Here is a 54,088-nt window from a genome sequence, read left to right on the forward strand (position 1 = left end):
GCGCTCCAGGAGTCCGGAGGACAGGTGCAGGGTCTCACCGTGGTCGAGCACGTGGGCGGTGTCGGGGGTGAGCCAGGGCTCGCCCGGGAGCCGGAAGCGCAGCGGCAGCCAGTTGGGCAGGTTGACCATGTCCTCGTTCTCGACGTGCCGTCCGGCGACCTCGGAGACGAGCCGGTTGTAGACGCCGGCCGCGTACGTGCCCGGGTAGTGCACCTCGTCCGCGGAGCACTCCGGCAGCGCGCCCCGGGTGGCGAAGTATCCGTTGCCCAGGGTGCACAGCGACTCCCGCAGACGCGCGTCGGCGGGGTCGTACCCCTCGTGATCCCAGGTCCAGCCCGTCACTGCGACGCTCCTCCCGCCGACGGCTGCCGCGCGGCGCCGCGCCGGCCCGTCGGTCGTCACCGACGGTGGGACCCGCACCGCTCATGGGCGGACGGCCACCACGGCCGACGACCGACCACCGGAGTACCCGCGGCGGACGCCCGGCACACCCGGACAGCCATCAGGGCCCGCCTCCCGGCCCCTGCCGGGGCCACGGCGCCCGGCACACACGTCCACCGCGCCGCTTCCCTCCCCGCCTCACGACCACCCGCACCGGCCCCGCCCAGACCGGCCGGAGGACACCGCACCCGGAACCGGCCCGGTCCGGAGGACGGACCCGAGCCGCCTACCGCTCCCCCACCGGCACGCGCCACAGCAGTGTGGTGCCCCCGTCGGCGGAGCCGGTGATGTCGAACGTGCCGCCCAGTTGTTCCGCGCGTTCGGCCATGTTGCGCAGGCCGCTGCGGCGGCCTCCGGCCGGAACGCCCACGCCGTTGTCCGCGACCGTCAGCCGTACCTCGCGGCCGTCGGTCTCCAGCACCACCTCGGCGCGGTCGGCGCGGGCGTGCCGGGCGATGTTGGTCAGTGCCTCGGAGAGCACGGCCACCAGGTGGTCGGCGGCCTCCTTGGAGACGTGGGTGTCGATCAGGCCCTCCATCCGCACGCTCGGGGGGAAGCCCAGCACGGGTACGGCCTCGCCGACCACCCGTACGGCACGGGCCCGCAGGCCGGTTCCGCCGCCGCCCGCGTCGGTGGGCGAACGCAGGCCGAAGATGGTCGACCGGATGATCTTGATGGTCTCGTCCAGGTCGTCCACGGCCCGCAGCACCCGTTCCGAGGCCTCCTTGTGCTCGATGAACCGGCCGGCGCTCTGCAGCGTCATACCGGTGGCGAACAGCCGCTGGATCGCCAGGTCGTGCAGGTCGCGGGCGATCCGGTCGCGGTCCTCGAGCACGGCGATCTGCTCGGCGTCCGCGCGGCGTTCCGCCAGCTCCATCGCCACGGCCGCCTGGGCGGCGAACCCCTGGAGCGGTTCGATCTCCTTGTCCGTGAACGCGTTGCGGTCCGCGGCCCGCACCAGCAGGACGATGCCCCGCACCCCCTCTCCCGACCCGATGGGCACGGCGACCGCCGGACCGAGGTCCGTGTACCGCTGAGGGCCCGGGAAGGCCCGGTCGTCGTGCGCGATGTCCGCGCTGATGACGGGAGCGGCACTGGTGAAGGCGCGGCCGAGCAGGCTGTCGTCGACGGGCAGGACGAGCCCGCGGTGGGTGTCCGCGCCCTGCCCGATGGCCAGTTCCACGGTCAGTGAGTCGGTGTCGGCCATGGGCACCGCGACCACGGCGAGGGCGGCCCCGGTGATCTCCCGGGCGCGTTCCGCGATGAGCGCGAGCGCCGAGCCGCGCTCGCTGCCGGACATCAGTCCGTGGGTGATCTCGGCGTTGGCCCGCAGCCAGCGTTCGCGCAGCCGGGACTCCTCGTACAGGCGGGCGTTGTCGATGGCGACGCCGGCGGCGACCGCGAGGGTGGACAGGACCGACTCGTCCTCCTCGTCGAAGTGCGCCCCGCCCCGTTTCTCGGTCAGGTACAGGTTGCCGAAGACCTGGTCACGGACCCGGATGGGGACCCCGAGGAAGGTGTCCATCGGCGGGTGGTGGGCCGGGAATCCGTACGAGGCGGGGTGGTCGGAGAGTTTCGCCACCCGCAGCGGCTCCGGACGGCGGATCAGCTCGCCGAGGATGCCGTGGCCCTCGGGATAGTGGCCGATGCGGGCGATCTCCTCCTCGCTGACCCCGACGGTGTGGAAGGCGGACAGCCGCTTGCCGTCCGGGCCGATCACGCCCAGCGCGGCGTACTGCGCGTCCACCAGCGCCGCCGCGGCCTCCACGATGCTGTGCAGCACCTGCTCCAGGTCGAGTTCCCGGCCGACCGAGAGGACGGCCTCCAGCAGGCTGTGCACCCGGTCGCGGGTGCCGCGGGCCGCGTCGATCCGCGCCTGGAGCTCCTCCAGCAGCTCGTCCAGCCTCAGCTGCGGTAGCCGTACGCGGGCGTCCTCGTCCCGCTCGGAGCCTGCCACCCGTGTGCCTCCCGTCCCTTCGACCGACGCCGGCGCCCGGCGGCCACCCGGCCGGCGCCCCGGTAACGGTCCAGTAAAGATGACGGTACGGCATGGGCCGGACGGCCGGACCGGCGGGGACCGCGGGCGGGCGGCCCGCCGCGCCGGACGGGCCGGTCGGCCCTGTCCCTCGGCCGGCCCCGGGGCCGGAGGTCCCCTTCGGGTGGGACGACGGTCCCGCGTTGCCCCCAGCGGCCCCGTTACCCCCGGAAACAGGCATGCCGGGTTGCTATACAGGTGCTGCCGCCGGGTCCGGATCCGCGGTCCAACCCGCTTTCCCCGTCCCGCCTTTGGGAGACTTCATGCTGTCCGAAGAGTCCGCCGCAGTACTGCGGGCCACCCTGCCCGCCGTGGCCGGGGCCCTCGACGAGATCACCACGCGTTTCTACGGCTCGATGTTCCGTGACCGGCCCGAGCTGCTGGACGGCCTGTTCAACCGGGGCAACCAGGCCAGTGGCGCCCAGCGCCGGGCGCTCGCCGGGTCCATAGCCGGTTTCGCCCAGGCGCTGCTCGCCGACCCGGACACCCGCCCGGACGCCCTGCTGTCCCGGATCGCCCACAAGCACGTGGCGGTCGGGATCACCGACGACCAGTACACGATCGTGCACAAGTACCTGTTCGGCGCGATCGCCGAGGTGCTGGGCGACGCGGTGACGCCCGAGGTCGCCGCCGCCTGGGACGAGGTGTACTGGCTGATGGCCGGCGCCCTCATCGCGCAGGAGGCGCGCCTGTACCACGAGGCCGGTGTCGAGGCGGGCGGCATCTGGCGCCCGTGGACGGTGGTGGAGCGCCACGAGGAGACGGACGACGTGGTGTCGTTCCTGCTGCGCCCCGCCGACGGCGAGCCCGCCCCGCCGGCCCGGGCGGGCCAGTACGTCAGCGTGAAGCTGCTCATGCCCGACGGGGTGCACCAGCTCCGCCAGTACAGCCTGTCCTCGGACCCCGGGGACGATCTGCGCCGTATCACCGTCAAGCGGGTCGCCGGAGCGGACGGCGCACCGGACGGTGAGGTGTCCGGCCTGCTGCACGAGCGGACCGGCACCGGGGACGAGCTCATGCTGTCCGTGCCCGCCGGCGACGTGGCTCTCGACGAGGCCGACACCCCGCTGGTCCTGGTCTCGGCCGGCATCGGCTGCACCCCGATGCTGGGCATGCTCGCCCGGCTGGCCGCCACCGGCTCCACCCGGCGGGTGCTCGTCCTGCACGCCGACGGCTCGCCCGCCGAGCACGCGCTGCGCGCCGAGACCCGCGAGATCGTGAACGCGCTGCTCGACGCGGAGGCGGTCTTCTGGTACGAGCGTCCCGGCCCGGAGGAGCTCGACGCCCGCGACGGCCTGATGGACCTCGCGGGGATCGACGTTCCGGCGGACGCGACGGTGTACCTGTGCGGCCCGCTGCCGTTCATGCGTACCGTGCGCGGCGGGCTGCTCGACGCCGGGGTGCCCGCCCGCTCCATCCACTACGAGGTCTTCGGCCCCGACCTGTGGCTGCCTGAGGCGGCCTGACCTGCTCGGGCCCTTCGTGCCGTCGGCGGCGCGAAGGGCCCCGGTGCCGGGTCAGACCTCGAGCTCGGCCTCGATCCGGCGCAACTGGTGCCGCGCCATGGCCAGGTTGGCCCGGCTGCCGTCGAGCACCAGGTACAGGAAGAGGCCGTTCCCGCCGCGTCCCTTGAGCAGTCGGATGAGGTGGTACTGGCTGTTCAGGGTGATCAGGATGTCCTCGATCTCCTCGTTCAGCCCCAGGTGTTCCATGGTGCGCAGCTTGGACCGTACGACGTCGGTGTTGCCGGCGGCGGCGACCTCCAGGTTGAAGTCCTTGCTGCCGCCCAGCGTGCCGAGGGCCATGCCGCTGGTGTAGTCGACGAGGGCGGCGGCCGTCGCGCCGTCGATGGAGCTGAGGCATTCCTTGAGCGAGGTCTCGGTGTTGGCCATGGGATGTGTCCTTTCGGTCGTGACGGGTGGTTCGGGCCGGCCGCCGGGTCGTACGGAGGCGTCCGGCCGGGGAGGAAAGCCCGGGGGAAAGCCGGGAGGTCAGCCGCCGGGCTGGGACCGGGGCCGGTGTGCGGGCCGCTGCGGGGTCCGCACCGGGAGGGTGCCGATGGGCCGGGCCGGGCCCTGGGCCGGCTCGGGGGTGTCCCGGATGGTGAGCCGGTCGGCGTGCCGCCCTCCGCCCGGGCTGATGTGGGTGTCCACCAGCTCCGCGATCCGGGCTCCGCTGCGCCGCCCCTCCAGGTGCAGCCGGCCCACGTTGACCCGGTCGTCGGCGAGGAGGGTGAGGACGGCGGTGGTGCCGGCCGCGTAGGTGGCGATGTAGCCCTGGCTGCCGCGCACCAGGAGCTCGCGGAACTCGCCGCGGGCGGCGGCGTCCGCCATCCGGTGGGCGACGCCGAGCGCGGCGGCGGTGAGCGCGGCCAGCCCCTCCGGTTCGGTGTCGGGGACGTCGTGGGCGAGGACGAGTCCGTCGACGGTGGCCGCGAGGGAGCCCGCCAGCTTGGGTATACGGGTGCGGAGCCGACGCAGTTCGTCCAGCACGTCGGTCTCGACGGCCATGAGCAGTCTCCTTTCGGCACGCTGTCGGCGCGCGCGGATCACAGTGCCTCCAAGGCGTCCAGGAGCCGTCTCAGCAGCGCTGTGTCGGGCTCGTCCCACGCCGCGCCGCCCGCGTCGGGGACGGCGTGGACGGGCGTGGCGGGCGGGGGTGGCGCGGGGGTGACCAGTCCGCCGGCGGCCAGGCGGCGCAGTTCGACGAGGGTGTGGAAGGTGCGGTGGGCGAGGGCCGCGGCGATCTGTGCGGCGGTGCGGGCGCCGTCGACCTGGGCGAGGGTGCGGGCGCGGCGGGGCGGCAGTTCGGCGGGGCCGGTGCCGGGCACGCGGATGAGCGGGGCGGTGTCGACGGCCGGGTCGGGCCAGATGCGGTGCAGCAGGTCGCGGCGGCGCCGTGACTCGCCGAGCACGGTCGCCACGGGTACGGGGCGGACCGCGCCGAGCCAGTGCGCGACTCCGGGGCGGAAGCGGAACGTGGCGCCGTCGTGGGCGAGCGCGAAGTACGCCGCGTCGAACAGGGCGCCCAGATGGCACAGTTCCAGCGCGCCGGTGGTGAGGCGCCCGCTGTCGACCAGTTGGCGGCCGACGCGGTGCCGGGCCCCGGCCCGTTCGACGGCGTCCCACCAGCCGGCCGGGGCGACGGCGCCGCTGCGGGTGAGCAGGTCGCCGAGGTCGGGGCTGTACGCGGACTCGACGTGGACGACGTGTCCGGCCGCGAGGTAGAAGATGCCGGACTCCGTGGAGAGCGCCCCGGTGGCGTGGTCGGCCGCGAGGGTGCCGAGCAGTTCCGGCGCGGTTTCGCCGGTGCACGCCGCGGTCATCCGAGCACCAGCCGGTCCGCCATATCGGCCAGCCGGATCCGGGCCAGGGCGAGGTTGCCCTCGGCGCGGTCGAGCCAGAGGTACAGGAACACCGTGCTGTCGAAGGTCGTGACGACGAAGCGCAGCAGGTGGTATGCGTCGGCGGTGGTGAGGATCAGGTCGTCGACGGGGGGTTCCTTGCCCGTCTTGGCCCCGCCGCCGTCGGCGGGCGCGAGGGTGCCGCTCTCCACGGCCAGGCGGGCGAGTTCGGCGGTCTCCGCGGCCGTGGCCTCCGCGTCCTCGCCGGGTGCCTCGCCCACCGCCCCCAGGGCGAGCCCGCTGATCCAGTCGACCACCAGGGCACCGCGCGCCCCCGGCAGTCGCATGGCTTCCAGCAGGCTCTCGTCGATTCCGGGCACGCCGGATCCCCCTCCTCGCACGGCTGTACCGCGAACGTGACGTCGACGCTACGGTGTGTGCTCGACCGAGGTGAGGGCTTTGGCGTTTTCCGGGGGAATATGCGACAGGGAGGGTGCGCCGCTGGTAGGGTCCGGGCTTTTGCCGTCGAACCACCGCCGGGACAGGGTACGGGCGGGGCCGGCCCCGGTGCGGATGGTGGGCCGGTCCCGCCCGCGGCACCCATTGTGGTGACGGCCCGCCGCCGGGACCACGGGTGAACCGCTGTCACCACGTGTGCGCCGCGCACACCCCGCGCGCGACACGCCGACCGGCGGAACCCCGGCTCACCCCTCCGGCCGGCCACGGCGATACTGGCAGGAGCACGTGCCCCCGCTCACAACTGGACCCATGCCGACCTCCTCCTCAGCCCGCCCCGCCGCCCCTCCCACAGTCTGGCTGGCCCGCGGCCGCCACGCCGGTGCCGCACCCGATACGGCGATCCGGCACACCCTGCGCTGGCTCAAGGCCGGCCGGGACATCGACGACTTCCTGGAACTCCCCGCGCCGGACACCGCCCCCGACCTGGTGTTCGAAGCCCGGACGCGAGTCGCGGGCGAGGTCACCGTGCGCGCCCGGCTGCGCCTCGCGCCCGGCACGGACGCGGGCCGGGACTGGATCCTGGTCGCCGAGGCCGAGCAGCCCTGGGACCCCTCCTGGCCGTCCCCGGCCGCCATGTTCTGGCCGTCGGAGCCGGACGCCGGGTGGAACGCCGACCCGGTGACGGGAGTGCGGCCGGGTGTGATCAATCCGCTGCCCGAGGACGACAAGGACGTACGACGGCTGCTGCGCGCCTGTGTGCGCGACCCGTGGCACGTCCATGTCGTCGTCCATGAGGCGATGACCCCGGACGAGCGCGGCCGGGTGCCGCTCGCGCGCTGGCTGCCGCCGGGGCTGCGGGACCGGGTGGTGGAGCACCGGGCCATGCCCAAGCAGTCGCGGGTGGCGAACTGGGCGCTGCGGGAGTTCGGTGTGGAGGTTCCGCGCGGGGGCGCGGTGGTGCTGCCCGACAGCCCGGCGCCCGAGGGGTACGACGCCGACGCCTTCGCCGTACGCGCGGTGTTCCTGGACGGCACGGAACCGGTCGACCTCGTGGCGGCGGTGGCCCGGTACGACGCGTTGCCGCGCGCGCTGCCGGAGGGGGCGGAGGACGCGCTGACGGCGCTGCGGGAGGAGTGGCGCCTGCTGACGACGGAGGAGGAACTCGTCCGGGAGCGGGCGCTGGTGGCGATGTACGCCGAGGCGCTGGAGGCGATGACGAAGTCCCGGGATCTGTACCGGGAGGCGGCGGAGCGTGCGCATGAGGCGTTGGCCGTGTACCGGGAATCCGCCGGGGTCCTGGGTACGGCGGAGGCTCCCGCGCCTCGGGGGGCGTCTCCTCTGACTCGTACTCTGGAGCGGTTCAAGGCCGGCGGCAAGGCGCGGCGGCCGGACCCCGCCTCCGGGGAGCCCGCGTCGGACAACTAGGCACTTTCGGTACGGCGTTTGCGGGGGGGTGCCCGGCGTTGTGGCTGGGCGGGGGTGGTCGCGCTGCCCGGCGCTGACGGGGTGCCTCCCCCACTCTCGGCTTCTCCCCCACTCTCGGCTTCGCTCGAGCGGGAGGGACCCCCATCGCCCTGGGGGCACCTCCCAGGCCCTTGAGGCACTGGGGGAGGCACGACTCCCGCGGATCGCGCGGGGGGCGTTACTCGGTTGTGCTGCGGGGCTTCAGCGGGCGGCGGGTGGTGGGGAGGAAGAACCTCATGTGTACGGCCAGGGACGCCAGGGCCAGTAGGGCGGCTGCGGTGGCGGTCGGGGTGGCCAGCCATGGGGGTGCGAGGGCCAGGTCCACGGATCGGGGCAGGACGGCGGACGGGAGGGAATCGCCGTAGGCGTGGGCCGTGGCCAGGAGCGCCGGGACCACGACCGCTCCCGCCAGGGCCGTCGCACCGGGGCGTACCACCAGGATCAGCGCCAGCGCCGTGCAGAACACCGACAGGCCGACGGCGAAGGCGTGCAGGGACAGGGGGACACCGTCGTGCCGCAGCGGGAAGTGGGCCACCGCGCAGACGGCGAGGGCCACGGCGGCGAGCCGGGTCGACCGGATCACCGACCTGCCGGCCGGCTCGGACGCGTGGTGTCCGGTCTCGTCCCCGAGGCGGGGCTCGAGCGTCACCGGCCGCTGGGCGGCCAGGCGGTCGATCAGCTCGACCAGTTCGTCGACGGAGCGGCCGGTCGCCGCCGCTCGCAGCGCCTCCTCCCGGCAGTGGGGCGCCAGCGGCTCGCTGTGCAGCAGCGCGACGAGGAGGGTGACGTCCTCGACGGAGCGGTGGGCCGCCGCCGCGCGGATCGTCTCGTCCGCGCTGCCCGCGTCACGCGGCGGCCGGGTCAGCAGGGCCACGAGACGGGTGACGTCCTCCACCGACCGGTCGACCCCGGCGGCGCGCAGCGCCTCGACCACGGCCCGCGTGTGTTGGGGCGAGCGCTCCAGCGCGGTGACGAGGGCGGCGACATCCTCCAGTGACCGGTCCGACACGGCGGTGCGCACCAGGTCGCCGACCGGATCGCCGTACGGCTTCCCGGGCATGGAACACCCCGGTTCCGGTGCCACCACGACAGTGCGGGCGGGTGCCCGGTCCGGCCGGTGGGTGCCGGCCGTCGTGGTGGAGGGCGGGGCCGTGGCCGCCTCGGCGGGTATGACCGGTTCGTTCGAGGGAGGTGACGAGGAGAATGTGGTCATGATCGTCTCCAGGGGAAGGCTGATGACCATTTCTAGGCGCCCCCACCCCTCACTGCCACTTGGTTGAGCCACCGGGATGACCTGCGGCGATCCGGCGTTTCACGCGGATTTCGCGGGGCATCGGACGCGTGCGCGCATGGCCGGTCCCGGCCGCCATGCCGGCGTCGCGGGCGGGAATCCGCTCAGTGCGGGCCGTGTCGCGGCGAGAGCGCGGCACGCGTCACGGGTCACAGGAGGAGGGCGGTCCGTTGGAGAAGACCACCGTGGTGCTCGTCGTCGCCGCGGTCCTCGCGGCCGTGGTGCTGGCCGGGGCCGTCGCCGTCCTGGTCCGACTGGTGCGCACGCGGCGTGAGTTGCGTCACGCGGGTCTGCCCACGGGGCCCCGCTGGGTGTTCTGGGGCGCGGTCCTCTACCTGGTGCTGCCGGCCGATCCGCTGCCCGATCCGGTCTACCTGGACGACATGGGCGTTCTCCTGCTGGCCCTGCGCACCCTGCGGGGTTCCTCCGGCACCCGGGCTCACGGAGCGTCCCTCCGGCGGGGCCGCGGGCGACCCGCCGATGATTACGTTCCGTGAGGAAACCAACCACCCGTTCGATTCGTATAAGTCTCTGGAAGCCAAAAGAAGTCGGCGGACCAAGCGACGGCGCACAGTGGGCCGTTGCCTGCTCGGCGCAGCACCGACGAGGGAGAGACGATGCAACCGTTCGCGCTCAACTACGCACGTCCGGCAGTGGAGTTGGCTGTTGCCACTCCGTACGCGTATGACTCCGGACTGCAGTTGAACGTACTCGGCGACGGGCGGATCGCGGCCTGCGATCACGCGCTGTTGCGCGAGGTGGGGACGACGACGTCCACCGCGGGCTCCAAGACCCACTTCGACGACTGAACGCGGACCGTAAACCATGACCGTGCTGATCCTCACCTGTGAGGAGGATGTGACCGCCGACATGGTGGTCGTCCATCTGAACGGCTCCGGCGTGCCGGTGGTGCGCCTCGATCCCGCCGATCTGACGGGCGGCGTCTCGCTGTCCGGCGAGTACGTCCACGGCCGTTTCCGCGGCCATCTGTCCGCCGGCGGGAGGCTGGTGAGCATCGGCGGGCTGCGGTCCGTGTGGGTGCGCCGGCCCGGCACGCCGGCCGGGCGTGCGCCGCAGCCGTCCGCGTGGCTGACCGAGGAGGCCTCGCAGGCGCTCTACGGCATGCTGCGCGGCTGTGACGCGCGCTGGATGAACCATCCGGACGCGGCCCGGCGGGCCCGCCACAAGCCGTGGCAGCTGCGGCTGGCCCAGCGCTGCGGCCTGCCCGTGCCGGCCACGGTGATCACCACGTTCCCGCGCGCGGCGCGGGAGTTCGCGGAGCGCTTCCCGGACCTGGTGGTCAAGCCGGTGTCGGGGGCGCATCCGCAGGACCCGCCGCGGGCGGTGCCGACCAGCAGGGTGGCGCCGGACACGGACTTCTCCGCGGTCGCGTTCGGGCCGACGCTGCTGCAGCGGCGGATCGCCAAGCGGGCCGACATCCGGCTCACCGCGGTGGGTGAGCGGCTGCTGGCGGCCCGCAAGGTGACGCGGCCGGACGCGGATCCGGAGGAGGTGGACGTGCGTTTCGCCGTCCCCGGGTCGCCCTGGGAGCCGGCCGAGGTCCCGGCGCGCACCGCCGACGCCGTACGCGCGTATCTGCGCCGGTCCGAACTGGCTTACGGCGCTTTCGACTTCGCCGAGGACGCCGACGGGACCTGGTGGTTCCTGGAGTGCAACCAGTCGGGGCAGTTCGGGTTCGTGGAGGTGGAGACGGGGCAGCCGATCGCCCGGACCATCGCCGAGTGGCTGTCCCGTCCCATTCCCGACGAACCCGTCGAGCTCGACGAGGCGGGCAGCACGGTGCGGTGAGGGGCCCGTCACCGCGCGGGGCTCAGTGCGACCGCGGCCCCGGCAGCAGGGCGGTGCGCTGCCAGCCGTTGCCCGGGGACTGCGGCCGGTCGAGGCCGGGGGCGTAACCGGGGGACTGCAGGGGCCGCATGACCAGCTCCAGCTCCCTGCTCACGCGTTCGGCCTCACGGCGTACCTGTGCGGGCACGTCGCCGCACTCCGCGATGAGTCGGTCGTAGATGGGGGAATCCTGGAACACCCGTCAACGTGCCTTTCTGCTCGTCGGCCCCGATGCGGGACGCGACTGCAGAGTCTAGGCGGCCGACCATCCCGAAGGGGGAATTCCCCGGTACGACGGACCACGGAACGGATATTTCGGAAATCCGTCATGGTTCAGGCATTCCGGGCGGTCAGGCGCCCGTCGTGGAGCCGGGGCGGACGATCATCAGGACGGTGACGGTCGCCCACAGCAGGTTGAACACCCCGGTGAACATGGCGAGTCGCACCGTGTCCCGCCGGTCGACGGGCCGGCCCTCGCCCAGCCGTTCGACGACTTCGTCCTGCCGGGGCAGCACGAAGGCGAGCAGGATTCCGGCGGCGGCCGCGGTGAGGCCGATCGAGGTGACGAGCCAGCCGTCGTCCAGGACGCCCATCGCCAGGGCGGTGGCGAGACCGAGGACGGGCACCGCGATCCCCACGCGGGCGTAGACCCCGCAGATGCGATGGAGCAGTGTGACGGTGGTCACGTCCGCCGCGACGGGTCCGTCGGCCTCCGCCGGGGCGGCGCGTCGCGCGGCCGGCGGGAACATGCTGGCCGCGACGGTGACGGGGCCGACGGCGATGACGGCGGCCAGGACGTGGAGGGACAGCAGGAGCTTGGTCACCGGGACTCTTTCCATGGTGTGAACGGCGGTGCCGGGCTCACGTTAGGAGTCCGTCGGGTGATCACCCAGAGGCTGAAACGACAGGTTCCGACGGGTTCCCGCCAACACCGCCCACCTGGGCCCGCGCCCCGCCACCTCCCCGCCGCCCCGGCTCCGGCGGGTGGCGGGAATCCGCCTATCGTGGCGGTCATGCACTCCGTGGCGATTCTGGTTCTCGATGGGGTGGTGCCGTTCGACATGGCGGCGCCCATGCAGGTCTTCGACTGGACGCGGCTGCCCGACGGCCGGTGTCCCTACCGGGTCCGGCTGTGCGCCGAGCGGCCGGAGGTGCTCGCGGACGGCGGTTTCGGCCTGCGCGTCGACCGTGGGCTCCAGGCGCTGGCGGACGCCGACACGATCATCGTCCCGGGCCGTGCCGAGGGCGCGCCCCCGCTCTCCCCCGCCGTGCTCGCGGCGCTGCGCGAGGCGGCCGGGACGGGCACCCGGATCGCCTCGGTGTGCGTGGGCGCGTTCGTACTGGCGGAGGCCGGGCTGCTGGACGGGCTGCGCGCCACCACGCACTGGGTGGCCGCCGGACGGCTGGCGCGCGCCTTCCCGGACGTCGACGTGCAGCCGGACGTGCTCTACGTCGACAACGGGCAGATCCTCACCTCGGCCGGCGCCGCCGCCGCGCTGGACATGTGCCTGCACATGATCCGCCGGGACCTGGGCTCGGCCGTGGCCGCGGACGCCGCCCGGATGTCGGTGATGCCGCTGGAGCGGGAGGGCGGGCAGGCCCAGTTCATCGTGCACGAGCACCCGCCCGTGCCCCGCGGGTCGGATCTGGAGCCGCTGCTGGACTGGGTCGAGGACAACCTGGCGCACGAGGTCACCCTCGGGGCGATGGCGGCGCGCGCCGGGATGAGCGAGCGGACCTTCAGCCGCCGGTTCCGTGAGCAGACGGGCACCACGCCGTTGCAGTGGCTGCTGCGGGCGCGGGTGCGGCGCGCCCAGTATCTGCTGGAGAACAGCGACCACACGGTCGAGCGGATCGCCCAGCAGGCCGGGTTCGGTTCGCCCACGGCGTTCCGCGAGCGGTTCCGCAAGGTCGTGGGCACGACGCCGTACGCGTATCGCTCGACGTTCAACGGGCGGCGCGCCGCCACCGCGGGCGGCGGGTGAACGGGCGAGCGGCCCGGTGGCTCAGACGGCCAGGGACAGACCGCTCTCCCCGTCCTCCTCCGGGGTCCGGCCGGCCGCGGACCGTGCCCGGTCGAGGAGGTCGTCCGCCAGGGCGATGGCGTCGTGGACGCCGGACGTCCCCATCGTCGCGCAGAGTGTGTGACTGACGTCCTCCAGTTCGCGCGCCGCCGCCGGCGAATACCGTTCCGCCTGGGCTATCCGCAGCGTCGCGTACCGCGTCAGCAGCCGTCTGACGACCTTCGGGTCCGGTACGAGCACGAGGCGCCCCTCTCTGGTTTTCGCTGCGTATGCCCGAACCAGGCGGAAGCACTCATCCCATGTGTCCATGTGGCCACAATTGACCGAAACCACTCGCATCTTGACCTCGACGGCACGAAGCCGAGAACGTTCCGCTCCCGGGGCTACGCCCCGCCCCCCTTCCGTCCCTGGACGGGCCTCGTCCCCCTTTCAGCCCCGGCCGGATCCTCCCCTCACCCCCGGACGGGCCTGGACACGACGGAATACCTGCCCCCAAGGGCTGCGCCCCGGACCTCCTTCCGACCCTGGACGGTCCTCGCCCCCCCTCGGCCGGACAGCCCGGTCGCGGCGGAACGTCCGTCCCCGGGCTGCGCCACGGTCCCCCTTTCGACTCCGGCCGGATCTCCCCCTCACCGCCGGACGGGCCTGGGCACGGCGGAACGCCTGCCCCCGAGGGCTGCGCCCCGGACCTCCTTCCGGCCCTGGACGGTCCTCGCCCCCGTCGGCCGGACGGGCTCGGCCGCGGCGAAGCCCGTTGGCCGTCGGTGGGTTCGGGGTGGTCAGGCCGCCTGGCCGCTGTGCAGTGCCGTGTACGCCCCTCCCCGGCGCAGCAGGTCCTCGTGGGTGCCGATCTCCTGGATGCGGCCGTCCGCCATCACCACGATCCGGTCGGCGCCGCGCACGGTGGAGAGGCGGTGTGCCACGACGAACGTGGTGCGTCCGTGCAGCAGCCGGGCGAGGGCCTCCTGCACCAGTGCCTCCGAGCGGGTGTCGAGCGCCGAGGTCGCCTCGTCCAGGACCAGTACCTTCGGGTCCCGGATCAGCGCGCGGGCGATGGCGAGCCGCTGGCGCTGCCCGCCGGACAGCCGGGCGCCGCGCTCCCCGACGAGGGTGTCGAGGCCCTGGGGCAGCCGGTCGACGAACTCCAGCGCGTTGGCGTCGCGCAGCGCGGCCCGTACCGTCTCCTCGTCGGCGTCGTCCATGCCGTAGGCGACGTTCTCCCGGACGGTGCCGTCGAACAGGATCGACTCCTGGGGCACCACGGACAGGAAGCGCCGGTAGGTGCGCAGGTCGAGGCCGTTCATGTCGGTGCCGTCGAGCAGCAGCCGGCCGGAGGTCGGGCGGATGAAGCCGATGACCAGGTTGAGCACGGTGGACTTGCCCGCCCCGGAGGCACCGACGAGCGCGATGGTCTCGCCCGGGGCGACGTCGAGGGTGAAGTCGCGCACGGCGGGGCGCCCGTCGGTCTCGTACGCGTGGCCGACGCCCTCGAAGGTGATCGCGCCGCGCACTCCGCCGACCTCCGTCTTGCCCTCGTTGTCCTCCAGTTCGGGGGCCTGGAGGACCTCGCCGACCGAACGGACGGACTCCAGCCCCTTGGTGATGACCGGGGCCAGTCCCGCGAGCGTGGTGGTGGAGTTGGTGAGCGTGGTCAGGAAGGCGCTGAGCATCACCACGTCGCCGGCGGTGACGTTCCAGACGTCGTAGTACGAGATGAGCGCCGCGCCGGCCAGCACGCTCACGCCGATGACGTTGAGGACGACCCAGGCCAGTGAGCCGAACCGGCCGTTGACCAGGTCCAGGCGCATCCCGGAGGTGAGCAGCCGGTTCAGGGTGCCGTCCATCCGGCGCAGCGCCTTGCCCTCCAGGCCGTGGGCGCGGGTGACGGGGATGAGCCGGGTCATCTCCGTGACCCGGGAGGACAGCGTCTCCACCTCGTGGCGGAAGTGCTCGTTGTGCGTCCGCAGCCGGGCCCGCAGCTTGGCGACGAGCAGGGCGGCGGCGGGCACGACGATCAGGAAGACGGGGAGGAACTCGGGGGTGCGGATCGCGATGATGACGAGCCCGCCGGTGAGGACGGTGAGCGCGCCGAGCCCGTTCTCCGCGGTCTGCTGCACCATCTGCTCGACGGTCTCCACGTCCCGGACGACCTTGGCCTGGAGCACGCCGGCGCTGACGCGGGAGTGGTAGCCGATGGAGAGCTGCTGCATGCGGGTGCACAGCGCGGAGCGCAGGGCGGTGCCCATGCGGCGGACGCTGCCGTACAGCAGCCGGACGTACAGCACGTGCAGCGGGTAGTTGACCAGCAGGATGAACATGATGACGCCGGTGCTGGTCCACAGCCGGGATATCGGCTGGTGCTGCACGACGGTGTCGATGATGGACGCGGTGATCAGCGGCAGCAGCCAGATCGGGCTGTGCTTGACCGTGAAGACGCCGACGGCGGCGGCGAGCCGGCCGCGGTCGGCGCGGAACAGATAGGCGAGGGTGCGGATCGGGTGCTCGCCGCGGTAGCGGTGGTCGAGCGGTCTTTCCAGCGACGCCATGGGTGGGGGTCCTCCACTGTGAGCCTTGTTCAGCAAGCGCTTTCTCCACTTGTGTGCCAGGAGTACACCAGGCACATGAGGTGCCCGCCCCCGGCGTCCAGCGCCTGAGACGGGCGGGGTGCGCTCAGCCCGCGTCCAGCTCCGCGAGGTCCTCGGCCGTCAGGACGAGGCCGGCGGCGCCCGCCGAGTCACGGACCGACTCCGGCCGGCTCGCGCCCGGAATGGGCACGACGACCGGCGACCTGGCGAGCATCCACGCCAGGCACACCTGGTACGCGCTCACCCCGTGCGCCCGGGCGATCCGCGCGAACGGGGCGTGGGCCGAGGCGAGTTCACCGGCCCGGGCGATGCCGCCGAAGGGACTGTAGGGCAGGAACGCGATGCCGAGCTCGTCGCACAGGCGCAGCTCCGGCTCACTGGAGCGGAAGGCCGGGGAGAACTTGTTCTGTACGGAGACCAGCCGGCCGCCGAGGATCCCGGCGGCCTGCCGGATCTGTTCCGGGTCGGCGTTGGAGACACCGGCCATGCGGATCTTCCCCTCGTCCAGCAGCTCGCGCAGCGCGCCGACGGACTCGGCGTACGGGACACGGGGATCGGGCCGGTGGAACTGGTAGAGCCCGATGGCCTCCACGCCGAGCCGGCGCAGGGACGCCTCGCACGCCCGCTTCAGGTGCCCGGGGCTGCCGTCCTGGGTCCAGCTGCCGTCGCCGGGGCGCAGATGACCGCCCTTGGTGGCGACCAGGACGTCGCCGCCCCGGTCGTGGGAGGCGAGGGCCTTGGCGATCAGGGTCTCGTTGTGGCCGACCTCGCCGGCGTGCAGGTGGTAGGAGTCCGCGGTGTCGATCAGGGTGACACCGGCGTCCAGCGCGGCGTGCAGGGTGGCCAGGGAGCGGGTCTCGTCCGGGCGCCCCTCGATCGACATGGGCATGGCGCCCAGTCCGACGGCGCCGACCTCGACATCACCGATACGGCGGGTGTGCATGTGCGCGTGACCTCTTCCGGCTGTCGTCTCACGGTCTCGGAAAGCGCGTACCAGCCTGGTCCCCGCGCGGCCCGAAATCCAATAGAGGAAAGCGAACGCATTCAGCAGACGGGGCGCTGAATCGGGACCCCGCCCGCGACACCGCCGCCGCGCGGGCGCCGGTGCCCGGAGTTACGCTGCGCGCAGCCGGTCCTTCGCCGACATTCCGGGAGGTAATCATGGCCTCGCTCCTCAATCCGTATCTCAGCTTCGACGGGAACGCACGGCAGGCCCTGGAGTTCTACAAGGAGGTCTTCGGCGGCCGGCTGCGGCTCAACACGTACGGCGACTTCGGCCGGCCCGGAACCGACAACGCCGACAAGATCATGCACGGCATGCTGGCGAGCGCGGCCGGCTTCACCCTCATGGGCGCCGACATGCCGCCGGGCATGACGTACGCCCCGGGGAACAACTTCGCCGTGAGCGTCAGCGGCGAGGACGAGCCCGAACTGCGCGGTTACTGGGAGAAGTTGTCCGGTGGCGGCTCGGTTGCCGTACCGCTGGAGAAGCAGATGTGGGGGGACGTGTTCGGGATGTGCACGGACCGCTTCGGCATCCCCTGGATGATCAACGTCAACCAGCCCGCGGGCTGAGCCCCGCGCCTCCCGGCGAGCGGCCGTTGACACGACGTTCCGGCAGGGATCACCGTACTGACCGGAGCGCGTCGGCGGAGCGCGCCAGGACACCGGTCCGGCGGCGGTCGCCGCACCGGGAGAGGCGGCGGCATGCGGATCGGACTGCTCGGCACCGGACCCTGGGCGCGGGCGGCCCACGCCCCCGCGCTGAGCGGGCACCCGGACCTCGACCTCGCCGGCGTGTGGGGCCGCCGGCCCGACGCCGCCGAGGAGCTGGCCGGTCTGCACGGCACCCGGGCGTACGACGACGTCGACGCGCTCTTCGCCGACGTGGACGCCGTCGCCGTCGCGCTGCCGCCCGCGGTGCAGGCGGAGCTGGCGGTGCGCGCGGCGCGGGCCGGGTGCCATCTGCTGCTCGACAAGCCGCTCGCGCCGACCGTCGCGCAGGGCCGCGCGGTGGTCGGGGCGGCCGAGGAGGCGGGGGTCGCGTCCGTGGTCTTCTTCACCACCCGCTTCCAGCCGGGGCCGGAGGCGTGGATCACCGAACAGGCACGCGTGGGCGGCTGGTTCACCGGGCGCGCACAGTGGCTCGGGGCGGTGTTCACCTCCGACGGCAACCCCTTCGCCGCCTCTCCCTGGCGGCGGGAGAAGGGCGCCCTGTGGGACGTCGGCCCGCACGCCCTGTCCGTCCTGCTTCCGGTGCTCGGCGAACCGCGGCGGGTGACGGCGGCGGCGTACGGCCCCGGCGACACCGTCCATCTCGTCCTCGACCACGCGGGCGGCGCGTCGAGCAGCCTCACCCTGAGCCTGACCGCTCCCCCGGCGGCGGCCGGCGCCGTGGTGGAGCTCCGCGGCACGGCGGGCGTCACCTCCCTCCCGGAGGCCTCCGAGGGCGCCGTCCCGGCGCTCACCCGCGCCGCGGACGCCCTCCTCGCCGCGGCCGGTACCGGCACCCCCCACCCCTGCGACGCGGCGTTCGCGCTCCGGGTGACGGAGATCCTGGCCGCGGCGGAGGCGCGGCTGAACGGCGGAACGCGCTGACGGCCTCACCGGGCGACTGCGGAACGGAGCGCTCCCGAAGCGCTCCGTGGCCATCGGGCCCGACCGGCTTAAGCGGCCCTTAAAGCCCGGTTAAGCGATCACCGGATCTTCGCCGTTTTTTCAAACAATCGCAGGTCAGCGCGGTGTTGCGGACAAGTCGGACCGTTGGCGGGGGCCGCGGCCGTACCTAGCATCGATGTCGCGCGCCGGTCCCGACGCACCGCTGTGAGAGCGCTCTCCGCCGCTCTCCTCCCCCTGTCGGCCGGCGCGGTCAGGAATCCGCACGAGTACTCCTGGAGATCCCCCACATGACTCCCCGTCATCAGCGCAACCTCGGCCGCCGCAAGGTCCTCTTCGCCCTCGGCGGAGCCGCCGTGGCCATCCCCGCGGCGGCGGTGATCGCCCCGCACGCCCTCGCGGACCAGTCCGGCGGGCAGAAGGCCGGCACGGCGGCGGGGGCCCTGCCGCTGACGATCGTCAACAACAGCGGTTCCTTCGGCAACGCGAACGTGCACCTCTACATCGTGGGCAACGTGGACGGCCGTCAGGTCCGGGTCACCCCGGAGGGCACCGTCGCCCCGGTCGCCGCCTCCGACAACGGCCCCGACGGCTTCACCGACTACGCGATCGGCCTGGCCGGCAGCGGCGAGACCAGGCTGTCCCTGCCGTACATGTCCGGCCGGATCTACGTGTCCCTCGGCGCGAAGCTCAAGTTCAAGGTCGTCACGGACGGCAACGGCAACGCGGCGCTGCAGTACCCGGCCGGCTGGGTCACCTCCGACCCCAACTACGGCGTGCTGCACGACTGCGCCGAGTTCACGTACAACTCCTCGGGCATGTTCTGCAACACGACCATGGTCGACATGTTCAGCGTGCCGATGGGCATCCGGCTCACCGGCGCCAAGGACCAGACGACGGGCACCGTGCGCGAGGGCGGGCGCGCGGCGGCGTTCGCCGCCGTCAAGCGGGTGGAGGCGTTCTCCCGGCTCGTCGTGGACGACACCCGGATCATCGCCCCCGGCCACGGTCTGGACGCCGGGCTGTTCGCCGAGGACTACTTCGCCCCGTACATCGACGAGGTGTGGAGCACCTACACCGGACGGGACCTCGCGGTCACCACCAACGCCGGCACCTTCACCGGCCGGGTGCGCGGCGAGCGGTTCACCTTCGACGGGCCCGCCCAGGTCTCCTTCGGCAAGCCCTCCACGCGGGACGTCCTCTTCTGCGACGGCGCCCTCGCCGCCCCCAACGACGGCACGACCGGCCCGGTCGCCGCCGTGCTGGGCGCCGGCTTCAACCGTTCGACGCTGCTCAGCCACCCGGACCAGCCGACGGCCGACGCCTCGGTCTTCTACCGGACCGAGCTCACCAACCACTACTCCAAGGCGGTCCACACGGCCACCGAGGACGGCAGGGCGTACGGCTTCGCCTTCGACGACGTGGCCGACTTCGCCTCGTACATCCAGGACACGGCACCCACGGGCCTGCGGCTGACGCTCTCGCCCTTCTGAGCGGCTCGCGGAGCAGGTTTCCCGCGGGGCGGGGAAGGTACCCCGGCAGCCAGGAGGAGCGGCCCCTCACCGCGGTGCCGCGGGCGTTCCGGATGCACGGCGGGCTCCCGCGTTGAATGGTGGGGCATAGGACCCGATGACAGCACCGGGGCCGCTCCAGCGATCCGGACCCGAGGAGCCAGAAGATGTCGACGTCCCAGCCCGACGCGTCCCAGCCCGAAGCGTCCCGGCGGTCCGCGGACCGCGCCACCCCGGACAGCCTGCTCCACGCCCGCACCGGCACCGATGTGTCGCCGGAGGACATCGTCCTTGCCTCGGGCAAGGACCTCACCCCGCACAACCTCGAGTGGGCCAGGCGGAAACTGGACGAGGAGGGGCCCGCCGCCCTGGACAAGATGCTGCCCTGAGCCCGCGGACACCCGTTCGCGGACGGCACGGCGCCGCCGGCCCGGTGCGATCGCGCACCGGGCCGGCGGCGCCGTTCCGGGGTCAGGTTCCGTCCCGGTCCTCCGGGAGCGCCGTCCCGTCCTCCACGACGTGCATCGCGGCCTCCTCCGCGCCGGCCGCCCCCGCGTCGATGCCGACGTCCTCGGCGACGGACTCCTTGGTGGTGTCCGTGTGGGCGCCCTCGTCCGGGGCGACCAGGCGTCCGGCGCGGCCGGTGCCCGCCTCCGGGTCGACCGGCTCGCCCTCGCCGCCGGGGAGGTCGCCCACCGCGTCACCGGCGGGCGCGGACGCGTCCGGCACCTCCTGGGCCAGCCGCTGGTCGAGGCTCTCCCCCTCGTGCTGCTCCGCGGCCGTGGTGCCGTACTTGGTCACGCCGAGCGGTTTCTCCGGCGGGGAGTAGCCCTCGTCGAGGGTGTCGTCGTAGGTCCGTTCGTCGAGGGCGTCCTGCATGTCGAGCGGCGCGGCGTCCTCCTGCTCCTCGTTGCTCCCGGTGGGCTGGTAGGCGTCGTCCCCCATCGGCTCGGTGCCCATGGCTTCCTCCCTGTCACGCTGCGTCGGCTCGTTCGCCTCGGGTGTCAGATCCGCGTTTCCCGTGACGCGGTCCCTAACCCCGGTGCGTGTGATGACGGGGAGGGGCGCGTTCGGGCCGTCCGGGCGGGAGTGACGCGGGCCGGCCACGTCGAGGCCCAGCCGTCGGATCTCGGTCTCGCCGAGCCGTTCGCAGCCGTCCTCGGTGATGACCGGCACGACCGGGAAGATGCGGCGGGAGAGATCGGGGCCGCCGGTCGCCGAGTCGTCCTCGGCGGCGTCGTAGAGGGCGGCCGGGGCGGCCTCGTCGCGGGACATGCCGGCCGGTGGAGCTCCTTGAGGGCGCCCCTGGCGTACGGGGATCCGGAGCCCTCCGTGTGGAAGCCGTGTTTCTCGTAGCGGCCGCCGGCGGCGTCGTAGGAGAAGATCCGGCCCCGTCCTCCCCCGGACGCGGTGGTGTCGTAGCCGGCGAGCAGCGGGACGACGGCGAGGCCCCGCACGGCCTGGGCGAGGTTCTGGCGGATCATGGTGGCGAGCCGGGCCGCCTTGGCGCCGAGGGGCATCGGGATGCCCTCGATCCTCTCGAGGTGGGCGAGTTCGACCTGGTGGAGCCGCACCATGTCGAGGGCGATCCCCACGGAGCCGACGATCGCGACGGCGGTGTGGTCGTCGGCGGGCAGCACCTTCTCCAGATCGCGCTGGGCGATCAGGTTGCCCATGGTGGCCCTGCGGTCACCGGCGATCAGGACGCCGTCGCCGTAGGTGAGGGCGAGGATCGTGGTGCCGTGCGGGACCTCCGAGGCACGGACGCCCTCGGGGAGGGTGCGCGTGCCCGGCAGTCCGGGGCGGTGGGCCGCCGGGAACTCGGTGAAGGACGAGCTTCCCGGAGTGAGGAACTCCTCCCCCGGCCGCCCCTCGTGGTCGCTCCCCGCCGTACCGCTTCCCCTCGTCGCTCCTTCGCGCCCCGACGACCGACTCCTGCCTGGACCGGGTGCGCGGGAAACCCGTCAGCCGGAGCCGGGCGCCGGGGCGATACGGGCTTCGAGGTCGCCGATCCGGTGGACGGGCCAGGAGCGGGCGTACCCGGGCGGCGTGCCGCCGGGCCCGGTGAGGGCGGCGACCGGGACGCGGTCCGCGGTGCGCAGGATCTCGGCGGCCGTGGTGTTCTCGTTGTTCCCGGCGGTCGCTCCGGAGGAGCAGCCGGTGTAGTAGCCGATGGGGATCGCCTCGTGGCCGGTGATCAGACAGGGCGGGCGGACACCGAGCCGGTGCAGGTCGTCGGCGGTGCGGGCCCAGTCCCGGCGGCTGTCGACGTTGCGGTCCACGGTGTGCACGAGGACGGTCAGCTGCACCGTGAGATGACCGGCCAGGCCGAGTGCGACCAGGGTTCCGGCCGCGGGCCGCCACTTTCCGCGCGGTGCCGTGACCAGGTACCACAGCGCGTCGGCGACCGGGATCGCGAGCAGGGCGTAGGCGGGCTGGAGGAAGCGGGGCGCCGCGTACTCGATCATGAACAGGTAGGGCAGGGCGACGGTCGTGGCGCAGGCCAGCGGCACCACGGTGCGCGGGGTGCGGCGGGCCCGCACGGCGACGATCAGTCCGAGGACGGCGAGCACCGGCAGGACGAACCACCACAGGGTGATCACCGGGTGGGGCATCGGGCCCGTGCACGGACGGCACAGGGCGCGCCCGCCCAGGCTGCGCAGCTGGTCGTCGACGGCGATGTCCAGGCCGAGCCCGCCCTGGACGCGGGAGGCCTCGGCGAGCCGCTCCCGCAGACCGCCGAACGCGGTGTACGCCTCGACCACCCAGGGGACCGCTCCCGCCAGCAGACCACCGGCGAGGGCGAGCAGGGACCGCCCGTGCCGGCCGGCCAGGGCGAGGACGAGGAGCGGGACCGTCGCCCAGACGGCGTCGGTGGGCCGCATCCAGGCCATGAGCGCGGTCCCCGCCGCCACCCCCCACAGGGGGCCGCCGGACGAGGGGTCCGCGCGGTGGCGCAGGAAGCAGCCGACGGCGGTCAGCGCGCCGACGGCGACCCAGTAGTTGGGCATGGCCTGGGGACCGTAGAAGAGCGTGATCCACAGGGAGGCGAAGAAGGCACCCGCGATGACCAGGACCCGGGTGGGGAACAGACCGCGCCAGGCGTGCAGGGCCAGGAAGAGGGCGAGGCCGGAGAGCAGGGCGAGGTAGACGCGCAGCAGGGCGGTGGACCCGGACCAGGACGCGACGGGCGCCACCAGCAGGGACACCCCGCGGGAGCGGGGGGCGCTGAAGAAGGCGGCCGGGTGGTGGGAGGTGACCTGGCTGGTGTAGACGATCTCGTCCCAGCCGAGGCCCAGCACGGGGCGGACCAGGGCGAGTTGGGCGAGGACGAAGACAGCGGCGAGCACCGCGAGCGGGCGGGCGCCGCCGCGCGGTGACGGGCCCGGTCCGGCACGCTGCCCGCGCTTCCGCAGGCCGGTGAGAAGGGCACCGGTGCCGTCGGTCATCGTCCGTCCCTCATTCCCGCGCGTCATCGGGTCCCGGGTTCCACGGGCCCTGCGCTCTGAAGGACGGGTACCAGGAGACCGGCGTTCCGGAGATCACCGACAAACTAACCCGCGTGCGACGGACCCGCAGGACGGGATACGGCCGTCCGCCCCGGGGCCCGCCGCCGGTCAGCGCGGGTGCGGACCCCGGTGCGGGGGCTGCTCGGGCGCCGGGCGGGGCCCGGGCAGTGGGACGGGACGCTCGGCGGGGGCGCCCTCGCGCACGGTCAGCTCGGTGCCGTGGTGTCGGATGGTCAGCGGCGCTCCGGAGCGGAGCGTGTACGTCGCCCGGTCCCCGGTGACCTCCACGCGCAGGCACCGGCCGAGGAACCGCAGGGTGAAGGCCAGGCGGCGCAGCCTCGACGGCAGCCGGGGGGTGAACCGGAGGCTGCCGTCGTCCCAGCGCATGCCGCCGAACCCGGCGACCAGGGCCGTCCAGGTACCGGCCAGGGAGGCGATGTGCAGTCCGTCGCGGGTGTTGTGCTCCAGGTCCGCGAGGTCCATGAGGGCGGCCTCGGCGGTGTAGGCGTGGGCCAGGTCCAGGTGGCCGGTGCGGGCGGCGAGGACGGCCTGGACGCAGGCCGACAGCGAGGAGTCCCGTACGGTCAGCGGCTCGTAGTAGGCGAAGTTGCGGGCGATCTGCTCCTCGCCGAAGACCTCCTCGAAGTAGCCGGCGCAGGTGTGCATCGCCAGCACCAGGTCCGCCTGCTTGATCACCTGTTTGCGGTAGAGGTCGAAGTAGGGGAAGTGCAGCATCAGCGGGTACTGGTCGGCGCGGGTGCCGGCGAAGTCCCAGCGCTGGTAGCGGGTGAAGCCCGCGTGCTGTTCGTGCACGCCGAGTTCGTCGTTGTAGGGGAGGTTCACGGCTTCGGCGGCGTCCCGCCAGCCGGCGCTCTCCTCCTCGTCGACGCCGAGGTCCGCCGCCCGGTCCGGGTGCCGTTTGCAGGCGTCGGCGGCGGCCAGCAGGTTCGCCCGGGCCATGAGGTTGGTGTACGTGTTGTCGTCGGCGACGGCACTGTACTCGTCCGGCCCGGTGACGCCGTCGATGTGGAAGACGCCCCGGTCGTCGTGGTGGCCGAGGGAGCGCCAGAGGCGGGCGGTCTCCACCAGCAGCTCCACGCCGGTGTCACGTTCGAAGCGCTCGTCGCCGGTGGCCTGGACGTAACGCACCACGGCGTCGGCGATGTCGGCGTTGACGTGGAAGGCGGCGGTACCGGCCGGCCAGTACGCGGAGCCCTCCGAGCCCTCGATGGTGCGCCAGGGGAACGCGGCCCCGCGCAAACCGAGTTGGGTGGCGCGCTCGCGGGCGACGGGCAAGGTGGTCTGCCGCCAGCGCAGCGCCTCGGCGGCGGCCTCCGGAACGGTGCAGATCAGCAGGGGCAGCACGAACACCTCGGTGTCCCAGAAGGCGTGACCGTCGTAGCCGGAGCCGGTCAGCCCCTTGGCGGGTATCGCGCGCCGCTCGGCGCGGGCCCCGGCCTGCAGGACGTGGAAGAGGGCGAAGCGCACGGCCTGCTGGATCTCCTCGTCGCCGTCGACCTCGACGTCGGCGCGGGCCCAGAAGTCGTCGAGGTAGGCCCGCTGTTCGTCGAGGAGTCCCTGCCAGCCGCTGTGCGCGGCGGCGGCCAGCGCCGCCTCCACCTGGTCGCTCATCGCGGGCCGGGAGCGGGCGCCGGACCAGCCGTGGGCGACGAGTTTCTCCACCCGCAGCCGCTGTCCCGGCTCCAGGACGGAGGTGACGGTCAGCCGGGCCACGTCCACGTTGCTCTCGCAGCCGGTGGTGGTGCGCGCGGGGCCGTCGACGATGTGGTCGGCGGCCACGGCGACCCTCAGGCCGCTGCGCCGGGTGCGGTGCACCAGGCGCAGCCGGTGGTCCTCGGCGAAGTCCTCCTCGGGCTCCAGCGGGGACTTCAGGGCGCGGGCGGCACGCGGGTCGCCGTCGGGTCCGGGCAGGCTCTCGTTGGCGACCAGTTCGGACTGCACCACCACGCGGGTGCGGCTGTCGACGGGCTCGACCTCGTAGGCGACGGCGGCGACGGCCCGTTGGGTGAGGGAGACCAGCCGGGTGGAGCGCACCCGGACCGTGGACCCGGCCGGAGAAGTCCATTCGCAGACCCGTTCGAGGACGCCCCGGCGCAGGTCCAGGGTCCGCTCGTGGCTGACGAGGCGCCCGTAGCGCAGGTCGAACGGCTCGTCGTCGACCAGCAGCCGGATCACCTTGCCGTTGGTGACGTCGATGACCGTCTGGCCCGACTCCGGGTAGCCGTAGCCGGCTTCGGCGTAGGGCAGGGGGTGCAGTTCGTGGACGCCGTTGAGGTAGGAGCCGGGCAGGCCGTGCGGTTCGCCCTCGTCGAGGTTGCCGCGCCAGCCGACGTGGCCGTTGGACAGGGCGAACACCGACTCGCTCTGCGCCAGGACGCCGAGGTCCAGACTGTGTTCGCGCACGGTCCACGGGTCGACGGCGTACGCCCGCTGTGTGATCACTCGTCACCTCCGAGTTCGGCCAGGTCCGTCACGACCCGGTCGGCTCCGTGCGCGTACAGCGCGTCGGTCTGGCCCACCCGGTCAACGCCGACGACGTACCCGAAGTGCCCGGCGCGGCCCGCGTCCATGCCGGCCAGCGCGTCCTCGAACACGGCGGCCCGGGACGGCTCGACACCGAGGTCCCGGGCGGCGGCGAGGAAGGTGTCGGGCTCCGGTTTCCCCGGCAGGCCGCGCTCGGCGGCGACCACACCGTCGATCCTTACGTCGAAGAGGTCCTCGGCACCGATCGACCGCAGTACGTCACGGCAGTTGGCGCTGGAGGAGACGATCGCGGTGCGCAGTCCGCGGGCGCGGACCGCGGCGAGGTAGCGCAGGGTGCCGTCGTAGGCCTCCACGCCGTCGGTGCGGATCCTCTCCAGCAGCCGTTCGTTCTTGCGGTTGCCGAGGCCGTGCACGGTGCGGGCGTCGGGCGGGTCGTCGCGTTCGCCCTCGGGCAGTTCGATGTCGCGGGAGGCGAGGAAGGTGCGGACGCCGTCGGCGCGCGGGCGGCCGTCGACGTACTCGTCGTAGTCGGCGTCGGTGAAGGGCCGGAAGGCGTCGCCGTCCCGCTCGCGGAGGAAGGCGTCGAACATCTCCTTCCAGGCGGCCGCGTGGACGACGGCCGTCTTCGTGACGACGCCGTCGAGGTCGAAGAGGCAGGCGAGGATGTCATCGGGCAGACCTGGATCCGTCATACGGGACACCGTTCCCCGATACGGTGCCGGACAGTGGGTGGCGCGGGCCACATGGCGGCGGACCGCCCGCTTCCCGGGTGGCACACTCTCCCGTGTGGCGCTGACCTTCGACGACCTCCTCCGCCGTGCCCGTGCCCTTCCGCAGGGCGGCCGGCGCGCGATCCTCGGCATCACCGGCAGTCCGGGCGCGGGCAAGTCCACGCTCGCGGAGCGGCTGGTGCGGGAGCTGAACGGCACCGGGGAGCCGTGGGTCGCGCAGGTGCCGATGGACGGCTTCCATCTCGCCGACGCCGAACTCGACCGCCTCGGCCGCCGTGACCGCAAGGGCGCCCCGGACACCTTCGACGCGGCCGGATACGCGGCACTGCTGCGGCGGCTGCGCGAGGAGACGTACGACGACGTCGTGTACGCCCCCGGCTTCGAGCGGACGCTGGAGCAGCCGCTCGCGGGCGCGCTGCCGGTACCGCCGACGGCCCGGCTGGTGGTGACGGAGGGCAACTACCTGCTGCTGGACACCGGCGCCTGGGCGCGGGTCCGGCCGCTCCTCGACGAGGTGTGGTTCTGCGTCCTGGACGAGGAGGAGCGGCTGCGGCGGCTGATCGCCCGGCACGAGGAGTTCGGCAAGAGCCACGAGGAGGCGGTGGCGTGGGTCGGGCGCAGTGACCGGCGCAACGCCGAGCTGGTCGCGTCGACGCGGGACAGGGCCGACCTGGTGGTCCGGCCACCGGAACCGGCTGGACGGGGTGCGGCCCGGTGACGCAGGCTCTCGTCCCGTGATCAGAGAAGCCACCGTGCACGACGTCCCCGAGATCCGCGCGATGATCCGCGAGCTCGCCGCCTACGAGAAGGCCGCCGAGCAGGCCCGCGCCACCGACGAGCAGCTCCGCGCGGCCCTGTTCGGCGAGCACCCCGCCGCGTCCGTCCTGATCGCCGAGGACGACGACACCGGCGGCATCGCGGGGTTCGCGCTGTGGTTCCCGCGCTTCTCGACCTGGACCGGTACGCGCGGGATGCACCTGGAGGACCTCTACGTCCGCCCGGACACCCGCGGTGCCGGACACGGCAAGGCGTTGCTGGCCGCCCTCGCGGCGATCTGCCGGGACAACGGTTTCGAACGCTTCGAGTGGGTGGTGCTCGACTGGAACGAACCGGCGATCGCCTTCTACGAGTCGCTCGGCGCGGAGCTGCTGGAGGAGTGGACGGTGTGCCGGCTGACCGGTGCCCCGCTGGAGGAACTCGCCGCGCGGGCGGTTCCCCCCGTGGGCGGAGGGCCGGTGCGGCAGTAGGGGCCCTTGAGGGGTCCTGCGGCGGCGGACGTACGCGATCCGGTCACCGGTGGCGACGACGGCACCGTGTCGCGGCGCGCGGGCCGGCGGTGGCCGTGGCCGTGGTGCTGCTGCTCGGACGGACGGCCGTGGCGGTACCTGCCTTACTCCGACGAGGCGTTCGGCGGCCCGTCGAAGACCCGGTTCCGGCTGCACGACTCGCACGTCGACCGGGGCCAGGACCTCGGCCGGCTCGCCGACCGGCTGCGCGAGCGGTACCGCGGGGAGCGGATCCGGCTGGTCCACAAGGGCGGTGGGGTGCCCTCGTACCACGGCATCCGTGCCGCCGATCCGCTCCGGGTGCCGCCCGCCGAGGCGCACGGGGTGCTGGTGGTGCCGGACTCCGCGGCGGTCGAGGCGACCGGCCGGCCGGCCGACGACGTCGGCCACTCCCTCACGGTCTAGCGGCGCCGACCCGCACCGTCAGCCGGGCGTCGCCTGCCCCGCGCGCAGGAAGGCGTCGGCGCTCACGTGCGGCATCACGCTGCTCGCCACCCGGAAGCGGCCGTTGGGGACCTCGGCGGACCGGCGGACGTGCACGGCGAGCGGGCCCGCCCATTCGTAGCCGTGGCGCGCGGCGTGCCGGGCCAGCCGGTCGGTGAGCGCCTGTCCCACGCGGCTGCCGCGGCGGGTCAGTTCCTCGTGCACGGGTTCGGCCAGTTCCACGTCGTAGGCGTTGGGGACCATCACCCGGCCCGCCCGGCACACCACGGCGTGGCTGTCGCACTCGCGCCGCAGGGCGTCGACGAGTTCGACCGGCTCCCGGCCGAACAGCCGCGCCCACAGCGCTTCCCATCGGTTCTCCAGGGCGTCTTCCAGCGCGCTCAGGGCGCTCATGCTTTCACCTGCTCGGGATGTAGTCGGGGCGGGGAACGGCGGGCGCGGTCTAGCGTTCCCGGAAGTCGTCGGGCTTGATCTCGGCCTCTTCCAACGCCTCGCGCATCGTGCGGCCGGTACCGCCCCGGGCGCGCGCCTCGTCGTCGTCCTGCTGCTCGACGATGTCGTCGGTGTCCCGGGTCTTCGGCCGGTTCTCCTCGGGGACGGTCATGTCCGGTGGCTCCTGGTGTGTCACGGGGTTTCTGCTTCGCTGTGCCGTCGGGTTCCCCCGGGAGGCGCGGATATCCCCGGTGGAGCGGTCCGGTGTGCTCCGGTGAGCGGCCTGGCCACCACGGCGGGTGGGCTATGTTGAACCCTCGTGGGAGACGAAGGAGGCGCACCGGTGCGATCGCCGCAGCAGGCACGCGCACAGGCGTCCGCGATCACCTCGGGGAAGGCGGGCCAGGACCCGGAGGTGTCCCCGACGGCCCAGCTCCGCACGCTGTTCGACCGGCCCCGGCTCTCCCCCGGCCAGCGGCGCATCGCCCAGTACCTGATCGAGCACCTCGCCGAGGCGGCGTTCCTGTCGATCACGGATCTCGCGGACCGGGCCGGGGTGAGCCAGCCCTCGGTGACCCGGTTCGCCTCGGCGGTCGGCTTCAGCGGTTACCCCGCGCTGCGGGAGAGGCTCCAGTCGATCACGCTCGGCACCCGCTCCGGCGGTCCCGCCGAGGAGGTCCGGGGCAACGAGCTGCAGGCGGCGGTGGACGCCGAGATCGAGAACCTGGAGAACCTGCGGCGGGACTTCGCCGACGCCGACCGGTTCATCGAGGTCGGCCGCCGGCTGTCCGCGTCCACTCCGCTCACCGTGCTCGGGCTGCGCATCTCCGTCTCCCTGGCCGAGTACTTCGCCTACGCCGCCCGCCGTGTCCACCCGGACGTCCGGCTCGTGACGCTGGGCGGCAGCGTCGCCTACGACGCGCTGCTGCAGTCGCGGGAAGCGGGCGGCAGCTGGGTGCTGGCGTTCTCCATGCCGCGGCACGCCCAGGAGACCCTGACCGCGGTGCGGGTCGCCCGCAGCGCCGGGCTGAAGGTCGCGCTGATCACCGATCTGGCGCTGGGCCCGATCGTGGACGAGGCCGACGTCACCTTCGCCACCGGCACCGGGTCCCGGCTGGTGTTCGACTCCTACGCCGCTCCGGTCGTAATGTGCGCGGCGCTGCTGCAGGCCATGACGGACGCGGATCCGGAGCGGACGCAGGCCCGGCTCGACGAGTACGAGCACGTCGCCGACGAGCACCAGTTCTTCCTCAGGGACTGACCCCGCCGGAGGTCACCTCATGGGAAACGCCCACATCAAAGCGCGCATGAATGTTTTCATACGTCTTGCAAACCAGATGGCATATATAAATACTGCTCACGGATCACGGCCCGGCCGCTCAGTACCGGGCGCCTGCACGGATACCCGGAGCCGCCGGCACCTACCCGCTCCGGCGGCCGGGGTGTCGGCCGGGCATCCCCTGCCCGGCCACTCGCGGCGGCCCCGGTCATCCCCTAGGCCGGGGCCGCCCCACTCCGTCGTCCATCCACGCGACGCCGTACACCCGGAAGCGATGACCATGTCCTTGACGACCACGCGACTCGGTCCCGACTGGCCCTGCCAGGTCAAGACCCCAGGCAGCTACGACTGGGAACGCTCGGCGGCCAAGTGGCTGCGTGAGCTGGTGCCCGCGCGCTACGCGAGCTACCCGGCGTTCGTCCGGCACCCCGTCCTGCTGGCCCGGCACGCCCAGATCCAGGTCGAGCACGAGATCCGGGTGGCCCGCACCGCCCTGCAGACCGCCCGGTCCGACCTGCCCCGGGCCGGACTGCGCGAAGGGGTCATCGAGCACACGATCAAGCTCTACGCGGCCGAGGTCACGCAGCTCCAGCACATCGCCCGCAGCGTGCGGGCGGTCACCCAGGCCCTGGCCGAGTCCGGCCGCTGACCGCGGTCCCCACCCGGTGCGCACGTCACGGCCCCCAGGTCAGGACCGTCCGTGGATTCCGGGCGAACAAGCCGGTCAACGAACCGGGAGACGTGTGCGATGCTCATCGCGTGATGAGGGAGCCCATTGTCCCGGCGGGGCCCGGAGCCACGCCGGACCTGGTGGAACTGGCCAAGGTCGTCGCCCGGCAGCGTGCCGAGATGGACCGGCTGCGCGAGCAGGCCGCGACATCGGCCGTCGTGGAACGGGCCAAGGGGGTCGTGATGGCGCTGAGCGGATGCTCCGCCGACGCCGCCGGAGAGACCCTGCTCCAGCGGGCCAAGGCGGCCCGTCGCACCCTGCTGGAGGAGTGCTGGATCACCCTGGGGGAACTGGCACCCGCCCGGTCCGGTGAGCCGTCCGCACGGCCGGCCGGGGAGACCGGGGACGCCACGGCCGGCCTCCCCGAGTGCGCCCCTCCGGGAACACCCTCGGCCCCCGACGACGTCGCCGCCGCCCTGAGCCGCCTCGCCCGGGTCCTCGTGCGCACCGGCACCCCTCAGGAGCTGGCCCGGTGCCTGCTGGAACACCTCGGACAGGACCTGGCCGCGGACTCGGTCATGATCTACGGCCGTCGCACCGGCGGCAGCCTCGAACTGCTCGGACACGCCGGGATCGACGAACGGCTGGCCACCCGGTGGCGTCAGGTGCCCCCCTTCAGCGGGGTCGCCGCGCTGGACGCCCTCGAATCCGGTGAACCCCTCTGGCTGGAGGACTTCGCCGGGGACAGCACGCGGTACCTGCTGATCGGCGACCCGCCCGGGCGGTGGCGCTCGCGCGCCTGGCTGCCGCTGCCCGGCGGGGAGGGCCCCGACATCTGCGTCGGTGTGCTGCGCGAGCGCTCCGGCCCCTTCACCCCGCGCGACCGCGCCCATCTGCGCGGAGTGGTCCGGCTCTGCGCCGGCCGGCTGCGGACGTTCACCGCCCCGTCCGAACCCGCGGCCGAGCCGCTCCCGGACTCCGTACGGGCGCTGTTCGAGGCACTGCCGGTCCCGGCGATGCTGCTGACCCCGCTGCGCGGCCCGTCCGGCGGGACCGAGGACTTCCGGGTGGACGCCCTGACGGCGCAGGCGGCCGGCGTCCTGGGCGGCACCGGGGGCGATCCGGCCGGGCGGCGGCTGCGGGAGGTGCGGCCCGACCTGGTCGGCACACCGGTGTGGCGGGGCTGCCTGGACACCCTGGCCGGCGGGGGGACGTACGAGAGCGAGCCGTTCGCCCACCAGGAGGCCGTGAACGGCGCCACCGAGCTGGCCACATACTCCGCACGGGTGACTCCGCTGGAGGACGCTCTGGTCGTCACCTGGGTCCGGCACGCCTCCTCCGACCGGCAGGAGCAGCGGCTCGCCGACCTGCAGCGGCTGGGCAACCTCGGCTGGGCCAACTGGAACCTGACCACGTCCGAGGCGTCCTGGTCGTCGCAGGTCTTCGCGATCCTCGGCCGGAACCCCGCGGACGGGCCCGTCCGGCTCGTCGACCTCCCCGCACTCGCGGTGCCCGAGGACCGGTCCGCGCTGAGCCACGCCGTCGACGCCCTGATCCACGGGGGACTGCCGCTGGACACCCCGTTCCGGGTCCGCGGCACGCGCGGCGTCCGGCATCTGCGGCTCGCCGCCGAGGCGGTGGCCGACCTGCACGGTACGCCCGTCGAGGTGCACGGCTTCGTGCAGGACCTGACCGCGCGACGGCGGGTCGAGCTCGCCCTGATGGAGACCGAGCGGGCCATCGTCACCCAGCACGACGTGCTCCAGGCCGAGCGGTCCCTGGTCGCCCGGCTGCAGAACGCCCTGCTGCCGCTGCCCGAGCGGGTGGTCGACCTGGCCGGACTGCGCGTCGAGGTCGCCTACCTTCCCGCCCAGGCCGGCATACACGTCGGCGGCGACTGGTTCAGCGCCATCGAACTGCCCGACGGGGACGCCCTGTTCGTCGTCGGCGATGTCGCCGGGCACGGGATCGGCGCCGTGGCCACCATGGCCCAGCTGCGGTTCACCGCCAAGGGCATGGTCATCACCGGCTCCTCACTGACCGGCGCGCTCGCCCGGCTCAACACCCTGCTGCTGCACTCCCGCGACAGCCACGCCACCGCGACCATGGTGCTCGCCCGCTACCGGCCGGCGGAGCGGCGCCTGGTCTGGGCGCAGGCGGGACACATACCGCCCCTGCTGCTGCGCGACGGCGAGGTGACGTATCTGCGCCGGCCCAGCGGCATACTGCTCGGCGGCACCACCACGCCCCGCTTCGAGGAGGCCGAGTGCCGTCTCGAACCGGGCGACCGGGTGCTGCTGTACACCGACGGTCTGGTGGAGCGGCCCCCGGAGAACATCGACGTGGGCCTCGGGCGTCTCGCCGAGGCCGTGGCGGCCCACCCCGGTGACGAGGCCGGGTCCCTGGGCACGCTGCTGGAGGCGCTGCTGGAGGACGAGCGCCGCGACGACGTGTGCGTGCTGGACATCCGGGTGCCGAAGGAACGGCAGCCACCGGGTCAGCCGGTGCGGGACTCCAGCGCGAGGCGGGTGTCGTCGCCGTAGACGCCGGTCTCGTCGCCCCGGACGCCGTACCAGAGCTGGAAGCGGGCGACGGCGGCGGAGAGGGCGGCGTCGTAGCGGCCGTCGGTGGCGCCGGACCGGTAGACGTCCGGGACGCGCAGCAGCCGCTCCTGGAGTTCGGTCACCTCGGGGCCCGAGTCGCCCTCGCGGAGGAACCCCCGCTCGGCGGGGGCGGGCGGGGCCGGGGTGACGGGGGAGGCCGTGGACGGACGCGGGGCGGGTGCCTCGCGGTCGCCGGCGCCTCGTTCCATGAGCAGGAGCGCGCCGCCGAAGCCCGCCACCGCGGCGGCGGCCACGGCGAGCGCCAGTGCGGTGCGGCGGATCCCGGAGGCGTGCCGGGCCGCGGGGACGGGCGGGAGTTCCTGTGTCCGGTCCTCGGACCCGTGCGGCGGCCGGGGCGGCGGCACCGGCTCGTACCCGCCCCGCCCCTCCTCCTCGAACTCCCGGAACAGCTCCGCGAGCGCGTCGGTGCGGCGCGGGCGCAGGACGCGGACGGGTTCGAGGGGCGGCCCGTCGTGCGGCCGCCCCGGTCCGGACGGTGTCGTCACGTCGCTCTCCTTCCGTGCCGCGCGGGGAGTCGGTCCGCTTGCGCACAGAGGTACGTGACGGAGGTCCCTCGGGTTCAGGCGTCGCGGAGGAAGCGGCGCAGGGACGCCGTCATGGCGGACACGAACGCCTCCCGGCCGGTGTCGTCGAGGGCGTCGAGGGACAGGTAGGGATTGAGGTCCTCCAGTTCGACCAGCAGCAGTTCGCCGCCCGGCGCGCGGCAGGCGTCGACGCGCTGGATGCCGTGGTCGAGGGTGTTCCAGTCGATGAAGCCCCGGGCGAAGTCCAGGTCGTCCCGGCCGGGTTCGTACGGCTCCAGCTCCCAGCGGCGCTCGGGGTGCGGGGCGTAGAGGGCGTACTGGAAGTCGTGGTCGACGAAGTAGAAGGAGATCTCGTGGGCGAAGTCGATGTGCGGCTGCACCAGGACGTCCCCGTCGACGAGTCCGCGCACCTCGTCCGCGGGGACGACGCGCAGCCCTATGGAGTCGGCGCCGAGCCTGGGCTTGATCACGTACCGCTCCGTGCCGGGCAGCCGGTGCAGGTCCTCCGGCCGGTCGACGGTGGGGATCACCGGACGGCCGGCGGCGGTCAGGTCGAGCAGGTACTGCTTGCCGGCCATGTCGCCCCTGCCGGTGAGCGGGTTGTAGACCGGTGTGCCGGTCGCGGTGGCGCGCTCGCGGAAGGCGTCGTAGGCGTCCCGGTAGGCCAGTACGGGACCGCTGTTGCGGACCACGACGGCGTCGAAGCCGTCCATCAGGGCGGCGGCGTCCCGCGGATGGCACAGGGCGAGGTCGATGTGCTCGCGCAGCCGGGAGGTGAGGAAGATGTCCTCGTCGCAGTAGCGGCGCCCGCGGGCCGGGTAGGACAGGTCGGTGACGTACAGGACGCGGGGACGGGCGGGTGGCATACGTGCTCCTCGGGGACGGCGGTGGCTCGATCATAGGAACGACCTGCGGGAAGGGGGCACGGCGGTACTGAGTTCCGTGTGTGGTGTGCACTGAGTGCCATCAGTGGCTTCCCGGTGCTACGTTCCGTGCATGAGCTCCAGCAGTGCGGCTCCCGGCCGCGGGGACAGGGCCGAGAAGCCGCCGATGCGGGACGCCCTGGTCGCGGCGGCGTTCCGGCTGTTCCTGGAGCGGGGCTACGAACAGACCACGGTCGACGACATCGTGGCGCTCGCCGGAGTGGGCCGGCGGTCCTTCTTCCGCTACTTCCCGTCCAAGGAGGACGTGGTCTTCCCCGACCACGAGCGCTGCCTCGCCGACATGACGGCCTTCCTGGCGGCGGGCTCCGACGACGATCCGGTGCGCAGGGTCTGCGACGCGGCCCGGCTGGTGCTGCTGATGTACGCCGAGAACCCGGCGTTCTCCGTGCAGCGCTACCGCCTCACCAAGAGCGTGCCCGGACTGCGGGCGTACGAGTTGTCCGTGGTCTGGCGGTACGAGCGGGCGCTGGCCGGATTCCTGCGGGACCGTTTCGCCGGTCTGCCCGACGGCATCCTCCGCGCCGATGTGATCGCCGCGGCGGTGGTCGCGGCGCACAACAACGCGCTGCGCTCCTGGCTGCGTTCGGACGGGAAGGGGGACGCGGAGGCCGCGGTGGACCACGCGCTGGGGCATGTGCGGGCCGCGTTCGGCGCCGGGCCCGCCGCCGCGGCGGGCGAGGGGCCCGGGGACGTGGTGGTGGTCGTCTCGCGGCGCGGGGCACCGCTGTGGAGGGTGGTGCAGGAACTGGAGACCGCACTCGGGCGCGGGTGACCCGGCACGGACGCTCACCCCATTTTTGGGGGTACGGAGTGCCTTTACGAGTGGCACTGAGTGCCATACTCTGTGGCTGTGCACGGTGGCAGGGCGCACCGGCACGCGCGTGCCGGGTGACCGCACGCGGGATTCCGGCCGAGTGCAGGGAGTTGACCAGCGTGTACCACCACTCAGGAAGCGTCGCTCAGCAGGCAGCCGGCTCCGCGACGGGGGTCCTCGATCCCCAGGGCAAGGACCGTGCGGAGGCCATGCTCTTCCAGCGCTGCACCTGGTGCGGCACCGCCATGTACCACCGGCTGCTCTGCCCCGTCTGCCAGGGCAGTGACCTGCGCACGGAGCGCAGCGAGGGCGTCGGGACGGTCCGCCATTCCACGGTGCTGCACCGCAACACCCCGGCGGCCCGCAATGTGTCCCTGATCGAGATGGCCGAGGGGTTCGTGGTGCGCGGCCGGGTCATGGGGCCGCCCATCGGCATCCACGGCGGCGACCGGGTGCGGCTGTCGACGGCCAAGGACCCGGTGCGGGGCGAACCGGTCTTCCAGCTGGTGGGCGAGCCGTTCCGGGCCTGGACCTGACGGCCCGCCGGCCCGCCGGCCCGCGTCTCAGAGGGTGATGCGGATGCCGACCGTACCGCTCGGGCCCCGGCGAAGGCGGCTGCCCAGCAGGGTCAGCCGGCCGATGAGGCCGTACTTGCGGCCGATCAGCTTCCGGTAGCGGGCGGTGGTGGCCGGGTCGCGGATCTCCGCGGTGGCGGGGACCTGGTCACCGGTCGGGTTGCCGCGTACGTCGCAGGGGCCGACGAGGACGTCGGCGCGGGCGCGGATCCGCTTCACCTTCCACGAGTCGGCGACGGTCCACACCCCGAGCGCGTCACCGTCCCGCACCACCCACACCGGCGTGGCGACGGGCGTGCCGTTCTTCCGGTAGCTGGTGACCAACAGGTACTTCCCCGCCCCGAGCAGGTCCCGCAACGCGTCGTCCATACGGGGAAGTCTAAGCAGGTCCGGCGAAGCCCGCTGCGGTCCGGCAGCGTTCCGGAGGTGCGCGGGACCGTACCGGCGTGCGGCCGCCGCCGCGTGGGCGCGACCGGCCACGACGGCGCCGCAGTCGGCCGAGGGCACATCGCCGTACCGCCGGCGGAGCGCTCAGGCGTCCGGGCGCCGCGCGACGAAGACGAACTCCCGGCCCGGGCGGTCGGGGGCGTCCCGCACCTCCTCCACCGCGAAGCCGTGTTCGGCGAGGTCCGCCTCGACCTCCTCCCGCTCGCGGAAACGCAGCGTCGAGTCGGAGGTCAGCACCGCTCCGTCCGCGGCGAACACGTAGGTGGTGCGGAACGTCACCAGCGGGCCGTCCACCTCGGTCACCCGGTGCCAGCTCTCGACCGTGCCGACACCGGGTACGTCCGCCCTGCCGTACGTCTCCTCCCGGGTCCACCGCTCCCAGGCCCGCCGGGCCGGATCGCGGGTCTCGAACACCAGGCGTCCCCCGGGTCGCAGTGCCGCGTGGGCTCCGCTCAGGGTGCCGTGCCAGGCGCCCGGAGCGGCGACGGCCTGGGCGACGTTCGCCGTCATGGTCGCCAGATCGACCCGCAGCGGCGGCAGCGCCGTCGCGTCGCCCTCGATCCAGCGGACCCGTGCGCCGCCCGGCTTGCCCCGCGCCACGTCGAGGGACGCCCCGGCGGGTTCGACGCCGACGACCTCGATCCCCCGGCCGGCCAGGAGCAGCGCGAACACCCCTGTTCCGCAGCCGATGTCCAGCACCCGCCGGGCACCGAACTCCTCCGCCATGCCGAGGTACGCGTCGAGATCGCTCCGGTCGGGGTCGAGCGGGTCGTAGACCGCGGCGAGCCGCGGGTGGCCGTAGCACTCGTCAGCCACGGGCACCGCCCGCGCGCTCCACGGCGTCCGCCATCCGCCGCACCGCCCCTCCGAGCACCTCGGGCGAGGCGGCGAGGTTCAGCCGGGCGTGGCCGGCTCCTCCCGTGCCGAAGGGCAGGCCGGAGTTGAGGGCCACGCGGCCGTGCCGGAGGAAGGTGTCGGCGGGGTAGCCGGTGTCGCCGAGCTCCATCGCCTCGGTGACGGCGCGGACGACCGGTCCGGCCAGGGGCACGTCCATCCCGGCCACCCACAGGGGCAGCACGTCCTCGGGGTGGGTCCGCCATTTCATGCTGGTGCGGCGGCGCAGGCGGTCCAGGTCGAGGGCGTGCAGCGGATTCGGTTCACCGGACGTCTCGTGCGGAATCCTGGTCATGAACACACGATAGGGGCCGTGGTGTGGACGGACATCGGGACGACGGCCCGCGCCCGTTCTGAACGCGCCGGGTTCCGGACCCGTATGGGAAGGGGGCCTCCGACTCAGGGGAGGCCCTCGCGGTGCGCGCGCACCGCGCTGCCGAGGTTCGGGAGCCACGCATGAGGCACGCACGACGACGGGTCGTCCGGCGAGTGACACGGCTGGCGGCCGTCGGCGGACTCCTCCTGGGGGCCACGATGGTCACCCACGCCGTCGCCGGCGAGCCCCGCGCGTCCGACGCGGTCCCGTTCGCCACCGCCGAGGAGACGGCGGCCGGGCCGGGCGCCGGCCTGGTGTCGAAGCTCGGCACGTCCCGTACAGCGGGCAGCTGGATCGCCGCCGACGGCAGGACGGTGGTCGCGGTCACCGACGAGGAGGCGGCGGCCGAGGTGCGCGGGGCCGGCGCCGAGCCGAAGATGGTGCGGCACAGCATGGACGACTTCAAGTCCGCGACCGGGACACTGCGTTCGGCGCCGCGCGTGCCCGGGACGGCGTGGGTCATGGACTACCGGGCCAACGAGGTGGTGGTCCGGGGCGACAGCACGGTGTCGGCGGACGACTGGTCCGAGCTGACCGAAGTGGCGGACGGCATCGGCGGTTTCGTCCGCATGGAGCGGATCGAGGGCACCTTCACCACCCGGCTCAACGGGGCGCTGCCCATCCTGTCGACGGCCGGCCGCTGTTCGGCGGGCTTCAACGTGACCGACGGGGAGCGGGACTTCATCCTCACGGCCGGGCACTGCGGGCCCGACGGGTCGGTGTGGTTCGCCGACGACCAGGGCAGGCAGGAGGTCGGGACGACGGTCGGCAACAGCTTCCCCGGGGACGACTACTCGCTGATCGAGTACGCCGGCGGCCGGGCCGGCGAGGGCGCCGGTGTGGTGGCGGTCGGCGACGGCAAGGGCGTGCGGATCACGGGGGTGGCGGATCCAACGGTGGGCCAGCGGGTGTTCCGCAGCGGCAGCACCAGCGGGCTGCGGGACGGCGAGGTGACCGCGCTCAACGCGACGGTGAACTACCCCGAGGGCACGGTCAGCGGTCTCATCGAGTCGGACGTGTGCGCCGAACCCGGGGACAGCGGTGGCCCGATGTTCTCCGAGGGCATCGCGCTCGGTGTCACGTCGGGCGGCAGCGGTGACTGCCGGACGGGCGGTACGACGTACTTCCAGCCGGTGACGAAGGCGCTGGCGCGGCTCGGCGTACGGCTCGTCGTGGCGCCCGGGGCCGACGGGGGTGCGGCGACGCCCTCCCCCGCCCCGTCGGACGCGCGGGGCGCGGCGGCTCCGGACGCCGCCTCGCCGGGGTCGTCGACTCCGGTGCGGGGCATCCTCCCGGATCCGTCGACCCTGCTGTCCCGGCTGGCCGACCCCCGCAACGTCGGTCCCGGGCTGCTGGTGATCGCGGGCAGCCTGGTCGCCCTGGTGGCGTCGCGCTGGATACGGGCGGAGCAGGACCGCAAGGAGTACCGGCGTCACTATTCGGCATCATGGGGCTGAGCGGGCGTCGGGGGGGGCGGGCCTTCAGCCGATGGTGAGCAGCACGGTCGCCAGGGCGGCCCCCAGCAGCCCGGCGGCCTGCCGTCGGGAGACGTGTTCGTGCAGGACGGCGAGACCGAGGACGACCGGGAGCGCGGGGTAGAGGGAGGCGAGGACCAGCGCGACGGCGAGCATCTGCCGCTGGGCGGCCAGCAGGTAGAGGATGAGGCCGGGGGCGGCGCCCGCCCCGATCAGCAGGGCCTGGGCACCCGGCCGCGCAGGCAGCCGGAGGATCCCGGGGTGACGGGCGGCGCCGGGGAGCAGGACGAGGACGGCGGCATGAGGGACGCGGCGGGACAGCAGTCCGCCGGCGGTGGGGGCACCTCCCTGCTCGAGCGAAGCCGAGAGCTTGGGGGACGGCGATGCCGTAGCAGAGAGGGCCGAGGTCAGTGCGAGAAGGGCACCCATTCACTCACGGGTGCCCCGTCGACGGGATCACGATCCGAGGGGATCGGCGGGCAGCCGCTCAGGCTGCCCTGGCCGGCTGCGGGAGGGCCGAGGCCCACTCCTGGACCAGGCGCTGGTACTCCTCGCGCTGTTCGACGCTCAGTGTCCCGCCCGACCGGAGCCACAGGGCCCGGATCTCCTCGTTGACCTCGGCAGCCGATCGCTCGGAGGAGGGTTCAACAGTGGTGGACATGCCGTGAAGCATACGGCGCCGGACGTGAAGGCGCTGTGAGCAATCGCACGCTCATCGGACATTTCGGGCAGTGTTGCTGATCACGTCCATCTACCAAGGAACGTGGGCGAGTTCACATCCGGACCCCGGGGAAGCCGCCGGACGCGAGGCGCCCGGCGGACCGGGCGCCCGTGGCGATCAGGTGCCCGGCTTGCGGCCGTACACGTAGACGTCGTCGCCGTTCTTCAGCAGCGACCAGTACTTCTTGGCGGCGGTCTTCGTCATGTTGACGCAGCCGTGGGAGCCCGGCGGGTTCCACATGCTGACGCCGACCGAGTGGAAGGCCTGGCCGCCGTCGAAGAACTGGCTGTAGGGCATCGGCACGTCGTAGATGGTCGAGACGTGGTCGATGTTGCGCCAGTAGATCTTCTTCAGGCCGGTGCGGGTCTCGTACCCGTTGCGTCCCGTGCGGACCGGGACGGGGCCGTAGGCGAGCTTCTTGCCGTCCTGGATCCAGCTGAGCTGGAGCGTGAGGTCCACGCAGGCGATACGGCCCTTGTTGGTAGGGCATTTGCCTGACTTGTTCGGGTTCTTCCCGACGGCCTTCTGCTTGTTCATCAGGTCCATCACGCCCCAGGTCACGGGACCGGCGTACCCGATGTTCGGCGTGATGCCGTGCTTGGTCTGGAAGGAGCGGATGGCCTTGCAGTCGGCGGAGGACTGCTTTCCGTCGACCGGGCGGCCGAGGAACTTCTCCACCTTCTTCTGGTACGGGCCCGCCGAGGTGGTGCAACTCGCGGCCTGTGCCGGTGTCGCGCCCAGCGCGAGTGTGAGCGGAGCCACCAGCGAGGTGACCCCGAGGATGACGGCACTCCGTCTACGTATGTCCCCCATGGTCCGTTTTGCCTTTCCGCAGAAGTGGGCGCATGGCCTGCGCACTCTGCCAGGTAGACGACCCAACTGGAAAATCGGTTGTGCGGACGAACCGGGATGCGACCGAACGGTGACATCCCGGTCAACAGGGCCGCGAATGATCGACTATCGCGGCGGGATCCCGCCCAGCGCCTGCCGGAATCCCGCGTTGACCGCCGTGATGCCGCCGTCGACGGCGAGGGTGGTGCCGGTGACCCACGCCGCGTCGCGGGAGGCGAGGAAGGCGACGGCCGCCGCGATGTCCTCGGGCTCGCCGACCCGGCCCAGCGGGTAGAGGCGCCGGGCCGCTTCGAGGTCGTCGTCCCGGCCCGCCCAGGCGCGGGTGCGGACGGTCCCCGGTGCGACGGGGTCGACCCGGACCCCGCGGGGTGCCGCGTGTCCGTCGTCATGGTGTGACGGTAGCCGCCGGGGCGATCACCGCGGCAGGGGTCGGAGGCGATCAGCGGTAGCCGGTGACGTCCGCCGGCTTGTCCGCGTCCTGCACCTCGACGAGGTAGCGCCAGGCGTCCGGGCGGCTGCCGTCGAGGTCGGTGAAGCCGTACTCCCGGGCGAGGCCGCCGCTGGAGAGGGAGGTGCCGTTGAAGCGGGCCACGTCCGGGTCGGCGGCGAGGGCGGTGACGGCCCGTCCGACGTAGCGCGGGGTCTCGGAGATGGCGAAGTGGGGGACGTCGTCGAGGGCGTCGCGCCAGTTGTCCTCGCGTACGCCGAAGTGGTCGAGCATGATCTCCGAGCGCAGCCAGCCCGGGGTGAGGGCGACGGCCGTGGCGCCGCGCGGGCCGAGTTCGTGGCCGAGGGCGAACGCCATGCGCAGGACGGAGGACTTGGCGAGGTCGTAGAAGAAGGAGACGCGGTAGTGGTCGCGGTTGTAGTCGGCGGTTCCGTCGGTGACCTCGACGACCAGTCCGCCGGGGTGGCGCAGCAGCAGCGGCAGCGCGTGGTGGCTGGTGATCGCGTGGGTCTCGACGGCGAGGCGGAGCAGGCGCAGGCCCTTGTCCAGGTCGTGCTCCCACACGGGTGCGTCCCAGTCGAAGAGGGTCTCGCCGCCCCAGATGTCGTTGACGAGGACGTCCAGCCGGCCCTGTTCGACGGCGATCCGGTCGACGAGTGCCTTCACCTGCCCCGGTTCGAGGTGGTCGGCCGGCACCGCGATGCCCCGGCCGCCCGCCTCGGTGACCAGGTCGGCGGTGTCCTCGATGGTCTCGGGGCGGTCGTACTCGGAACGGCGTTCGCGGGTGGTGCGGCCCGTGACATACACGGTCGCGCCCGCCGCCCCCAGTTCCACGGCGATGCCCCGTCCGGCGCCCCGGGTCGCCCCGGCCACCAGCGCGACCCTGCCCCTCAACTGCTCCGACATGTACGGCCTCCCGTCACCGGTTCTCTGCTGTCGCTTCGAGCGTGACGGGTAAGCCGGACATCTTCTGTCACCTTTTCGCGCCGGTCACCCGGGCGGGCCGTTCAGTGGCCGCGCGCGATCCATTCCTCCAGGTGCGGGGCCTCCGCGCCGATGGTGGTCGGGTCGCCGTGGCCGGTGAGGACCTTGGTCTCGGGCGGGAGGGTCAGCAGCCGGTCCCGGATCGAGTCGATGATCGTCGGGAAGTGGGAGAAGGAGCGTCCGGTGGCGCCCGGACCGCCCTGGAAGAGGGTGTCGCCGGTGAACACGGTCCCCAGCCCCGGGTCGTACAGGCAGACCGCGCCGGGCGCGTGCCCCGGGGTGTGCAGCACGGTGAGGTCGGCGCCGGCGGCCTCGATCACCTGGCCGTCGACGAGCCAGGAGTCGGGGTCGCGGTCGGGGTGGGTCTGCTGCCACAGGTGCAGGTCGTCGGGGTGCAGCCAGATGGTGGCGCCGGTGCGCTCGGCGAGGGCGGGCGCGGCGTCGATGTGGTCGTTGTGGGCGTGGGTGCACACGATGGCGGTGAGGCGGCGGTCCCCCACCGCCTCGGCGATGGCGTCGGCGTCGTGGGCGGCGTCGATGACGATCGCCTCGTGGTCGTCGCCGACGATCCACACGTTGTTGTCGACGTCCCAGGTGCCGCCGTCGAGGCTGAACTGCCCGGAGGTGACGAGTCGTTCGACGCGGGCGGTCATCACAGCACCACCACCGAACGCAGCACGTCGCCGCGGTGCATCCGCTCGAACGCCTTCTCCACCTCGTCCAGTCGGACGGTCTCGGTGACGAACGCGCCCAGGTCCAGGCGGCCCTGGAGATGGAGGTCGATCAGCATCGGGAAGTCCCGGGAGGGCAGGCAGTCGCCGTACCAGGAGGACTTCAGGGAGCCGCCGCGGCCGAAGACGTCGAGGAGCGGCAGTTCGAGCTTCATCTCCGGGGTGGGAACGCCGACCAGGACGACCGTGCCGGCCAGGTCACGGGCGTAGAAGGCCTGCCGGTAGGTCTCGGGGCGGCCGACGGCATCGATGACGACGTCGGCGCCGAAGCCGCCGGTGAGTTCGCGGATCGCCTCGACGGGGTCGGTCTCGCGGGAGTTGACGGTGTGGGTGGCGCCCATGGAGCGCGCGGTCTCGAGCTTGCGGTCGTCGATGTCGACGGCGATGATCTTCGCCGCCCCGGCGAGCCGGGACCCGGCGATCGCCGCGTCACCGACGCCGCCGCAGCCGATGACGGCGACGGAGTCGCCCCGGCCGACGTTCCCGGTGTTGATCGCGGCGCCGATGCCGGCCATCACCCCGCAGCCGAGCAGCCCGGCGACCTGCGCGGAGACGGCGGGGTCGACCTTGGTGCACTGTCCGGCGGCGACCAGGGTCTTCTCGGCGAAGGCTCCGATGCCCAGGGCCGGGGAGAGCTCCTGCCCCGTGGAGGCGAGGGTCATCCTCTGCTTCGCGTTGTGGGTGTCGAAGCAGTACCAGGGGCGTCCGCGCAGACAGGCGCGGCACTTCCCGCACACCGCACGCCAGTTGAGGATCACGAAGTCACCGGGCTCGACGTCGGTGACGCCGTCGCCGACCGACTCGACCACGCCCGCGGCCTCGTGGCCGAGCAGGAAGGGGAAGTCGTCGCTGATCCCGCCCTGCTTGTAGTGCAGATCGGTGTGGCACACCCCGCAGGCCTGGACCCGGACGACCGCCTCACCGGGGCCGGGGTCGGGTACGACGATCGTCTCGATCCGCACCGGCTCGTCCTTGCCGGGTGCGATCACGCCGCGTACTTCCTGCGCCATGCTGCTGACTCCTTCATATGCCGTGTCCGTACCTCCGACCCTACGCGGGAATGATCGCTTCCGCCGCCCGCCGTGCGGTGGGTCCACCCCCGCGACGTAGCCTGAACCTCCGACCGACGCCGAGGGGGGCGACGTGAGCATCACGGCAGAGGAATCCGGCCCGCCCGCCTGGCGGCTGCTCCTCGGATACGTACGACCGCACCGGTGGGCCCTGCTGGGCGGCGCCGTGCTGTCCCTGATGACCGGGGCGACGGGGCTGATGCTGCCGCTGGTGGCCCGGGACCTGATCGACGACCTCTCGGACGACCGGGCGATCACCGGCGCGCTGCTGCTGATGTCGGCGCTCGTGGTCGCCAACGCCGTGCTGGGGGCGCTGGGTTCGTACGTGCTGCGGCGCACCGCCGAGTCGGTGGTGCTCGGGGCGCGGCGCTCGCTGTCGTCGTATCTGCTGCGGCTGAGGATCACCGCCGTGGACCGCAGTGAGCCGGGTGATCTGATGGCCCGCATCACCTCCGACACCACCCTGCTGCGCGAGGTGACCACGGACTCGCTGGTCGGTCTCGGCACGGGCGGGCTGACGCTGATCGCGACCGTGGTGCTGATGGGTTTCGTGGACCCGGTGCTGCTGGGTGTCACGCTGGGGGTGATCGCGCTCGCGGGCACGGTGCTGGGGGTGATCGTGCCGCACATCAACCGGGCTTCCCGGCAGGCGCAGGACGCGGTCGGGGTGATGGGTGCCTCGCTGGAGCGGGTCCTCGGCGCGCTGCGCACGGTCAAGGCGTCCGGTGCGGAGCCGCGGGAGGAGCGTGCGCTGCACGAGGCCGCGCAGGAGTCGTGGCGGCAGAGCGTGCGCGCCGCCAAGTGGTCGGCCGCGGCGGGCAACACGGCCGGCCTCGCGATGCAGATCGCGTTCATCACGGTGCTCGCGGTGGGCGGCGCGCGGGTGGCGACCGACGCCATCGACATCGGGACGCTGGTGGCGTTCCTGCTGTTCGTTTTCTATCTGATGGCGCCGATCCAGCAGGTCGTCGGCGCGCTCACGCAGTACCAGACGGGCAGCGCCGCCCTCGCCCGGATCCAGGAGGCGCTGCGGCTGCCCGCGGAACCGGCCGCCGGGCCCGCGCGCCTGCCCGGCACCGGAACGGCGCCCGCCGCGCTGGCCTTCGAGGACGTCCGTTTCCGGTACGCCGACGACCTGCCGTACGTCCACCACGGGGTGACGTTCACCGTGCCCGCCCAGGGCATGACCGCGTTCGTCGGTCCGTCCGGCGCGGGCAAGACCACCGTCTTCTCCCTCATCGAGCGGTTCTACGACCCCGGCTCCGGCGTGATCACGCTCGACGGCCGTGATCTGGCCGACTGGGAGCTGCCGCGGCTGCGGGCCGCGATCGGGTACGTCGAGCAGGACGCGCCGGTGCTCTCGGGCTCCCTGCGGGACAACCTGCTGCTGGGCAACCCCGAGGCGGACGACGACACCCTGACGCGGGTGCTGAAGACGACCCGGCTCGACGGTCTGGTGTCCCGGCTGCCGGACGGGCTCGACACCCTCGTCGGGCACCGCGGCACCAAGCTGTCGGGCGGGGAGCGCCAGCGGGTCGCCATAGCCCGCGCCCTGCTGCGCAGCCCCCGGCTGCTGCTGCTCGACGAGGCCACCTCGCAGCTCGACGCGGTGAACGAGGCGGCGCTGCGCGACACCGTCGCCGACGTGGCGCGTACCACGACGGTCCTGGTCGTCGCGCACCGGCTGTCCACCGTCACGATGGCCGACCGGATCGTGGTGATGGACGCGGGCCGGGTACGGGCCGTCGGCACGCACCGGGAGCTGGTGACCGCCGATCCGCTGTACGCGGAGCTGGCGGCCACGCAGTTCCTCGCGACGACCGAGTGAGCGGCGCGGGACCGCGCGGTACGGCAGGGGGCCGGCTTGCCGTGCCCGGCGGGCCGGAGGACGCTCGTAGGAGAGGCCGTCCCGGCCCGCCGGAGGTCCGGACCGCGGCCCCGCGGAGGAGGTGGGTCGTCATGACGACCGCGTCACAACCCGTCTTCGGCACCGACACACTGCGCCGGGGCATCGAGGCGGACACGTCGGCGAACCTGGTGTCGCTCTACGCGGACGACGCGGAACTGCGCGTCGTGGACCGCAACACCCAGCCCAGCCACCCCAAGGTCCTGCACGGCCGGGACGAGATCGCCGCCGTGCTGGACGACGTCTACAGCCGCGACATGACGCACACGCTGGAGGCGTGCGTCGTCCAGGGCGATCACGCCGCCTACTGCGAGAGCTGCCGGTACCCGGACGGGGTGCGGGTGCTGTCGGAGTCGATGCTCACGCTGCGGGACGGCAGGATCACCGGACAGGTGATGATCCAGGCCTGGGACGAGTAGGAACGTCGGTACGGAGGTGATCAGCGCGTCCAGGCGCTGTGTTGTCGAGCAACTGTGCGGTGGCGTCCAGGAGTTCGGGCGTGGTTCGGATCCGGATCTCGCCGTGCGCCGCTTCGGTGAGATGGGCACGCAGCCGGCCGCTGTCGTGCGGCGGGCGCGCGGCGGGCGGGGCACGGCAGGCGCGGGGGTGGCTGCGGGGCCGCCGAGCAGCAGGACGGAGGCGAGCGCGACGACGGCCGCGACGGCTCCTTCGTGGGCATGGAGGCCCCGCTGAAGAGATCGAGGGCCATCTCCTCGTCGACGCGGCCCGCGCCGAGGCCCGTACGGCGGCCGCGGAGCTCACCGGAGGAACTGCGGGCGCGGTACGGGACCCGGTACCGCCATCCGCGGCAGCGGCTGCCGGGTTGTGTGCTCCTGGGCTGCGCCCTGGCCTTCGGGACCGTTCCCGTCGCCCTGTCGGCCGGTCGGGGAGTCACCCGCACGCGTGCCGGGCACCGCGGGTGAGGGCCGCCCCGCCGGACGCCGAAGCCGCCCGATTTTGTCGTGCACGCGGTCTTGTCGCGGACGGCTCTCTTCCTTACTTTTCAGTAAGTTGCTTTCAGAGCACGTGACTCCGGATTCTGGAGAGAGCCGTCATGCCGGTCCGCAGAACCAGGTACCTGTGCGCCATCGCCGCCGCGCTCGCCCTCACCGTCACGGCGCCCACCGCCGCGACCGCCGATCCCTCCCCCGCCCTGCGGGAGGTGCTGTTCGTCGGCAACAACTGGGACGGCACCGCCGATGTCATCGAGTCCGCCGGTGACTTCGCACGGATCGGCCGGATCGACGTCATCCCGGACAAGGACGAGCGGATGGCCGAGATCAACGCCGACCCGATCCGCTGGATCTACTTCATGGCGATCCGGAGCGGCGTCGGCGAGGGCCACGACCAGTTCGTCGACGACATGTACTCCACCCCGGACGGCACCTCGGTGGTGGTCTCCCGGCCGAGCTTCGCCGACGTGGTCTCCCTCGACCTCGCCACCGGACGGGTCAACTGGCGCTTCCCGGTGTCGGGTTACCGCTCCGACCACATGGCGGTCTCCCCCGACGGCAAGCGCGTCGCCGTCTCGGCCTCGACCTCCAACACGGTGCACGTCCTGGACATCGGGACCGGTGAGCAGCTCGGCTCGTTCAAGACCGGCGACAAGCCGCACGAGAACGTCTTCAGCAACGACGGCAAGTACATCTGGAACATGTCCATCGGCGAGGTGAACACCGCGCTCGACGCGACCTGGCTGGACTGGACGAAGGGCGACCGCCGGATCACGGTCGTCGACGCGACCACCTTCAAGCAGGTGAAAGTGCTCGACATGCGTGAGCGGCTCGACGCCATCGGTCTGGAGGACCACTCGGACGCGGTGCGCCCGGCCGCGTTCTCCCCGGACGAGTCGAAGCTGTACTTCCAGGTGTCGTTCTTCAACGGCTTCTTCGAGTACGACGTCGCCACCGACCGCATCACCCGCACCAAGACCCTGCCGAAGAACCCGGCCACCAGCGACGACCGCACCACCTGGGTCAACGACTCACGCCACCACGGCATCACCATGAAACCCGACGGCACCAAGCTGTGCGTGGCGGGCACCATGGACGACTACGCGACCGTCGTCGACCGCGCGACCCTCCAGCAGGGGCCGCTCGTCACCGCGTCCAAGCCGTACTGGGCGACCGTCAGCGGTGACGGCAGGTCCTGCGTGGTCTCCGAGAGCGGCGCCGACCGGGTCACCGCCATCGACTTCGCGACCGGCGAGAAGACCGTGTCCGTACCCGTCGGCGACCACCCGCAGCGGGTGCGCCTCGGCCATGTGGAGGCCGGCTGGTCCGGCGCGTAGTGCGCGAAGGCGCTCCCGTCGGTCACGCCGGCCGAGTGCGGCGGCCGCTCGGTCAGGATGGTCCCACCGGCGGGGACTCCCGCGACGCGACAAGCCGGTACGGCAGGTGTCCCGGTGTGTCAGACGATCTCGAGGTTGGCCATCATGCCCATGTCCTCGTGTTCGGCGTTGTGGCAGTGGAAGAGGTAGCGGCCCCGGTGGCCGCCGAAGCGGGTGATGACCTCCGCCGCCTCACCGGGCCGCAGCGACACCGTGTCCTTCGGGCCGGCGTCGTGCGGCAGCGGCACGCGCCCGTCGCGGGAGAGCACCCGGAATCCCGTCTGGTGGAGGTGGACCGGATGGTGGACGTCGGCGGTGAAGTGCCACACCTCGACGGCACCGCGCCGGGTGCGGACGTCGGTGCGCGGCTGCTTACCGGTAACGCCCGGCCGGCGCGGCGGCGGCCGTACCGCCCGCGGCGACCAGCCCCAGCGCGGTGCCGAGCCCGAGGACCCCGCGTCGGGTCAACTCCGTGCCGGGCACGGTGTCCCGGAGAAGGGTCCGAGGGGGCTCGGTGCCGTACGGGTCGGTGTTCAGCCCGCGTGGGGCCGACTGGTCGGACATGGGCGCACTCCCGGCGCGACGTGTTCGCGCGTGCGTGGCGGATGGTCGCGGCGTGCGGCACGCCGAAGGGATGTGCGACAGCGGACCGTCGGACAACTCGCCGCATATTGCGCCTATTCGGACACGGCAATCAGCATCGACACCCCTGCCGTCCGCCCGTCCACGTGAGGCCTGGGAGGTCCAACCGGCCCCTCCAGCCCTCCTGATTCACCTGACTCACCCGACTCACTTGTTTCCCACCGGTCACGACGGAACGGCGACCGGGTGATCCGGAGGAAAACCTGACAATCAGGTGTGTTACTCCCGTGGGAGGGGGGTAGTCGCCCGGTACCACCTCCGATCGTGGGAAGGAGGTCCGTGAGAGCGCACCTACTCGCAGAGTCCGGGCCGCTTCCACCGACACGAAGCGGCCCGGCCCATCAGCGCGGGGGCAGCCGGTGGAGTTCCACCTCCGTGAGCCGGCCCCCGGTGACCGTGGCGGTCATATAAGTGCAGTGGGGCTGTCGGCGGCGGTCCGTCGGTGATCCCGGGTTGAGCAGGCGAAGTCCCGTGGGAGCGGTGGTGTCCCACGGGATGTGACTGTGCCCGAACACCAGCACGTCAACCTCGGGGAAGCGCGCGGCGCACCGATTTTCCCGTCCCCGTGCCGGACCCGTCTCGTGGACAACTCCGAAGCGCAGCCCGTCGAGATCCGCGTACGCGATCTCCGGCAGCCGGGCCCGCAACCCGGGTCCGTCGTTGTTGCCGTACACGCCGACGAGTCTGCGGCTGCGGCTCTCCAGGAGATCGAGAGTGGCGGTGTCGACCCAGTCCCCCGCGTGCAACACGACGTCCACGTAAGGAAGTTGATCCAGCAGCGGCTTGGGCAGCCGCTTGGCGCGCTTCGGCAGATGGGTGTCGGAGGTCAGGAGCAGTCTCACGAACGGCAGCCTAGGCGGCGCCGTGCCCCGGGCGGGACGCCACGCCTCGAGTGATCCGGCGGGCACGCCGACCGGCGGGTACGGGAGGCCGTCACGGCGGACTCCCGGCGGCGAGGCGCAGCGGGGAACGCGGTGGCCGCGGCATTACGATCGGGCGACGCATACCAAGCCTGTACGTTCCAGGACAAAAGACCCGAAGGGCCCCACATCCAGATGCCGGTCAAGGTCAGCGTCATCATTCCCGTGTACAACCCGGGGACCCACATCGAGGACTGCGTCTCCTCGCTGCGGCGGCAGTCGCTGCCGCCCGGCGAGTACGAGGCGATCTTCGTCGACGACGGCTCGACCGACGGGACACCGGCCCGGCTCGACCGGCTCGCCGCCGAGGACCCCCGGATGCGGGTGATCCACCAGGAGAACTCCGGCTGGCCGGGCAAGCCCCGCAATGTGGGGATCGACGCCGCGCGGGGCGAGTTCGTGATGTTCGTCGACAACGACGACTACCTCGGCGACGAGGCCCTGGAGCGGATGTACGCGTACGGCGTGGCCCACGGCGCCGACGTCGTCGTGGGGAAGATGGCCGGCAAGAACCGCGGGGTACCGGTGGAGTTGTTCCGCCGCAACCATCCGCGGGCGACGGTCGAGAACGCCCCGCTGATCGACAGCCTCACCCCGCACAAGATGTTCCGCCGGGAGTTCCTCGACCGTATCGGGCTGCGCTTCCCGGAGGGGCGGCGGCGCCTGGAGGACCACGTCTTCGTCACCGAGGCGTATCTGCGCGCGGACAACGTGTCCGTGCTCAGCGACTACGTCTGCTACTACCACATCAGACGCGACGACGCCTCCAACGCCGGCTTCCAGCGCTTCGACCCCGTGGGGTACTTCGGCAATCTGCGGGAGGCGCTCGACGTCGTCGAGCGGTACACCGAGCCGGGCGCGGTACGGGACCGGCTGTTCCGCCGCTGGCTGCGGGTGGAGATGGTGGAGCGGCTGCGGGCCCGACGGCTGCTGGGGCTGCCGGACGACTACCGCAGGGAGCTGTTCGCGGAGATCCACAAGGTCGTCGTCGAGCGGTTCGGCCCGGGTGTCGCGGCCGGGTTGCAGCCGACGCAGCAGGTCGTCGCCGCGCTGGCCGCGGCCGGCCGGTACGACGACGTGGTGGCCTTCGCCGAATGGGAGGCCGGGATCGCGCCGACGGCGGCGCCCGTGGGCGTGGAGTGGCGAAACGGCTCGCTGCACATCGGTTTCACCGCCGAATACACCTCCGCCCGCGAGCCGATGACCTTCCCCGCGGACGCCACCCGCACCCCGCTGGCCGACACCCCGAAGAACGTGGAGGAGGCGGTGGCGTGGGTCGGCGCCCAGACCGCGGCCCGGTTCGGGCAGGCCACCGCGGATCTGCTGCTGCGTGAACGGTCCAGCTCCGCCCAGTACTTCCAGCCCGTGGAGTTCACCCGGGAGACGGTTCCCGTCGACGGCGGTGAGCGGGCGCGGCTGGTGCTGCGGGCGACCGCGACCGTCGATCCCGCGGAGCTGCCGGGCGACGGGGTCTGGGACGCCGTCGTACGGGTGAGGCTGGGCGGCTGGACCAAGGAGTGCCGGCTCGGCCCCGCCCCGCGCGCCACGCGCCCCGAGCCGTGCGCGGCTGTGACCGGCCGCCGCGCGGTCCTGCCGTACTGGACCGAGCCGCACGGAAACCTCTCGCTGGACACGGGAGTCAAGGGCAAGCGGCTCGGTCTGGACGGTGTACGGCGGCCGGACGTCACCGTCTCCGGGGCCAGGCTGAGCGCCCGGATCCCGCTGCACGCGGCCGAGGGCACCCGGGTGGGGCTCAGGTTCACCGCTTCCGGCAGGACGCTGCACGCGTCCGGCACGCTCACCGGTGAGGCGGACGGACCGGGCTCCCTGCTGGAGGCGACGCTGCCCGCCCGGCTCCCCCGGGGGATCTGGCAGGTCGCGCTGAGCCCGGACCCCGATACCGCGCAACCCGCTTGGAGCGGGCTGCCGTTCACACTCCGCTCCGGCGGCGTCCGGATGCTGGTGGCGCCCGTACCGAGCCCCGGAACGGTGCGGAAAGTGGCGCGCGGTGTGCGGCGCGTGCTCGGCGCCGTCCGTACGAAGGCGGCTCCCGTGATCAGCGGAAGGCGGTGACGGAGGGCGGGCGCCGGAGCTCGAACCGCGGACGGGCCCGCCCGGCCGGAGGGCATCGGCCCGGTGCCGCCCTCGACGGTCCGCGAACCCGGTTCGGACGTCGACGGCGTGAGGGACTGCGCCCACGCACGGATCCGGTGGATCCGTGCGTGCGGCGGGGGGGGGGGGGGGGGGGGGGGGGGGGGGGGGGGGCGCCCCCCCCCCCCGCCGGCGCCCGCGGGGGGGGGGGGGGGGGGGTTGGGCGGCGGGCCCCCCCCCCCCCCGGGCCCCCGCGGCGGGGGGGGGGGGGGGGGCGGCGGGGCGGGGGGGCGGGGCGGGCGGCGCGCCCCCCCCCCCCCCCCCCCCCCCCCCCCCCCCCCCCCCCCCCCGACTCGCTTCGGGGTCAGGACTTGGCGTAACGCTGCTTCAGAACGCTGCGCTTGTTGGAGCCCTCGGCGTTCTCGCCCTTCTCGATGATCACCAGGTTGTGGTAGAAGTGCACGCCGACCACGTTGCGGTCCGTGTAGGTCGGCTCGTAGCTCTCGTCCACGAACTCCTCGTAGTTCAGCCCGTCCGTCAGACGCTTCAGCAACCCCATGCTGGTGTCCTTCGCGTCGAGGTCCTCGCTGCCCATCCATTCGGGCCAGTACGACGACTGCGTGTCCTCGACGGCGTAGACGCCACCGTCCTTGAGCAGGGGGAAGAGCGTCTCGAACGTCGTGATCACGTGCGGGCTGCGGTGGCTGCCGTCGTCGATGACGACGTCGATCCCGCCGATCTTGTCGGCGACGGCGTTCAGGGAACCAGGGTCGGACTGGTCGCCGATGAAGGTCGTGATGCGGTCCTCGTCGACGAATGACTTGTCCTGGATGTCCATTCCGAAGATATGCGCGTCAGGGAAGAACGCCTTCCACATACGCAGCGACGCCCCGCCCTGGCCGGCCCGGTTGTATCCGCCGATCCCGATTTCCAGAAGGTTGAACTTCTTGTTCCTCAGGTGCTGGAGATGGCGCTGGTAGTGCTGCGTGTAACGGTGCGCCCCCCATTTGTCCGTCTTGAAATGCACAGCCAGTTTACTGAGGTCGTGGGAGATGGCGTCCAGTCCGGTCGGCTTGACCGGCGCGGCCGGCTTGCCCGTGATCTGCCGCTTCAACTGGCGCAGAACCCGCACGTTCTTCTCACCCAACGCGGACTTCACCATGGGCCTGATCGACATCGCGAGACGTTCCTTTCACTGGGACAGCTCTTTGCGGATGAGGAGGAGTGCTTTGCGCTCGGCGACGTCCGCGCTCGCACCGGGCGGTTCCTCCGGCACGGCCCGCTCGCCGGTGAGTCCGGTGCCGCCGGTGTCGCAGCCTCGTCGGGCCGGCCCCGGGGCGGTGGTGGGCCGGGGCGGGCAGGTCGGTGTCGCGGCCGTCGCCGTGCGCCGGCTCCGGCCGGGGATGGCCGAGTCCGGGGTTGTCGAGGGTGCCGGCACGGGTGGGCGCGTCCGGCGCGGTGCCCCTCGGCGCGTCGGACACGGGCAGCGTACGGACGCAGCGGCCGGCCTCCAGCAGACCGACGGCGTTGCCGGTGCCCTTCCGGCAGCCCTGGATGACCGTGCGGCATACGTCGGCGCGGGGGCCGACCGGATACCGGACGGCGGGGGCGGTCAACGCCGCGTGGGCCGGTCCCGGAGAATTCCCCTGGAAAACGCAGGCGGCCTGCGGACAGAATTTCGATCCGTCACCGACCGCGTACTCGATCTTCTCGGCCGTGTCACCGACGGCGGTCCCGACATCGCTGATGCCCGCGTCCGCCAGGGACTCCGGCTCGTGGAAGAGCACGGGTTTGTCGGCCACGGGCACCAATTGTTCGGGCGAGGTGCGGGTGATCGGCCTCAGCCGGGTTCCGGCACCGCCGGACAGCACGAGAGCCTTCATTCGGCTCACCATAGTCGTGTTCCGGCCGATGGGACGTCACTTGCTTTATTCGTGCGTCATGAAATCCCGCGAAAGGGCCGACCAGCCGCCCGGACGCGGGCTAATCATCGCCTCTTACGATGTTTCCCTCCACACTCGTGTCCGGGGTGGTGGAGGTGGTACCGCGGTCCACGGCGGGGAGGCAGGTCCGCAGCGGGTCCTTGCCGCGCAGTCGCCGGGCTCGCGCCCAGCCGGTCTCCGCCCGGCGGGGTCGGGGCTGGTCAGTGGTCTCCGAGGTCACGACTCATCATCTTCCTTCTGTCCGCTGCCCTCCGGGTCCCCGGCGCCGCGCCGGACAAACACCCGCCCGCCGTACAGGCTTCCGC

The 54,088-nt window shown here is 73.0% G+C and carries 55 protein-coding genes and 5 pseudogenes (1 of these 60 cut by a window edge); 23 read left to right on the forward strand and 37 right to left on the reverse strand.

Annotated features, from left to right (window positions below; all coding sequences use genetic code 11):
• Together ACIA6T_RS06980 and ACIA6T_RS06985 are read right to left on the reverse strand one after the other, a co-directional pair.
• On the reverse strand, nt 1-342 hold the 5' end (the start) of the coding sequence (locus ACIA6T_RS06980) for a glycoside hydrolase family 65 protein (protein WP_399445514.1). The gene continues 2,028 nt to the left of window position 1, outside the view; 342 of the gene's 2,370 nt are visible here — the first part of the coding sequence; the start codon lies at nt 340-342; the stop codon falls past the left edge of the window.
• Nucleotides 343-667: 325 nt separating this feature from the next.
• Nucleotides 668-2,398: a GAF domain-containing protein gene (locus ACIA6T_RS06985; RefSeq protein ID WP_399445515.1), complete on the reverse strand. Its 1,731-nt coding sequence runs from the start codon at nt 2,396-2,398 to the stop codon at nt 668-670.
• A 341-nt stretch (nt 2,399-2,739) separates the two neighbouring features.
• Here ACIA6T_RS06985 and ACIA6T_RS06990 point away from each other — a divergent pair, with 341 nt between their 5' ends.
• Nucleotides 2,740-3,942, forward strand: coding sequence for a globin domain-containing protein (locus ACIA6T_RS06990; protein ID WP_399445516.1), 1,203 nt, complete (start codon nt 2,740-2,742; stop codon nt 3,940-3,942).
• A 51-nt stretch (nt 3,943-3,993) separates the two neighbouring features.
• Here the strand turns inward: ACIA6T_RS06990 and ACIA6T_RS06995 are convergent, their stop codons facing one another.
• From ACIA6T_RS06995 to ACIA6T_RS07010, 4 genes are all read right to left on the reverse strand, one after another.
• The gene (locus ACIA6T_RS06995) at nt 3,994-4,368 is read right to left on the reverse strand and encodes a hypothetical protein (protein ID WP_385056346.1); all 375 of its coding nucleotides are present in this window, start codon (nt 4,366-4,368) and stop codon (nt 3,994-3,996) included.
• A 99-nt stretch (nt 4,369-4,467) separates the two neighbouring features.
• Entirely contained in the window at nt 4,468-4,986 is a 519-nt protein-coding gene (locus ACIA6T_RS07000; RefSeq protein ID WP_399445517.1) for a roadblock/LC7 domain-containing protein, read from the reverse strand.
• 38 nt (nt 4,987-5,024) lie between these two features.
• Nucleotides 5,025-5,801, reverse strand: coding sequence for a DUF4388 domain-containing protein (locus ACIA6T_RS07005; RefSeq protein WP_399445518.1), 777 nt, complete (start codon nt 5,799-5,801; stop codon nt 5,025-5,027).
• A complete protein-coding gene (locus ACIA6T_RS07010; protein WP_399445519.1) occupies nt 5,798-6,199 on the reverse strand; it encodes a hypothetical protein in 402 nt (133 codons plus the stop codon). The genes ACIA6T_RS07005 and ACIA6T_RS07010 overlap by 4 nt, the downstream gene beginning before the upstream one ends.
• A 388-nt stretch (nt 6,200-6,587) precedes the next feature.
• Between ACIA6T_RS07010 and ACIA6T_RS07015 the strand changes: the two genes are divergently transcribed.
• Nucleotides 6,588-7,703, forward strand: coding sequence for a hypothetical protein (locus ACIA6T_RS07015; RefSeq protein ID WP_399445520.1), 1,116 nt, complete (start codon nt 6,588-6,590; stop codon nt 7,701-7,703).
• A gap of 217 nt (nt 7,704-7,920) precedes the next feature.
• On the opposite strand, the gene ACIA6T_RS07020 is transcribed toward ACIA6T_RS07015, so the two are convergent.
• Entirely contained in the window at nt 7,921-8,955 is a 1,035-nt protein-coding gene (locus tag ACIA6T_RS07020) for a hypothetical protein (RefSeq protein ID WP_399445521.1), read from the reverse strand.
• A gap of 248 nt (nt 8,956-9,203) precedes the next feature.
• Between ACIA6T_RS07020 and ACIA6T_RS07025 the strand changes: the two genes are divergently transcribed.
• From ACIA6T_RS07025 to tgmB, 3 genes are all read left to right on the forward strand, one after another.
• Nucleotides 9,204-9,530 carry a YkvA family protein gene (locus ACIA6T_RS07025; protein WP_399445522.1) on the forward strand — a complete coding sequence of 109 codons (327 nt, stop codon included), beginning with the start codon at nt 9,204-9,206 and terminating at the stop codon, nt 9,528-9,530.
• 120 nt (nt 9,531-9,650) lie between these two features.
• The gene (gene tgmA, locus ACIA6T_RS07030) at nt 9,651-9,842 is read left to right on the forward strand and encodes a putative ATP-grasp-modified RiPP (RefSeq protein WP_004935783.1); all 192 of its coding nucleotides are present in this window, start codon (nt 9,651-9,653) and stop codon (nt 9,840-9,842) included.
• 16 nt (nt 9,843-9,858) lie between these two features.
• A complete protein-coding gene (gene tgmB, locus ACIA6T_RS07035; protein ID WP_399445523.1) occupies nt 9,859-10,842 on the forward strand; it encodes an ATP-grasp ribosomal peptide maturase in 984 nt (327 codons plus the stop codon).
• A 22-nt stretch (nt 10,843-10,864) separates the two neighbouring features.
• On the opposite strand, the gene ACIA6T_RS07040 is transcribed toward tgmB, so the two are convergent.
• Together ACIA6T_RS07040 and ACIA6T_RS07045 are read right to left on the reverse strand one after the other, a co-directional pair.
• On the reverse strand, nt 10,865-11,080 hold the full coding sequence (locus ACIA6T_RS07040) for a hypothetical protein (protein WP_073934139.1): 216 nt from the start codon (nt 11,078-11,080) through the stop codon (nt 10,865-10,867).
• 151 nt (nt 11,081-11,231) lie between these two features.
• Nucleotides 11,232-11,705, reverse strand: coding sequence for a DUF2269 family protein (locus tag ACIA6T_RS07045; RefSeq protein ID WP_399445524.1), 474 nt, complete (start codon nt 11,703-11,705; stop codon nt 11,232-11,234).
• A gap of 189 nt (nt 11,706-11,894) precedes the next feature.
• Between ACIA6T_RS07045 and ACIA6T_RS07050 the strand changes: the two genes are divergently transcribed.
• Nucleotides 11,895-12,866, forward strand: a complete 972-nt coding sequence (locus ACIA6T_RS07050; protein WP_399445525.1) for a GlxA family transcriptional regulator — start codon at nt 11,895-11,897, stop codon at nt 12,864-12,866.
• 21 nt (nt 12,867-12,887) lie between these two features.
• On the opposite strand, the gene ACIA6T_RS07055 is transcribed toward ACIA6T_RS07050, so the two are convergent.
• The 3 genes from ACIA6T_RS07055 to ACIA6T_RS07065 form a co-directional block, all read right to left on the reverse strand.
• A complete protein-coding gene (locus ACIA6T_RS07055) occupies nt 12,888-13,145 on the reverse strand; it encodes a DUF5133 domain-containing protein (RefSeq protein WP_399445526.1) in 258 nt (85 codons plus the stop codon).
• Nucleotides 13,146-13,684: 539 nt separating this feature from the next.
• Nucleotides 13,685-15,451: an ABC transporter ATP-binding protein gene (locus tag ACIA6T_RS07060; RefSeq protein WP_399445527.1), complete on the reverse strand. Its 1,767-nt coding sequence runs from the start codon at nt 15,449-15,451 to the stop codon at nt 13,685-13,687.
• Nucleotides 15,452-15,575: 124 nt separating this feature from the next.
• The gene (locus ACIA6T_RS07065; protein WP_399445528.1) at nt 15,576-16,433 is read right to left on the reverse strand and encodes an aldo/keto reductase; all 858 of its coding nucleotides are present in this window, start codon (nt 16,431-16,433) and stop codon (nt 15,576-15,578) included.
• Nucleotides 16,434-16,651: 218 nt separating this feature from the next.
• On the opposite strand from ACIA6T_RS07065, the gene ACIA6T_RS07070 reads away from it, so the two are divergent.
• The 4 genes from ACIA6T_RS07070 to ACIA6T_RS07085 all read left to right on the forward strand — a co-directional run bounded on the left by ACIA6T_RS07070 (nt 16,652) and on the right by ACIA6T_RS07085 (nt 20,006).
• Entirely contained in the window at nt 16,652-17,065 is a 414-nt protein-coding gene (locus tag ACIA6T_RS07070) for a VOC family protein (RefSeq protein ID WP_399445529.1), read from the forward strand.
• Nucleotides 17,066-17,197: 132 nt separating this feature from the next.
• Complete coding sequence (locus tag ACIA6T_RS07075) at nt 17,198-18,088, forward strand: Gfo/Idh/MocA family protein (RefSeq protein WP_399445530.1); 891 nt, start codon at nt 17,198-17,200, stop codon at nt 18,086-18,088.
• Nucleotides 18,089-18,396: 308 nt separating this feature from the next.
• On the forward strand, nt 18,397-19,599 hold the full coding sequence (locus ACIA6T_RS07080; protein ID WP_399445531.1) for a glycoside hydrolase family 64 protein: 1,203 nt from the start codon (nt 18,397-18,399) through the stop codon (nt 19,597-19,599).
• 185 nt (nt 19,600-19,784) lie between these two features.
• Nucleotides 19,785-20,006 (forward strand): hypothetical protein, encoded by a 222-nt coding sequence (locus tag ACIA6T_RS07085; RefSeq protein ID WP_085575146.1) that lies wholly within the window; start codon nt 19,785-19,787, stop codon nt 20,004-20,006.
• A gap of 82 nt (nt 20,007-20,088) precedes the next feature.
• On the opposite strand, the gene ACIA6T_RS07090 is transcribed toward ACIA6T_RS07085, so the two are convergent.
• The 5 genes and pseudogenes from ACIA6T_RS07090 to ACIA6T_RS07110 all read right to left on the reverse strand — a co-directional run bounded on the left by ACIA6T_RS07090 (nt 20,089) and on the right by ACIA6T_RS07110 (nt 26,323).
• Nucleotides 20,089-20,577, reverse strand: a complete 489-nt coding sequence (locus tag ACIA6T_RS07090) for a DUF5709 domain-containing protein (RefSeq protein WP_399445713.1) — start codon at nt 20,575-20,577, stop codon at nt 20,089-20,091.
• A 99-nt stretch (nt 20,578-20,676) separates the two neighbouring features.
• Nucleotides 20,677-21,503: pseudogene (gene prcB / locus ACIA6T_RS07095) on the reverse strand (proteasome subunit beta); the annotation flags it as partial.
• Between the two features lie 78 nt (nt 21,504-21,581).
• Nucleotides 21,582-23,066 (reverse strand): hypothetical protein, encoded by a 1,485-nt coding sequence (locus ACIA6T_RS07100; protein ID WP_399445532.1) that lies wholly within the window; start codon nt 23,064-23,066, stop codon nt 21,582-21,584.
• Nucleotides 23,067-23,234: 168 nt separating this feature from the next.
• Nucleotides 23,235-25,589 carry a glycoside hydrolase family 65 protein gene (locus tag ACIA6T_RS07105; RefSeq protein ID WP_399445533.1) on the reverse strand — a complete coding sequence of 785 codons (2,355 nt, stop codon included), beginning with the start codon at nt 25,587-25,589 and terminating at the stop codon, nt 23,235-23,237.
• Entirely contained in the window at nt 25,586-26,323 is a 738-nt protein-coding gene (locus ACIA6T_RS07110) for an HAD family hydrolase (protein ID WP_399445534.1), read from the reverse strand. Before ACIA6T_RS07110 ends, ACIA6T_RS07105 begins: the two co-directional genes overlap by 4 nt.
• Nucleotides 26,324-26,417: 94 nt before the next feature.
• On the opposite strand from ACIA6T_RS07110, the gene ACIA6T_RS07115 reads away from it, so the two are divergent.
• The 3 genes and pseudogenes from ACIA6T_RS07115 to ACIA6T_RS07125 form a co-directional block, all read left to right on the forward strand.
• Nucleotides 26,418-27,080, forward strand: coding sequence for a nucleoside/nucleotide kinase family protein (locus ACIA6T_RS07115; RefSeq protein ID WP_399445535.1), 663 nt, complete (start codon nt 26,418-26,420; stop codon nt 27,078-27,080).
• Between the two features lie 16 nt (nt 27,081-27,096).
• Nucleotides 27,097-27,609: a GNAT family N-acetyltransferase gene (locus ACIA6T_RS07120; protein WP_399445536.1), complete on the forward strand. Its 513-nt coding sequence runs from the start codon at nt 27,097-27,099 to the stop codon at nt 27,607-27,609.
• A 135-nt stretch (nt 27,610-27,744) separates the two neighbouring features.
• Nucleotides 27,745-28,053, forward strand: a pseudogene (locus ACIA6T_RS07125) (phospholipid carrier-dependent glycosyltransferase); the annotation flags it as partial.
• Nucleotides 28,054-28,071: 18 nt separating this feature from the next.
• On the opposite strand, the gene ACIA6T_RS07130 reads toward ACIA6T_RS07125, so the two are convergent.
• Nucleotides 28,072-28,485 carry a DUF3662 domain-containing protein gene (locus ACIA6T_RS07130; protein ID WP_385055554.1) on the reverse strand — a complete coding sequence of 138 codons (414 nt, stop codon included), beginning with the start codon at nt 28,483-28,485 and terminating at the stop codon, nt 28,072-28,074.
• A 49-nt stretch (nt 28,486-28,534) separates the two neighbouring features.
• The gene (locus ACIA6T_RS07135) at nt 28,535-28,696 is read right to left on the reverse strand and encodes a hypothetical protein (protein ID WP_399445537.1); all 162 of its coding nucleotides are present in this window, start codon (nt 28,694-28,696) and stop codon (nt 28,535-28,537) included.
• 171 nt (nt 28,697-28,867) lie between these two features.
• Between ACIA6T_RS07135 and ACIA6T_RS07140 the strand changes: the two genes are divergently transcribed.
• The 3 genes from ACIA6T_RS07140 to ACIA6T_RS07150 all read left to right on the forward strand — a co-directional run bounded on the left by ACIA6T_RS07140 (nt 28,868) and on the right by ACIA6T_RS07150 (nt 33,016).
• Nucleotides 28,868-29,785 (forward strand): MurR/RpiR family transcriptional regulator, encoded by a 918-nt coding sequence (locus ACIA6T_RS07140; protein WP_399445538.1) that lies wholly within the window; start codon nt 28,868-28,870, stop codon nt 29,783-29,785.
• A gap of 292 nt (nt 29,786-30,077) precedes the next feature.
• Nucleotides 30,078-30,452, forward strand: a complete 375-nt coding sequence (locus ACIA6T_RS07145; RefSeq protein ID WP_399445539.1) for a hypothetical protein — start codon at nt 30,078-30,080, stop codon at nt 30,450-30,452.
• Nucleotides 30,453-30,565: 113 nt separating this feature from the next.
• Complete coding sequence (locus ACIA6T_RS07150; protein WP_399445540.1) at nt 30,566-33,016, forward strand: SpoIIE family protein phosphatase; 2,451 nt, start codon at nt 30,566-30,568, stop codon at nt 33,014-33,016.
• On the opposite strand, the gene ACIA6T_RS07155 is transcribed toward ACIA6T_RS07150, so the two are convergent.
• Together ACIA6T_RS07155 and ACIA6T_RS07160 are read right to left on the reverse strand one after the other, a co-directional pair.
• The gene (locus ACIA6T_RS07155) at nt 32,971-33,582 is read right to left on the reverse strand and encodes a peptidoglycan-binding protein (RefSeq protein ID WP_399445541.1); all 612 of its coding nucleotides are present in this window, start codon (nt 33,580-33,582) and stop codon (nt 32,971-32,973) included. The genes ACIA6T_RS07150 and ACIA6T_RS07155 overlap by 46 nt on opposite strands.
• Before the next feature lie 74 nt (nt 33,583-33,656).
• On the reverse strand, nt 33,657-34,487 hold the full coding sequence (locus ACIA6T_RS07160) for a hypothetical protein (RefSeq protein ID WP_399445542.1): 831 nt from the start codon (nt 34,485-34,487) through the stop codon (nt 33,657-33,659).
• A 130-nt stretch (nt 34,488-34,617) separates the two neighbouring features.
• Here ACIA6T_RS07160 and ACIA6T_RS07165 point away from each other — a divergent pair, with 130 nt between their 5' ends.
• Nucleotides 34,618-35,337, forward strand: coding sequence for a TetR family transcriptional regulator (locus ACIA6T_RS07165; RefSeq protein ID WP_399445543.1), 720 nt, complete (start codon nt 34,618-34,620; stop codon nt 35,335-35,337).
• Nucleotides 35,338-35,498: 161 nt separating this feature from the next.
• Nucleotides 35,499-35,915, forward strand: coding sequence for a Zn-ribbon domain-containing OB-fold protein (locus ACIA6T_RS07170; protein ID WP_399445544.1), 417 nt, complete (start codon nt 35,499-35,501; stop codon nt 35,913-35,915).
• 27 nt (nt 35,916-35,942) lie between these two features.
• Here ACIA6T_RS07170 and ACIA6T_RS07175 read toward each other — a convergent pair whose 3' ends face one another.
• The 3 genes and pseudogenes from ACIA6T_RS07175 to ACIA6T_RS07185 all read right to left on the reverse strand — a co-directional run.
• Complete coding sequence (locus ACIA6T_RS07175) at nt 35,943-36,323, reverse strand: PPOX class F420-dependent oxidoreductase (RefSeq protein WP_399445545.1); 381 nt, start codon at nt 36,321-36,323, stop codon at nt 35,943-35,945.
• A gap of 162 nt (nt 36,324-36,485) precedes the next feature.
• Nucleotides 36,486-37,217, reverse strand: coding sequence for a class I SAM-dependent methyltransferase (locus tag ACIA6T_RS07180; RefSeq protein ID WP_399445714.1), 732 nt, complete (start codon nt 37,215-37,217; stop codon nt 36,486-36,488).
• A gap of 153 nt (nt 37,218-37,370) precedes the next feature.
• Nucleotides 37,371-37,590 (reverse strand): annotated as a pseudogene (locus ACIA6T_RS07185) (pyridoxal phosphate-dependent aminotransferase); the annotation flags it as partial.
• 161 nt (nt 37,591-37,751) lie between these two features.
• On the opposite strand from ACIA6T_RS07185, the gene ACIA6T_RS07190 reads away from it, so the two are divergent.
• Nucleotides 37,752-39,128, forward strand: coding sequence for a S1 family peptidase (locus ACIA6T_RS07190; protein ID WP_399445546.1), 1,377 nt, complete (start codon nt 37,752-37,754; stop codon nt 39,126-39,128).
• A gap of 24 nt (nt 39,129-39,152) precedes the next feature.
• Here ACIA6T_RS07190 and ACIA6T_RS07195 read toward each other — a convergent pair whose 3' ends face one another.
• The 7 genes and pseudogenes from ACIA6T_RS07195 to ACIA6T_RS07225 form a co-directional block, all read right to left on the reverse strand.
• Nucleotides 39,153-39,575 carry a hypothetical protein gene (locus tag ACIA6T_RS07195; RefSeq protein WP_399445547.1) on the reverse strand — a complete coding sequence of 141 codons (423 nt, stop codon included), beginning with the start codon at nt 39,573-39,575 and terminating at the stop codon, nt 39,153-39,155.
• A 58-nt stretch (nt 39,576-39,633) separates the two neighbouring features.
• Nucleotides 39,634-39,819 carry a hypothetical protein gene (locus ACIA6T_RS07200; protein ID WP_030863721.1) on the reverse strand — a complete coding sequence of 62 codons (186 nt, stop codon included), beginning with the start codon at nt 39,817-39,819 and terminating at the stop codon, nt 39,634-39,636.
• A gap of 165 nt (nt 39,820-39,984) precedes the next feature.
• Nucleotides 39,985-40,680, reverse strand: a complete 696-nt coding sequence (locus ACIA6T_RS07205; RefSeq protein ID WP_399445548.1) for a L,D-transpeptidase family protein — start codon at nt 40,678-40,680, stop codon at nt 39,985-39,987.
• A gap of 144 nt (nt 40,681-40,824) precedes the next feature.
• Nucleotides 40,825-41,100 (reverse strand): annotated as a pseudogene (locus ACIA6T_RS07210) (SDR family oxidoreductase); the annotation flags it as partial.
• A gap of 58 nt (nt 41,101-41,158) precedes the next feature.
• Nucleotides 41,159-42,073 carry an SDR family oxidoreductase gene (locus tag ACIA6T_RS07215; protein ID WP_399445549.1) on the reverse strand — a complete coding sequence of 305 codons (915 nt, stop codon included), beginning with the start codon at nt 42,071-42,073 and terminating at the stop codon, nt 41,159-41,161.
• A gap of 101 nt (nt 42,074-42,174) precedes the next feature.
• The gene (locus tag ACIA6T_RS07220) at nt 42,175-42,804 is read right to left on the reverse strand and encodes an MBL fold metallo-hydrolase (RefSeq protein ID WP_399445550.1); all 630 of its coding nucleotides are present in this window, start codon (nt 42,802-42,804) and stop codon (nt 42,175-42,177) included.
• Nucleotides 42,804-43,892 carry an S-(hydroxymethyl)mycothiol dehydrogenase gene (locus ACIA6T_RS07225; protein WP_399445551.1) on the reverse strand — a complete coding sequence of 363 codons (1,089 nt, stop codon included), beginning with the start codon at nt 43,890-43,892 and terminating at the stop codon, nt 42,804-42,806. Before ACIA6T_RS07225 ends, ACIA6T_RS07220 begins: the two co-directional genes overlap by 1 nt.
• Before the next feature lie 133 nt (nt 43,893-44,025).
• Between ACIA6T_RS07225 and ACIA6T_RS07230 the strand changes: the two genes are divergently transcribed.
• The 3 genes from ACIA6T_RS07230 to ACIA6T_RS07240 all read left to right on the forward strand — a co-directional run bounded on the left by ACIA6T_RS07230 (nt 44,026) and on the right by ACIA6T_RS07240 (nt 48,148).
• Nucleotides 44,026-45,780, forward strand: a complete 1,755-nt coding sequence (locus tag ACIA6T_RS07230; protein WP_399445552.1) for an ABC transporter ATP-binding protein — start codon at nt 44,026-44,028, stop codon at nt 45,778-45,780.
• A 131-nt stretch (nt 45,781-45,911) separates the two neighbouring features.
• Complete coding sequence (locus tag ACIA6T_RS07235) at nt 45,912-46,277, forward strand: nuclear transport factor 2 family protein (protein ID WP_399445553.1); 366 nt, start codon at nt 45,912-45,914, stop codon at nt 46,275-46,277.
• A 635-nt stretch (nt 46,278-46,912) separates the two neighbouring features.
• The gene (locus tag ACIA6T_RS07240) at nt 46,913-48,148 is read left to right on the forward strand and encodes a YncE family protein (protein WP_399445554.1); all 1,236 of its coding nucleotides are present in this window, start codon (nt 46,913-46,915) and stop codon (nt 48,146-48,148) included.
• 119 nt (nt 48,149-48,267) lie between these two features.
• Here the strand turns inward: ACIA6T_RS07240 and ACIA6T_RS07245 are convergent, their stop codons facing one another.
• From ACIA6T_RS07245 to ACIA6T_RS07255, 3 genes are all read right to left on the reverse strand, one after another.
• Nucleotides 48,268-48,516, reverse strand: coding sequence for a multicopper oxidase domain-containing protein (locus tag ACIA6T_RS07245; protein WP_399445555.1), 249 nt, complete (start codon nt 48,514-48,516; stop codon nt 48,268-48,270).
• Between the two features lie 43 nt (nt 48,517-48,559).
• Nucleotides 48,560-48,751 carry a hypothetical protein gene (locus tag ACIA6T_RS07250; RefSeq protein WP_399445556.1) on the reverse strand — a complete coding sequence of 64 codons (192 nt, stop codon included), beginning with the start codon at nt 48,749-48,751 and terminating at the stop codon, nt 48,560-48,562.
• Between the two features lie 419 nt (nt 48,752-49,170).
• Nucleotides 49,171-49,671, reverse strand: coding sequence for a metallophosphoesterase family protein (locus ACIA6T_RS07255; protein ID WP_399445557.1), 501 nt, complete (start codon nt 49,669-49,671; stop codon nt 49,171-49,173).
• A 213-nt stretch (nt 49,672-49,884) separates the two neighbouring features.
• Here ACIA6T_RS07255 and ACIA6T_RS07260 point away from each other — a divergent pair, with 213 nt between their 5' ends.
• Nucleotides 49,885-51,822 (forward strand): glycosyltransferase family 2 protein, encoded by a 1,938-nt coding sequence (locus tag ACIA6T_RS07260; RefSeq protein WP_399445558.1) that lies wholly within the window; start codon nt 49,885-49,887, stop codon nt 51,820-51,822.
• A 382-nt stretch (nt 51,823-52,204) separates the two neighbouring features.
• On the opposite strand, the gene ACIA6T_RS07265 is transcribed toward ACIA6T_RS07260, so the two are convergent.
• From ACIA6T_RS07265 to ACIA6T_RS07275, 3 genes and pseudogenes are all read right to left on the reverse strand, one after another.
• A complete protein-coding gene (locus ACIA6T_RS07265) occupies nt 52,205-53,017 on the reverse strand; it encodes a hypothetical protein (RefSeq protein WP_399445559.1) in 813 nt (270 codons plus the stop codon).
• A 430-nt stretch (nt 53,018-53,447) separates the two neighbouring features.
• Nucleotides 53,448-53,723 (reverse strand): annotated as a pseudogene (locus ACIA6T_RS07270) (sugar phosphate nucleotidyltransferase); the annotation flags it as partial.
• Nucleotides 53,724-53,823: 100 nt separating this feature from the next.
• On the reverse strand, nt 53,824-54,003 hold the full coding sequence (locus ACIA6T_RS07275) for a hypothetical protein (protein WP_399445560.1): 180 nt from the start codon (nt 54,001-54,003) through the stop codon (nt 53,824-53,826).
• Nucleotides 54,004-54,088 lie beyond the last annotated feature (85 nt).

The organism is Streptomyces sp. NPDC051740, assembly GCF_044453165.1.
GTDB lineage: Bacteria > Actinomycetota > Actinomycetes > Streptomycetales > Streptomycetaceae > Streptomyces > Streptomyces atrovirens.

Coding starts and splice junctions, on each gene's coding strand:
- ACIA6T_RS06990 (WP_399445516.1), top strand. CDS start 2,740: ATGCTGTCCGAAGAGTCCGCCGCAGTACTGCGGGCCACCCTGCCCGCC.
- ACIA6T_RS06995 (WP_385056346.1), bottom strand. CDS start 4,368: ATGGCCAACACCGAGACCTCGCTCAAGGAATGCCTCAGCTCCATCGAC.
- ACIA6T_RS07000 (WP_399445517.1), bottom strand. CDS start 4,986: ATGGCCGTCGAGACCGACGTGCTGGACGAACTGCGTCGGCTCCGCACC.
- ACIA6T_RS07005 (WP_399445518.1), bottom strand. CDS start 5,801: ATGACCGCGGCGTGCACCGGCGAAACCGCGCCGGAACTGCTCGGCACC.
- ACIA6T_RS07015 (WP_399445520.1), top strand. CDS start 6,588: ATGCCGACCTCCTCCTCAGCCCGCCCCGCCGCCCCTCCCACAGTCTGG.
- ACIA6T_RS07020 (WP_399445521.1), bottom strand. CDS start 8,955: ATGACCACATTCTCCTCGTCACCTCCCTCGAACGAACCGGTCATACCC.
- tgmA (WP_004935783.1), top strand. CDS start 9,651: ATGCAACCGTTCGCGCTCAACTACGCACGTCCGGCAGTGGAGTTGGCT.
- tgmB (WP_399445523.1), top strand. CDS start 9,859: ATGACCGTGCTGATCCTCACCTGTGAGGAGGATGTGACCGCCGACATG.
- ACIA6T_RS07050 (WP_399445525.1), top strand. CDS start 11,895: ATGCACTCCGTGGCGATTCTGGTTCTCGATGGGGTGGTGCCGTTCGAC.
- ACIA6T_RS07060 (WP_399445527.1), bottom strand. CDS start 15,451: ATGGCGTCGCTGGAAAGACCGCTCGACCACCGCTACCGCGGCGAGCAC.
- ACIA6T_RS07065 (WP_399445528.1), bottom strand. CDS start 16,433: ATGCACACCCGCCGTATCGGTGATGTCGAGGTCGGCGCCGTCGGACTG.
- ACIA6T_RS07070 (WP_399445529.1), top strand. CDS start 16,652: ATGGCCTCGCTCCTCAATCCGTATCTCAGCTTCGACGGGAACGCACGG.
- ACIA6T_RS07075 (WP_399445530.1), top strand. CDS start 17,198: ATGCGGATCGGACTGCTCGGCACCGGACCCTGGGCGCGGGCGGCCCAC.
- ACIA6T_RS07080 (WP_399445531.1), top strand. CDS start 18,397: ATGACTCCCCGTCATCAGCGCAACCTCGGCCGCCGCAAGGTCCTCTTC.
- ACIA6T_RS07085 (WP_085575146.1), top strand. CDS start 19,785: ATGTCGACGTCCCAGCCCGACGCGTCCCAGCCCGAAGCGTCCCGGCGG.
- ACIA6T_RS07090 (WP_399445713.1), bottom strand. CDS start 20,577: ATGGGCACCGAGCCGATGGGGGACGACGCCTACCAGCCCACCGGGAGC.
- ACIA6T_RS07100 (WP_399445532.1), bottom strand. CDS start 23,066: ATGACCGACGGCACCGGTGCCCTTCTCACCGGCCTGCGGAAGCGCGGG.
- ACIA6T_RS07110 (WP_399445534.1), bottom strand. CDS start 26,323: ATGACGGATCCAGGTCTGCCCGATGACATCCTCGCCTGCCTCTTCGAC.
- ACIA6T_RS07130 (WP_385055554.1), bottom strand. CDS start 28,485: ATGAGCGCCCTGAGCGCGCTGGAAGACGCCCTGGAGAACCGATGGGAA.
- ACIA6T_RS07135 (WP_399445537.1), bottom strand. CDS start 28,696: ATGACCGTCCCCGAGGAGAACCGGCCGAAGACCCGGGACACCGACGAC.
- ACIA6T_RS07145 (WP_399445539.1), top strand. CDS start 30,078: ATGACCATGTCCTTGACGACCACGCGACTCGGTCCCGACTGGCCCTGC.
- ACIA6T_RS07150 (WP_399445540.1), top strand. CDS start 30,566: ATGAGGGAGCCCATTGTCCCGGCGGGGCCCGGAGCCACGCCGGACCTG.
- ACIA6T_RS07160 (WP_399445542.1), bottom strand. CDS start 34,487: ATGCCACCCGCCCGTCCCCGCGTCCTGTACGTCACCGACCTGTCCTAC.
- ACIA6T_RS07165 (WP_399445543.1), top strand. CDS start 34,618: ATGAGCTCCAGCAGTGCGGCTCCCGGCCGCGGGGACAGGGCCGAGAAG.
- ACIA6T_RS07175 (WP_399445545.1), bottom strand. CDS start 36,323: ATGGACGACGCGTTGCGGGACCTGCTCGGGGCGGGGAAGTACCTGTTG.
- ACIA6T_RS07190 (WP_399445546.1), top strand. CDS start 37,752: ATGAGGCACGCACGACGACGGGTCGTCCGGCGAGTGACACGGCTGGCG.
- ACIA6T_RS07195 (WP_399445547.1), bottom strand. CDS start 39,575: ATGGGTGCCCTTCTCGCACTGACCTCGGCCCTCTCTGCTACGGCATCG.
- ACIA6T_RS07200 (WP_030863721.1), bottom strand. CDS start 39,819: ATGCTTCACGGCATGTCCACCACTGTTGAACCCTCCTCCGAGCGATCG.
- ACIA6T_RS07205 (WP_399445548.1), bottom strand. CDS start 40,680: ATGGGGGACATACGTAGACGGAGTGCCGTCATCCTCGGGGTCACCTCG.
- ACIA6T_RS07215 (WP_399445549.1), bottom strand. CDS start 42,073: ATGTCGGAGCAGTTGAGGGGCAGGGTCGCGCTGGTGGCCGGGGCGACC.
- ACIA6T_RS07220 (WP_399445550.1), bottom strand. CDS start 42,804: ATGACCGCCCGCGTCGAACGACTCGTCACCTCCGGGCAGTTCAGCCTC.
- ACIA6T_RS07225 (WP_399445551.1), bottom strand. CDS start 43,892: ATGGCGCAGGAAGTACGCGGCGTGATCGCACCCGGCAAGGACGAGCCG.
- ACIA6T_RS07235 (WP_399445553.1), top strand. CDS start 45,912: ATGACGACCGCGTCACAACCCGTCTTCGGCACCGACACACTGCGCCGG.
- ACIA6T_RS07240 (WP_399445554.1), top strand. CDS start 46,913: ATGCCGGTCCGCAGAACCAGGTACCTGTGCGCCATCGCCGCCGCGCTC.
- ACIA6T_RS07250 (WP_399445556.1), bottom strand. CDS start 48,751: ATGTCCGACCAGTCGGCCCCACGCGGGCTGAACACCGACCCGTACGGC.
- ACIA6T_RS07260 (WP_399445558.1), top strand. CDS start 49,885: ATGCCGGTCAAGGTCAGCGTCATCATTCCCGTGTACAACCCGGGGACC.
- ACIA6T_RS07265 (WP_399445559.1), bottom strand. CDS start 53,017: ATGTCGATCAGGCCCATGGTGAAGTCCGCGTTGGGTGAGAAGAACGTG.